Genomic DNA, 55946 nt, shown 5'->3' with positions numbered 1-55946 from the left:
GGCAGCGTCGCCGCTTATCGCGGCGACGACGAGCCCCGACTGTGGCTGGTCAATCCCGACGGCCAGCGCTCCAGCCTGCCGGTGGACAGCCCGCGCCTGTTCTCCGCCGATTATTTCGAAAGCCGGCAGCTCGCTGCCATTCCCTATTTCGCGCTGGGCGCCAGGGTGACGGTCAAGAGCCGGCAGCCGCTGACGCTGAGCACCGACCGCAAGACGCTGATCGAACCGCTGTCTGAAAGTATAGAATCCATAATTTGCAGTATAAATGAAAAAGAGACGCCGATATCGGTCGTCGTACGCGAGTACAGGATGCTTTATCCCGACCGCCAGTTCGATCTGATCGGCGAGTCGGAGGATCAGACCATCAACGTAAACAAAACCCATTTCGGCAGGGCGCAATGGGATCAGACTGTCAGCTCCGATCCCTGCGTCATCGTCCGGATCGAGCCGATTCCGGTGACCGGCAACTGAACCCGCGCCGGCCGCCATCGGTCGCCCGGCCTCGCCCCGACCGCCCCGCTGAAGGAACACGACGATGAGCGATGAAACGGTGACGCCGAAATGGGTACTGACCCGCGTGACCCAGGTCGACGGCCGGAATATGAGCCTTGGCTATCGGGGCGAGAGCACGCCGAGGCTGGAGATCACCACCGACGGCAAAACGCTGCTGAACACCTCGCTGAAAGTGGCCGGCCGCCTCATGGCCGACGAACTGGCCGGTGCGTCCGGCGGGCCGGTGGCGGTCACCGCCGGCCTGTCGGTCCATGGCGGCGTGGCGGCCGATGGCGGGCTCACCGTGACCGGCTCGGCCGCCGCCACCGGTACCATCGAGGCCGCCGGCGGCCTCGTCGGCATGGGTGCGGTGCCGGTCGGCGCCATCCTCATGTGGTCGGGCGACCCGGCCAGGCTGCCCGCCGGGTGGTTTCTGTGCAACGGCGCCGGCTGGCTGGCGAATGGCGACCCGATCCCGGACCTGCGCGGCAGCTTCATCGTCGGCCATGACCCCGCCAGCAGCGACTACAAGGCGATCCACAACCGGGGCGGCGACCGCGAGCGGGCGCTGGCGGTCGCCAACCTGCCCAAGGACGACGTTCTGACGCTTCGGCAGGTCACCGTAAGCGAGGGCGTGTTCGGAACCGATCATGCCGTGCTTTCGCGGTCGTCCGGCGGCGAGGTGAAGCTTGGGTCCAACGGCACCGCCAAGCCGTTCGACATCCGCCCGCCCTGGTACGCGCTGGCCTACATCGTCTATGGCGGGCCGGGCGCCCGGGCGTCCGCCGAGCCCGACATGCGGTCCGCCCTGCGCAATGGCGAGTTCCTGAGCCGGGGCCAGTCCGTCGCCTCGCCGTCCGGGCGCTACGCCTTCATGCTTGAGACCGGCGGCCGGCTCGTGCTTCTCGACCGGCAGGACATGGCCAGTCCCAGGCGGCTCTGGGTGGCCCAGCGAAACGGCGCCGACGCCATCGGAGCCCGGGCGATCCAGCAGGCCGACAGCAATTTCGTGCTCTACACCGACCACAACGCCGTCGCCTTCGCGTCGGATACGTTCAAGGGCGGCGCCACGTTGCTGCGCGTGACGGACGCCGGCACGGTCACCATCGACAGGGCCGATGGCACCTCGATCTGGTCGAAGCCGTGAGCCGCCGCCAAGCACCGCGCGCCTGCACCGCGCTGCACCGCGCTGCACCGCGCGCCTGTGCCGGGCGACGTGCCGATCGGCGCCGCGCCGTACCCACCCCCTAGCCCGACCTGATCATTGCCACGACAAGGAGACGCAGGATGAGCGAGCAGCCGCAGACCCCGCAATGGACCATGAGCCGCGTGCTGCAGGTCGTGGGCAGGAAGAATTTCAGCCTCACCCAAAAGGGCACCGACAAGCCGGCGCTGGAGATCACCGCCGAGGGCAGGGCGACGTTGAACACGTCCCTCACCGTCGGTGGGCCGCTCACGTTGGGGGACACGGTGTCGGCGACCAGCGGGCCGCTGACGGTCGGCGGCGGGCTTTCCGTGTCCGGCCTGATCGAGGCCAAGGGCGGCATCGCCGGCGACGGGGCGATGCCGAAGGGCGCCATCCTCATGTGGGCCGGCGACGTCAATGACCTGCCGCGCGGCTGGGCGCTGTGCGATGGCCGCGACGGCCGCCCGGACCTGCGCGGGCGGTTTCCGGTCGGGGCCGATGGCGGCCCCTTCGCGCTCGCCGCGCCGGGGGGAGAGGCCCGCCACCGCCACAGCGTCTTCCATGACTACCGGCTCGTCTCGTCGCGTTCGGCCCGTGGCGAGGAGTTTCCGGTCGTGACCCCGGAAACCGGCCAGCGGCTTGTCTTCGATACGCAGGAGGCCAGCAGTCTTCCGCCCTACCTGCCGCTGCATTTCATCGTGAAATTATAGCCCCGGGGCCACATCGGGCGGCCCGGCCCCGGCTCGCCCGTGCTGACGGCCTTGCACCCCGGGCCGAACCCGGTAAGAGCATGGGCCATTGGCGGCTCGCCGGCCGGCGGGGCAGGATGGTGCCTGCCTTCCCGCCGGCGATCGAGCGGGAATGGGCGGGACGTTGCGATCTGCGGGCAAGACGGATGCGGCCTTTGCGCTGCTGCTGCGGCTATGCGCCGAGGCGGCGCCGCACGGCCCGCCGTCGCGCGCGGTCACGGCCGCCGTCGATGCCGCCGGCAGTGTGCAGGATTGGGAGCATTTTCTCCGCCTCGTCGGCCGCCACCGTGTGTATGGGCTCGTCCATGCGGTGTTGCAGCGCGCGCCCGGCCGCGTGCCGGCGACGGTGCGCGAGGCCGTCGGCCGCAAGGCGGGGGCGCAGGCGCGCCACAACCTCGCCATGGCCGCCGCCACGATACGTCTTCAGCACCTGCTGGAACAGGCCGGGATCGAGGCGGTGTTCTTCAAGGGAGCGGCGCTCGGCCAGCGCGCTTATGGGTCGCTGGCGGTCAAGCACGGCAAGGACATCGACTTCCTGGTGTCGCCGGACGTCCTCGGCCCGCTGTTCGAACTTCTGCTGCGCGAAGGCTACGAGCCGGTCTACCCGCGCCCGCCGCTGACGCCGGCCAAGATCGACGCGCTGCGCGCCTTCCAGATGGAGGCGGTGCTGGTCGATCCGCGCCGCGGCGTGCAGTTGGAGCCGCATTGGCGGCTGACCGAAAATCGCCGCCTGCTGCCGCTCGGCCCCCTGCTGGCGGCGGCCGGCAAATGGGAGAGCCTCGCCGGCGTGCCGCTGCGGGTGTTCCACCCCGACGACCAGTTCGCCTATCTGTGCGTCCATGGCGCGCGCAGCGGCTGGTTCCGGCTCAAATGGCTGGCCGATCTCCATGCGCTGCTGGCGGGCGCGCCGGAAGCGGAACTGCTGCGCCTGTATCGCCACGCGCGCGCGCGCGGGGCCGGGCCCAGCGCGGTGCTGGCGTTCGGCCTGTGCCGCGACCTGTTCGGGCTGCCGCTTCCCCCGTCCATCGTGACGGCGGCCGATACGCGGCTGCAGCGGGCGATGCGCGGGCTGTGCCGCGCCATACTGGACGATGCGGACCCGCAATTCTCGCCGCGCCGCGTGGTGGTGCTGCCGATGCTCCACGCGCTCGCCTTCGGCTCCGGGCATGTGACGGCCGAGCTGATGCGCTGGACCGTCAATTGCCAGGACGCGCTGGACGTGCCGCTGCCGCGCCGGCTGTATTTCCTCTATCCGGTGCTTCGCCTGCCGCTCTTCCTCGGCCGGCGGCTGCGGCGGAAGGGGAGCGCGGGTTGAGCCGGGCCCCGCTCGATACGGCGCTGCTCGCCGCCTTCCTGCGCGCGCTGGCCGAGTCCGCGCGCGGCCGGGGGGCGCTCAGCGTCGCGGCCATTGTCGGCGGCGCGCTGGCGGAGAGCGTCGGCCTGGTGCTGCTTGTTCCCGTGCTGCAGGTGCTGACCGGGCGCGAGGGCCGGGTCGCGGCGTGGTTCGAGGGCTGGAACCCGGATGGCGTGCTGCTGCTGTTGCTCGGCGGCTTCCTGGTGGCGATGACCCTGCGCGCGCTGATCCTCTATGCGCGCGACCGGCTGCTGTGGCGGGTCGAAGACGAATTCGTCGAGGCCCAGCGCGGCCGCATCATGGCCCGGCTGGCCAGTGCCCGCTGGGCCACGCTGGTCTCGATCCGCCATGCCGAGATCCAGAACGTGCTGTCGACGGAGATGGCCCGGCTGGCGATGACGATGCGGTTCTTCGTCCAGATCGCCGTCGGCGCGCTCCTGGTTCTGGTGCAGGGCGGCCTCGCCCTCTACATGGCGCCGGTTCTGGCCGGCTCGCTGCTGGTGGCGGTGGCGATCGCCGGCGCCGCCTTTTCCGGCCTGCGGCATGCCGGCGTCCTCGGGCACGATTTCACCCGCGCCAGCCTCAACCAGTTGCAGGCGGTCGGCAATCTCCTGTCGGGCCTCAAGGCGGCGCTGGCGCAGAATCTGCAATCGCGTTTCGCGCGCGAGTTCGAGCAGGCGCTGGCGGCGGCGCGGGCCAACCGGCGCGGCTTCGCCCGGCGTCAGGCGCGCACCCGCATGGTGTTCGCCATCGGCTCGGCGGCGTGCGCCTGCCTGGTCGTGGCCATCGGGTCGCTGGTGCTGCAGGTGCCGACCCCGGTGCTGATCCTGCTGGTGCTGATCTTCGCCCGGCTCGCCGGGCCGATCGCGACCCTGCAGCAGGCGCTCCAGCAATTTGCCTATCATCTTCCCGCCTTCGGCGCCGTCATGGCGCTGGATGCGCAATTGGAGGCCACCGGGGCGGGCGCGCCGGCGGTGCCTCAGGACGTGCCGGAGGGGTCGGTCGAACTGCGCGAGGTCCGGCTTCGCTACGTCGGCGGCGGTGGCGTCGAGCACGTCGATCTGGTCATCGCCCCCGGCGAGCGGGTCGCCCTGAGCGGCGCGTCCGGCTCCGGCAAGACCACCTTGCTGGATGCGCTCGCCGGGCTGATGGTGCCCGACAGCGGCGAGTTGCGGGTGGCCGGCGTCGTGCTCGACGCCGCCGCCACCCCGGCCTGGCGCGAGCATGTCGCCTATGTGGTGCAGGAGCCCTATCTGTTCCGCGACACGGTGCGCGCCAATGTCGCCGGCGAGAGCGCGTGCGGCGACGGCGCGGTGTGGGAGGCGCTGGAGCGGGTCGGCGCGGCGGCGCTGGTGCGGCGCATGGAGCGCGGCCTCGACACCGTCATCGGCGCGGGCGGCACGCCTTTGTCCGGCGGCGAGCGCCAGCGGCTGGCGCTGGCCCGCGCCCTGCTGCGGCGCCCCCGGCTGCTGATGCTCGACGAGGCCACCAATGCCATCGACCTGCCCTCGGAACGCCTCCTTCTGCAGCGGCTGGCCGAAATCGACCCGCGCCCGGCGCTGCTGATGGTCACCCACCGGCGCGACAATCTCGACCTGTTCGACCGGGTTCTGGAGATGCGCGAGGGCCGCCTGTACGCCGAGAGCCCGCACGCCGCTTCCTAGAGCCTTCTCGATCAACCCAGGTTCACCCGGCGGGCTCAGCCGGAGGCGGGCACCCCGGCCGGCTCGCGCGCGTCAGCGCCATAGGCCGCCTCGACTTCCCTGAGATAGCGCTGCGACACCGGCACGGCGAGCCCGTTGGTCAGCCGCACCGTGCCGGCGCGGCCGGTGCGGGCGCAGCGTTCCACGGCGCGGTCGGCCACCCACCAGGAGCGGTGCACCTGGCGCCCGGCGGCCGGCGCCGTCTCGGCGATGGCATCGCGCAGGCGCATCAGCACCAGAGCGGCGCCGCGTTCGGTGTGCACCCGCACATAGTGGTCCTGCATTTCCAGGCAGACGAGCGGCCCGCGGATGCCGGCGGGCAGGCGGACCATCAGCGCCGCGCCATGGACGGGCGAGGTGAGGGCCGGAAGGGCCGTTTCGGGCAGGGCCGTTTCGGGAAGGGCAGGTGCGGGGGGCCGGCGGTCGGCCGGATACGCGGCGCCGTCCTGCGGGCGGAGCAGGCCGGGGAGGATCTCCCTGGCCAGGAACAGCGTCAGCGAGCCGAGCACCACGACCTGCAGATACAACTCGGTGACTTCCGGCACCGAGGGCTGCCATCCCTTGAGCAGTTCGATCGCGCCGCCGGCAATGGCCACCATGGGCAGGGCGGCGAGGCCGATCAGGAGGGCGTACCGGGTCCTTGGATTGATGACGCGGCCGCGCCCGAGCCACGCCAGCCAGACCTCGGTCAGCGCCACGACCACGAACCAGCAGGTCGTCACTCCGGTCCAGAATCCCACCCGGGCGAAGAAGGCCGGTTCTTCGAGGCCGAACGGGCTGAGCCAGGCGAAAGCCGGGCCGAGGGCGAGCGAAAGGCTGAACTCGGCCGCCCGTCTCCGCAGCCAGCCGCCTTCCATCGCATTCGCGAAATCACGCATCGTGACATGCCCCCGCCGCCTCCAGGCGCACAGTAGCGAAGAGTTTGGCGCAATTGCGAAGCGGTTCTGGCAGCACCGCGGCCGGGGCGCGAGGAGTGGAGGCACCCACTCTCCACGCCGCGCCGCGCAGTCAGACCCGACCGACATGTCCTTCCGGCAGACGCCTCGACCCGACCTCCCGCCTGCTCCTATGCGGCGCCCGCTCCTGCTCGCGGTGGGGGTGACGGCCGCGCTCTCCGCCGTCTTCTGGCTGCTTCCCGGCATCGACCGCGCCGTGGCGCGGCTGTTCTATGTGCCCGGGCAGGGATTCCCCGCCGCCGGCATCGCGCTGCTGCGGGATTTTCGCGGCTTCGCGTCCAACGTGTCGCTGGCGCTGCCGCTGCTGCTGGTGCTGTCGCTCGGGCTGAAGCTGGCCTGGCCCTCCAAGCCGAGCCTGTGCCCGCCGCGCCCGGCGCTGTTCATGCTCGCCCTGTTTCTCGGCGGGCCGGTGGTGCTGGTGAACGGCCTGCTGAAGCCGTTCTGGGGCCGCCCGCGGCCGGTGAACGTCGCCGAGTTCGGCGGGCCGTGGCCGTTCCAGGAGGCATGGGTGATCGGCGCGCAGGGGCTGGCCAATCACTCCTTCGCCTCCGGCGAGGCCGCCGCCACCGCCTGCCTGCTGCCGCTGGTGCTGTTCCTGCCGCGCCCGTGGCGCTGGCAGGTCGGCGCGCTGCTCGCCGGCTTCGTCGCGCTGGTCGGGCTGAACCGCATGGCCTTCGGGGCGCATTTCCTCTCCGATGTGGTCATCTCCATCGCGCTGATGCTGGTGCTGGCCGCCGGGCTGCACCACCTCTTCTTCGTTCGCGGCCGGGACACCCTGTCCGACGCCGCGCTGGAAGCCCGGCTGACCGCGCTCGGAGGTCGGATGGCGGCCGGCCGCGCCGCCCTCCGTCGCCGGCTCGCCGCTGTGCGGGCCGCCATTTCCGGGCTTTTCGGCACGCCGGCGCGGTGACACCGCAGAGACGTGAAAGCCAGCTAACCTCGCCTGCATGCCCATCGGCACGTGCCGCCTCATTATGTTGCGATGCAGCATCTGGAACGGTACGGTGGGGCCGTCCGGATCAGAAAAGGCACGTCCAATGCCCTCCAGAGTCCTGCCTCCCGCGAAATCCCCCGCCGCATCGCCGGCCCGCCCGCGCACGAGGGGCGCCCGCAAGGCGGATGCCGCCGCTCCCTCCGGCACCGGCGCGGCGGAGGTTCCGGCAAACACTACTGCCGAGGCCGATGCGCCGGACGCGCCGGCGCCGGAAAGGTCCGGGCCGATCCGGGTCGATCTCGCTCTGCAGGGCGGCGGCTCGCATGGCGCCTTCACCTGGGGCGTGCTCGACCGGCTGCTGGAGGAGGACTGGCTGCGCATCGAGGGCATTTCCGGCACCTCCGCCGGGGCGATGAACGCGGCCGTGCTGGCGGATGGCTATGCCGCCGGCGGTCGCGAGGGCGCGCGCGCCGCGCTCGACGCCTATTGGCGCCATGTCGCCGAGGCGGCCCGCTTCAGCCCGTTCCAGCGCGGTCCGCTCGACGTGCTGCTGGGGCGCTGGACGCTCGATCATTCGCCGCTGTTCGTCACCATGGACCTGATGTCGCGGCTCTACTCGCCCTATGACCTCAATCCGGGCGGCACCAACCCGCTGCGCGCCATTCTGGAGAAGGCGATCGACTTCGACCGGCTGAAGACCTCGCCGGTCAAGCTGTTCATCACCGCCACCAATGTGCGCACCGGGCGCGGCCGGGTGTTCCGCAATGCCGAGATCACCCCGGATGTGCTGCTCGCCTCGGCCTGCCTGCCCACCCTGTTCCAGGCGGTGGAGATCGAGGGCGAGAGCTATTGGGACGGCGGCTATTCCGGCAACCCGACCATGACGCCGCTGGTGCGCGAACTCGAATCCGACGACACCATCCTGATCCCGATCAACCCGGTGGAGCGCCCGGGCACGCCGCGCACGGCGTCGGAAATCCTCAACCGGCTGAACGAGGTCTCGTTCAATTCCGTGCTGCTGAAGGAACTGCGGATGATCGCCCTGCTGCGGCAGGTGGCCGATCCCGGCAATTGCGAGGGCGCGCAATGGGCGCGGATGCGCATCCATCTGGTGCGCAACGCGATCATGGACACGCTCGGCTATTCCTCCAAGCTCAATGCCGAGTGGGAATTCCTCAGCATGCTGCGCGCGGAGGGCCGCAAGGCCGCCGACGCCTTCCTGGAAGCCGATGGCGGCAATATCGGCAAGCGTTCCTCGGTCGATCTCGACGTGCTGCTGGAAGGGGTGTGAGCCATGGGCCTCGTCGGCATCCTGCTCGGCCTCGGGCTTCTCGTCTGGTTCGCCTATCGCGGCTGGAGCGTGCTGCTGCTGGCGCCGGTGGCGGCGCTGATCGCCGCCCTGCTGTCGGGCGAGCCGCTGCTCGCCAGCTGGACCCAGACCTTCATGGCCAGCGCGGCGAGCTTCGTCGGGCAGTTCTTTCCGCTGTTCCTGCTCGGCGCGCTGTTCGGCAAGCTGATGGAGGACAGCGGGTCGGTCTCCGCCATCGCCGAGTTCATGACCGAGAAGCTGGGCGCCCAGCGCGCCATCCTCGCCGTGGTGCTGGCGGGGGCCATCGTCACCTATGGCGGGGTGAGCCTGTTCGTCGCCCTGTTCGTGCTGGCGCCGATGGCGCAGGCGCTGTTCCGCGTCGCCGACATTCCGCGCCGGCTGATGGCGCCGGCGATCGCGCTCGGCACCTTCACCTTCACCATGATGGCGCTGCCCGGCACGCCGGCGATCCAGAACGCCATTCCCATGCCGTTCTTCGGCACCACGCCGTTCGCCGCGCCGGGGCTCGGCATCATCGCCTCGGCCATCATGCTCGGCTTCGGCCTGTGGTGGCTGGCCCGCGCCGAGGCCGCCGCGCGGCTTGCGGGAGAGGGGTTCGGCGACGGCACCGCGACGGTCAACGCCGCCCTCGACGACCCGGTGCTGCGCGAGCGGGCGACGGTGGCGCGCGAATTCGACCCGGCCGAGATCACCCATGGCCATCAGAGCGCGGAGCGGCCCTCCATCGCCCTCGCGGCGCTGCCGCTGGGGCTGGTGATCGTGGTCAATCTCCTGATGTCCTTCGTCATCCTGCCGCGCCTCGATTTCGGCTTCCTGGCGGAAGAGCGCTGGGGCGGGGTTCCGCTGTCGGCGGTCAGCGGCGTGTGGTCGGTGGCGGTGGCGCTGATCGTGGCGATACTGGCGACGCTCGCGCTCAACTGGCGCCGCCTGCCGAGGCTGCGCGAGACCATGGATGCCGGCGCCAATGCCTCGGTGCTGCCGATCTTCTCGGTGGCGAGCCTGGTCGGCTTCGGTGCCGTGGTGGCGGCGCTGCCGGCCTTCGCGCTGGTGCGCGACTGGGTGCTCTCCATCGATGGCGGCCCGCTGGTGTCGCTGGCGGTGGCGACCAACATCCTCGCCGCGCTCACCGGTTCGGCCTCGGGCGGCCTCACCATCGCGCTCGACGCGCTCGGGCCCGTGTTCCTGGAGCGGGCCGGCGCGCTCGGCATCGACCCGGCGCTGCTGCACCGGGTGGCGGTGATGAGCGCGGGCACGCTCGACAGCCTGCCCCATAGCGGCGCGGTGGTCACGCTGCTCGCCGTCTGCGGGGTGACGCCGCGGCAGAGCTATCTCGACATCGTCATGGTTGCTATCGTCGGTGCCCTGGTGGCACTGGTGGCGGTCATCGGGCTCGGCTCGGTGGTGGGGAGTTTCTGAAGGCCGCAGCCGGGCGGTGTAGCGTTGCAGCCGGGCGTGCAGCTTGAATTGGCAGCAGCGCCCGCAGCCGCAAGTGCAGGCGTAGCTGCAGCCGTGCCTGCAGCTTGGATTGCAGCGGGCCGCAGGGCAGTGAAGACGGAGTGACGATGTCGGCGATCGAGATTTCGGGCCTTTTGACCTTCACCATTGCCATTGTCGTGTTTTTCATCGGCTCCGGTATCAATCAGGCGATCCCGCCGCTGCGCCAGTTCAATATTCCCGAGGCGGTGACCGGCGGCCTGCTGGCGGCGCTGGCGACGCTCATCGCCTACCGCTTCCTCGACACCGCCATCGTCTTCGATCTCGGCGCGCGGGACATGCTGCTGCTGTATTTCTTCACCGGCATCGGCCTCAACGCCCGCGTCAGCGACCTCGTGGCGGGCGGGCGGCCGCTGGTGATCCTGCTGCTTCTGACCGTCGTCTATCTCATCATCCAGAACCTGATCGCGCTCGGTGCCGTGGGGGTGCTCGGCCTGCCCGAGGGGCTCACCGTGTTCCTCGGCTCGGCCTCGCTGATCGGCGGCCACGGCACCACCATCGCCTGGGCGCCGCTGATCAGCGCCCGCTTCGGTGTGGCCAATGCGCTGGAGGTCGGCATCGCGGTGGCGACACTCGGCCTCGTGCTGGCGAGCCTCGCCGGCGGGCCGATCGCCCGCTACCTCATCACCCGCCACGGCCTGAAGAGCGGGCGCGGGCAGGAGGCGGTCGTCGGCCTGCCCAAGGCGGTGGACGAGCGCACCGACGACGATATCAGCCATGTCAGCCTGCTGCGCACCGTGCTGGTGCTGAACCTCGCCATCCTGATCGCCTTCGGTCTGGAGGAGGCGGTGGAGTGGACCGGCCTGAAGCTGCCGATGTTCGTGGTCTGCCTGCTGGTCGGCATCGCGCTGACCAACACCGTGCCGCGCCTCCTGCCGCGCGTGCGCTGGCCGACCCGCACGCGGGCGCTGGCGCTGGTCTCCGACCTCGCGCTCAACGTCTTCCTCGCCATGTCGCTGATGAGCATGCAGCTCTGGAGCATTGGCGGGCTGGGACTGGCGCTGGTGCTGGTGCTCGCGGTGCAGACGGTGGCGGCGGTGGCCTTCATCGTCTTCGTGGTGTTCCCGGCGATGGGCCGCGACTATCAGGCGGCGGTGATCTCGGCCGGCTTCACCGGCATCAGCCTGGGGGCCACGCCGACCGCCATCGCCAACATGACCGCCGTCACCAAGACGCACGGGCCTTCGCCGCGCGCCTTCATCATCCTGCCGCTGGTGTCGGCCTTCTTCATCGACATCATCAACGCCGCGGTGATCGGCTTCCTGGCGCGCTAATGCCTTGCGCGCCGAGAAGGCGTCAGTCGGCGGCGGGGTCCTCGACGGTCTCGCTGACCGTCTGGCCGAAGCGCTCGACCTGGCTCTGATAGGTGCGGCGCGTCTTCGGGTCGATGATGGCGATGGGCGCGCTCAGCGCCAGCCCGGCGGCGCCGCCCACCGTCTGCCCCACGCCCATCGCGCCGGCGGCGATGCGGTCGCCGAGGCTGATCTCGGAATCGGTCACCGTCTGGCCGTTCACCAGCCGCTGGCCGATCAGTTGCACCACTTCCGGCGAGGAGGCGAAGCGGCCGTGATTGAGCGAGTCGCCGCTGCGCATGGCGGTGAGGTCGATCACCACGATGCCCGACTTCTCAAGGTCGGCGTAGTATTTCTGCACGTCGATGAGGCCCAACCGGTCCACCCCGCCGGCTATGCGGCGCGAGACCTGCAGCGCCCGGTCGTCCTGCGACACGAACAGCGTGAAGCGCGCCTGCGGTCCGTTCAGCGCCCGCCATTGCGAGGCGAACACGTCGACATCGACATCGGGCGAGGCGAGGATGACGTTGCGGATCTTGGCCGGCAGCTTGCCGTGCCGTATCGCCATCTGCCGCAGGCTCTCCATGGCCAGCCACGCGCCCATGGAATGCGCCATGATGGTGACGTCCTCGACCCGCGGGTCGCTGGCGACCTGCCACACCGTCTCCTCGAAGGCGTCGCGCGAGAAGATGGTGCTCTCGCGGTCGAACAGGTAGTCGAACACCCGCGCGCGGGAGGGCCAGGTGAACAGCACCGGCGCGACTTCCGAGCCGGAATCGTGGACGATCTGGGCGAAGCGGTAGACCGCGTCCTCGAACCGGTTGTTGAAGCCGTGCACGAAGATCAGCACCCGCCGGCTCGGCGGCAGATGCGCATCGAGCCAGCCCCTGGCGGCCTTCACATTGGGGAGCGGCTTCACGGCGAGAGTGGCGAAGTCGGTTTCCGGGTTGGGCGGCAGGCTGCGCGGCCACTGCACCTCGCCGATCTGCCGGCGGCTGTCGGGCGGGATCGAGACGGTGAAGGCGTCGAGCGAGACCCCTGCGCCGCGTTCGCCGGTATAGAGCGTGCCGGAATCGTTGGAGGCTTCGCGGGTGGTGGCGACGAGGAGATCGACCTCGGTGGCGTCGGGCGCGGCGGCCTCGACGGGCGTGAGCACGCCCACCGGCCGGTTCGAGCATCCCGCGCACAGGGCGACGGCCAAGGCAACAATAACGAGACGCATTCCGGCTCCGTGGTCTCCCGCCCGCGATGACCGGGCCAGCATTAGCGTGCCCTCGGCGCGAAGGCGAGTCGTCCCGGCGCCGGGGCGGCCGCCGAGGCGGGCGGCGCTCCAGCATGCCGTCCGCACATGGACATTTACGTGACGTCGCGTCGCTGTAATGTCGACAGGTAGAATCGGGCCATCGGCACGGGTTCCGGTGGATGGGCATCCATCCGGCCGGGGAGTTGCCGGCGAGTGAGCGTTGGCGAGGAGCGACCCGCTATGACGACGATGAAGCCGTGGATGGGAGCGGTGGCGCTCGGTGCCAGTCTTCTTCTTGCCGGATGCGGCCAGGAAAGCGAGGCCGAGGCGCCCGCGCCCCGTCCGGTGCGGGTGGTCACGGTGGAGAAGGGCGCGGGCGGGCAGGCCGCCTCCTTCACCGGCGAGGTGCAGGCGCAGGACGAAGCCGCGCTCGCCTTCCGCGTCTCCGGCCGGATGATCGAGCGCAGCGCCAATGTCGGCGATCAGGTCGCGGCCGGCCAGGTGGTCGCCCGGCTCGATCCGCAGAACGCGCTCAACGCGCTGCGCTCGGCGCAGGCGGCGCTGGCGGCGGCGGAAAGCCAGCTCGTCACCGCCGCCAACACGTTCGAGCGGCAGGAGCGTCTGCTCGGCAACGGCTTCACCACCCAGGCCAACCACGATGCCGCCCGCTCCGCGCTGCAGGCGGCGCAATCGGGGGTGGACGATGCCGAAGCCCAGCTCAAGATCGCGCAGGATAATGTCAGCTACACCGATCTCGTCGCCGACGCCGCCGGCACGGTGACCGCGCGCGGCGGCGAGCCGGGCGAGGTGGTGCAGGCCGGGCAGATGATCCTCCAGCTGGCCCGGCAGGGCGGGCGCGACGCGGTGTTCGACGTCCCCGCCAACATGCTGCGCGCCGCACCGGCCGATCCGGTCATCACCGTTTCGCTCAGCGACGATCCCAAGGTCACCGCCACCGGCCGGGTGCGCGAGGTGGCGCCGCAGGCGGACCCGGTGACCCGCACCTTCCGCGTGCGGGTCGGCCTCGACAACCCGCCGGCGGCCATGCGGCTGGGCTCCACCGTCATCGGGCGGGTGGAGTTGGCAGGCGCGGCGGCGATCGAGCTTCCGGCCTCCGCGCTCACGGCGGTGAATGACCGTCCGGCGGTGTGGGTGTTCGACCCGGCGACGCAGACGGTGGCACTGCGCAACATCGAGGTACGCCGCTTCTCGCAGGCGTCGGTGACGGTGGAATCCGGGCTCAGCCCGGGCGAGGTGGTGGTGAGCGCGGGCGTGCAGGCGCTGCATCCCGGCCAGAAGGTGCGCCTGCTCGGGGCGGGCTCGTGATGCGGTTCAACCTGTCGGAATGGGCTGTCCGCGAGCGTTCGCTGGTCATCTTCTTCATGCTGGCGGTCGTGTTCGCCGGGGTGTTCGCCTATACGCGGCTCGGCCGGGCCGAGGACCCCTCCTTCATCATCAAGACCATGGTGGTGCAGGCGGCATGGCCGGGTGCCGGCGTGGAGGACACGCTCCAGCAGGTGACGGAGCGGCTGGAGCGGACGCTGCAGGAAACCCCGCATCTCGATTTCATCCGCAGCTATACCCGCCCCGGCATCACCACCATCTTCGTCAACCTCAAGGGCAGCACCACCGCGCAGGAGGTGCCCGATGTCTGGTACCATGTGCGCAAGAGCATCGGTGACATGGCCCATACCCTGCCGCGCGGGGTGGTCGGGCCCGGCTTCAACGACGAGTTCGGCGACACGTTCGGCCTGATCTACGGCTTCACCGCCGATGGCTTCACCCATCGCGAGTTGCGCGACTATGTGGAAGCGGCGCGCTCCCGACTGCTACAGGTGCCCGACGTCGCCAAGATCGAGCTTCTGGGCGAGCAGGACGAGCAGATCTTCGTCGAGTTCTCGGTTCGGGAACTGGCCAATCTCGGCATCAACCGCTCCGCCCTCGTCTCCGCCCTGCGGGCGCAGAACGTGGTGCAGCCCTCGGGCACCATCCAGACCGGCGACGAGAAACTGGTGATCGACGTCACTGGTGCGTTCGGCTCCGAGCAGGATATCGCCAACATCAATTTCGCCGTGGACGGGCGCATGCTGCGGCTCGCCGACATCGCCACGGTGCGGCGCGGCTATGCCGACCCGCCACGCCCGCTGTTCCGCGCCAATGGCCAGCCGGCCATCGGCCTCGCCATCGCCATGCGCGAGGGCGGCGACATCCTCCAGCTCGGCCGCAATGTCGACGCGGCGATGGCGGCGATCACCGCCGAGCTGCCGATCGGCATCGAGCCGCATCTGGTGGCCGACCAGGCGGTGACGGTGGCCGGCGCGATCTCCGAATTCATGGAATCGCTGTGGCAGGCCATCCTCATCATCCTCGTGGTCAGCTTCATCGCCCTCGGCGTGCGGGCCGGCCTGATGGTGGCGCTGACCATTCCGCTGACGCTGGCGGGCGTGTTCGCCATCATGTGGCTGCTCAACATCGACATGCAGCGCATCTCGCTCGGCGCGCTCATCATCGCGCTGGCGCTGATGGTCGACGACGCCATGACCACCACCGACGCCACGCTCGGGCGCCTCGCCGCCGGCGAGCCCAAGGAGGTGGCGGCGGTCTTCGCCTTCAAGACCTATGCCTTCGCCATGCTGGCCGGCACGCTGGTCACCATCGCCGGCTTCGTGCCGGTGGGGTTCGCCGCCTCGTCGGCGGGCGAATACACCTTCACCCTGTTCGCGGTGGTCAGCATCGCGCTGCTGGTGTCCTGGCTGGTGGCGGTGCTGTTCGCCCCGCTGATCGGCCTCGTCATCCTGAAGCCGCCGAAGAACGCCGGCGGCGGACCGGGCCGGATCATGCGGACCTATCGCGGCTTCCTCTCCGCCGCGCTCACCGCGCGCTGGGTCACCATCGCCGTCACGCTGGCGCTGTTCGCCGCCGCCGTGCTGGCGCTGCCGCTGATCCCGCGCCAGTTCTTCCCCTCATCCGACCGGCCCGAGCTGCTGGTCGACCTGCAATTGCCGCAGAACGCCTCGATCCATGCCACCGACCGTGCCATGGCGCGGCTCGACGACGCCCTGAGGGACGACCCGGACGTGGCGCGCTGGAGCGGCTATGTCGGGCGCGGCGCGATCCGCTTCTACCTGCCGCTCAACGCCCAGCTTCCCAACGACTTCTTCGGCCAGGCCGTGGTGGTGGCCAAGGATGTCGCGGCGCGCCAGCGGCTGGAGGCGAAGCTGGCGACGCTGCTGGCGGATGAGTTCCCCAATGTGGTGAGCCGCGTCTCGCCGCTGGAACTGGGGCCGCCGGTCGGCTGGCCGATCCAGTACCGGGTGGTCGGGCCCGATCTCGGGCAGGTGCGCGACATCGCCTTCAAGCTGGCCGAGGTCATCGCCGCCGACCCGCTGACGCGCACGGTGAACTATGACTGGATCGAGCCGGCGCGCGAGATCCGCATCCGCGTCGACCAGGACCAGGCGCGTCTCCTCGGTCTTTCCACCGAGGCCATCGGCTCGGTGCTGAACACCGTGGTCACCGGCGCGCCGGTGACGCAGGTACGCGACGACATCTACCTCGTCGACGTGGTGCTGCGCGCCACCGACGAGCAGCGCGTCTCGCTCGACACGCTGCGCACGCTGGAGGTGCCGCTGCCCGGCGGGCGCACCGTGCCGCTCAGCCAGTTCGCCAGCTTCGACTATGAGCAGACCTACCCGCTGGTGTGGCGGCGCGACCGGCTGCCCGCGCTCACCGTCCAGTCCGACATCGCCGCCGGCGAGCTGCCGGAGACGGTGGTGGCCCAGCTTGCCCCCGAGATCGAGACGCTGGCGAAGACGCTGCCGGAAGGCTACCGCATCGACACCGGCGGCACGGTGGAGGAGAGCGCGGCCTCGCTGGCCTCGGTGATGGCGGTGGTGCCGGTGATGATCCTCATCATGCTCACCGTCCTCATGCTCCAGCTCAAGCGCTTCTCACTGGCCTCGCTGGTCGTCAGCGTGGCGCCGCTGGGACTGATCGGCGTGGTGCTGGCGCTGCTGGTCTCGAACCGCCCGCTCGGCTTCGTCGCCATCCTCGGCGTGCTGGCGCTCATCGGCATGATCATAAAAAACGCTGTGATTCTAATAGGTCAGATCGAATCCGAGCGCGCCGCCGGCAAGAGCGCGCGCGAGGCGGTGATCGACGCCTCCTGCGCCCGCTTCACCCCGATCATGCTGACGGCGGTGTCGACCGTGCTCGGCATGATCCCCATCGCCCCCACCGTCTTCTGGGGCCCCATGGCCTTCGCCATCATGGGCGGGCTTCTGGTCGCCACCCTGCTGACGCTGATCTTCCTGCCGGCGCTCTATCTCGCGGCGCTGGGACGGGAGCGGGCGCCGGCGAGGTGACGCCCGTTCACGGCGTCGGCGCGGGTGGCGCGATCCGGTCGTTCATGTAGGAAAAGAACGGGTTGGACGACATCCGCACCAGCGCGTCGAGGCTGACGATCAGTGCCCCGCGCTCGCCGCGCACGGCCATGGCGCCGAGCTGGAGCCCGAAATTCTCGTCCGGATCGGGATGCGAGCCGTACAGCGCATCCTCCGGCGGGAAGGGCAGGGCGACGTGGGAGAGCGAATAGACGTCGATCGGATAGGAGAGCCCCAGCGGGCGGACCGTCTCTTCCGTTCCGCCGGCGGGGATGGAGCGCTCGACCACCAGGTCGCTGCCGGCATCCTCATTGGTGATGATGACGGTGCGGAAAGTGCGCGGCAGCGGCGGCAGCAGGCGCAGCAGCGCCGTATAGGAGGTCGCGCGCAAAAGCGGGCCGAGCTTGGTGTTGCGGTTGATGTCGAACAGCACCAGCTCGCTGCCATTTGCCGGTAGCTGGCGATACAGGGCGTCGACGATGGCGCGGGTCGAGACGGTGAAATCCATCACCGACTGGAAGGTCAGCACCGGCGCCAGGTCCTTCAGGCGTCCCGCCCGCGCCTGCGCGGTGATCGAGGCCTGCAGGGCCCGCGTCAGCCGATGCGACTGCACCGCGCCATTCACCGGAAAGCTGTTGTATTTGAAAGGGTTGAATTCCGGCACCAGGCCGAGCCACGCCGCCTTGTCGAAGGCCGGCAGATAGGCCGGCAGCGCCGCCAGCCCGGCGAAGCGGGCGAAGCGCGTGATGCCGATCATCGGCGAGATGAGCACCAGCCGGGTGGGGCGCACCAGCTTTTCGTCGCTGAGCGCGTCGAGCGCGTATTTCAGCGCCAGCGCCCCGCCATTGGAGAAGCCGACGATTTCCAGCTTCTTGCCCGGCACGCGGGCGGCCGCCTCGCGCACCGCAAGCCGCGTCGCCGCCAGCCAGTCTTCCCATTCGACCTCGGTAAGCCCGGCCGGAACCGTTCCGTGACCGGGCAGGCGCGGGGCAACGACGAGGAAGCCGTTGGCGAGATAGCGCCGGGCGACATGGCGCAGGCTGTAGGGCGAATCGGTCAGTCCGTGCAGCAGCACGACGACGCCGACCGGTTCGCCCGCCGGCGCCAGCTCGTAGGAGCGGTTCCAGTCATGGGTGAGGTGCGGCGGGTAGACCACGCTGCCGGCGAAATAGCGGTTGGAGGGAACCCTGTCCTCCTCCGGCAGCTTCTGCACCACCTCGCGGGTGACGTCAGCGAACAGCTTGTCCTCGCGGGCGAGGTAGCCGCGCCAGTCCGCCTTGTCGAGTTCGGAGACGCTCATCTCCTCCGGCACGAAAGTGTGCCAGGGCTCCAGCGGCGGCCCGCTCTGCGCGAACCAGACCCGGGAGCCGAGGAAGGCGACGAACAGAACCAGCGCCAGTAGCGCCGCCCATTTGAGGAGCCTGCGCAGGGCTTTGAAGAGGGCGCTCATGATCAGACGACGGGCTCCTCGCGGCCGGAGAGCAGGCGGGCGAGCCAGCGCGTGCCGTCACCCTCCTCGCAGAAGGTCAGGGCGGCGATGACCAGCGGCACGCCGATGAAGGCCCCGGACAGCCCCCACATGAACGCCCAGAAAAACACGGCGAACAGCACCAGGAAAGGCGAGATGGCGAGCGCCTTCCCCGCCATGCGCGGCTCGATATAGCTGCCACTGAAGAACTGGATCACGTTCATGGCGAGGAACACCGCCACCGCCGTTTCCCACGAGCCGAACTGCGCCAGCGCGAAGAAGGTGGGCAGCAGCGTCGCCACCAGCGGGCCGATGAAGGGGATGTAGTTGAGCGCGAAGGCGATGACGCCGAAGGCGAGGGCGAGATCGAGCCCGATGGCGGCGGAGAGCGCCCAGACGAAGACACCGGTCAGCACGCTCATCACCGTGCGCACCATCATGTAGGTGCGGAACTTCGCCGCCGTCGCCGCGCAGGCTCGCACCAGCCGCCGCCCGGTCTCTCCGGCCTCGGCGAGCAGCTTGGTGCGGACGATGTCGACCTCCAGCAGGCCGAGCATGACGAAGATCAGCGTCACCACGCCGAAGCCGAACATGCCGTTGAGCCGCCCCGCGAGGCTCTGAAAGGCGCCGATGAGCCAGCTCGCGTTGAAGGTGTCGGCCAGCATGCCGGCCGAATAGAGGCCTATCTCTTCCAGCTGCGCGGCGGTCTCGGTGTAGATCGCCTGGAAGCGGCCGGCATTGGCGATCAGCCAGCGCCCTGCCTGGCTGAAGCCCCAGATGGTGACATAGCCGAGCAGCGCCAGAGCGAGAATGGTCAGCGCGAGGGTCACCATCATCGCCACCAGTGCCGGCAGTCGCTGCTGCAGTCGAACCTGCAGCGGCCAGACCAGCGCGATGATGAAAAGCGCAAAAGCGACCGGCGCCACTACCGACCTGGCGAGATAGATCGCGCCGGCGGCGAGAATGAACGCGCAGATACCGAGCGGGAGACGGAGCGCGCTGGAGGTCATAGGAGCTTTCGTGGAACCGGGCGGGGCGAAGCAAGCGGGATAGCATGCCGCACCAGATCGGCAAATCGCGATGACGCAGCGTCGCCTCAGTGGCTCGGAGCAGAGTGCCACCCGCCAGCCCTTCAGGCATACGCAAAAGTGTCACATCACGGCGACGTTCGCCGGCTGGAGGAGCATCGCGGCCGGACGCGGGTTATTTTGCGTGAGACGATGGTCTATCTTGCCGCCAACGGCGGGGGCGGCGATGGGGCAGCCGGTCGCAACGAAAAAGCCGGCCAGAATGAGGGGGATGCGATGGGTGGGCTGCTCGCTTTCAGCCGCGTCGTCGACGGATTGAACGAGCGGTTCGGACACATCGCGGATTACTGCGTGCTGTTCGCCTGCCTCGTCAGCGCCGGCAATGCGACCGTGCGCTACCTGTTCAGCTATTCGACCAACGGGTTGCTGGAGGTCCAGTGGTACCTGTTCGGTGCCGTGGTGCTGCTCGGGGCGCCCTACACGCTGAAGCGCAACGAGCATGTGCGGGTCGACCTCGTCTACATGTCGGTTTCACCGCGCGTCCGGCTGTGGATCGACACGCTCGGCTTCGCGCTGATCCTCATCCCCGCCGGCCTCTACCTCGCCTGGCTGAGCTTTCCATTCTTCTGGCAGTCCTTCGTCTCCGACGAGGTGTCGCAGAATGCCGGCGGGCTGATCCTCTGGCCGGCCAAGCTTTTGTTGCCGCTGGGCTTCGCGCTGCTCACCATTCAGGGGCTCTCGGAACTGATCAAGCGCGTCGCCGCGCTCTCCGGCGCGATCGAGATCGCCACCGATTACGAGAAGCCGCACCAATAGGAGCGCCGCGAAAGCCGGCCCCTGACCGCCAGTCCCTTCCTTCCCGACGCACGAGCCTTGCATGTTCTCCTATGGCGTGATGCCTCCGCTCATGTTCGCCGGCATGATCTGTTTCATGCTGGCCGGCTTTCCCGTCGCTTTCTCGCTGATCGCGGTCGGCCTGTTCTTCGGCTCGCTCGGCATACTGACCGATCATTTCACCTTCAGCTTCCTGCAGGCGCTGCCGTTCCGCTTCTACGGCATCATCTCCAATGACCTGCTTCTGGCGATTCCTTTCTTCACCTTCATGGGGGCGGTGCTGGAGCGCTGCGGCCTCGCCGAGGATCTGCTGGAGGGCACCGGCAAGCTGTTCGGCAAGGTGCCTGGCGGCCTCGCCTACGCGGTGATCGTGGTCGGCGCGATTCTCGGCGCCATCACCGGCACGGTGGCGGCGTCGGTCATCGCCATGGGGGTGATCTCGCTGCCGGTGATGTTGCGCTACGGCTATAATGAGCGGCTCGCCACCGGCGTCATCGCCGCCTCTGGCACCATCACCCAACTCATCCCGCCCTCGCTGGTGCTGATCGTGCTGGCCGAGCAACTCGGCCGACCGGTGGGCGAGATGTATCTCGGCGCCATCGGCCCCTCGCTGCTGCAGGTGCTGATCTTCCTCGGCTATGTGTTCGTGCTGTCGCTGATCAAGCCGCAGCACATGCCGCCTCTGCCGCCCGAAGCGCGCGGAGAGGGCGGCTGGCCGCTGATCCGGCAGGTTCTGTGGGGTATGGTGCCCTCCATCGTGCTGATCCTGCTGGTGCTCGGTACGCTGGCCATGGGCCTCGCCACGCCGACCGAGGCGGGGGCGATGGGGGCGGTCGGCGCCATCTTGCTGGCGGCGCTGCATGGACGGCTGACCTGGCCGCTGATCCGTCAGGCGATGGCCTCTACCGCCCGCCTCACCGCCATGGTGGTGTTCATCCTCATCGGTGCCACCGTGTTCAGCCTGGTGTTCCAGGGCATGGACGGGGCGCTGTGGATCGAACACCTGCTTTCCCAACTACCCGGCGGGCGGGCCGGTTTTCTCATTTTCGTCAATGTGTTCATCTTCTTCATCGCCTTTTTTCTCGATTTCTTCGAGATCGCCTTCATCATCGTGCCGCTGCTGGTGCCGGTGGCGATGAAGCTCGACATCAACCTGATCTGGTTCGGCGTGCTGCTGTGCGTGAACATGCAGACCGCCTTCATGCACCCTCCCTTCGGCTTCGCGCTGTTCTATCTGCGCGGCATCGCGCCGAAGTCGATCCGCACCTCGCAGATCTACTGGGGCGCGATTCCGTGGCTGCTGATGCAGCTCATCTTGGTGGTGGTGGTGATCCTGTGGCCGGACGCGGTGACCTACTGGATCAGCGCTGGCCCGAGCGTCGATCCTTCGACCATCGAGCTGGACATTCCCCAGTTCGACGTGCCGCCGCTCGACATGGCTCCGCCGCAGTTCTGAGTGCCGGCAGGGGCGATGCCGCTATGGAGTCGTGCCGCAGTCAGTCAAATCGATGACAGCCATCATTTTAATTCAAGTGCGGGCCAAGGCCTTGCCGTGGCGCCCATTTTTGCGCGCTTCGCCGGCGATTTCCAGACCGTGTGTCTTTCACCCTATAGGGTAGCCGGGGATTGTGCGCGATAAGGCGTGCCCCCCGATGGCGCCTCCGCGCCTGTCCGACCTCGCCGCCATACTGGAACTCCCATGCCCTCCCTTCGATCCGCCCCGGCAAACCCGCATCCGGGCAACCCGCATCCGGGAATGGGATTTCGGGAGTTCGTGCTGTTCATCGCCGGTCTCATGGCAACCAACGCCATCGCCATCGATTCCATGCTGCCGGCGCTGCCGGAGATCGGTGCATCGCTGGGCATCGACACCGCGAATCACACCCAGCTCGTCATCACCGCCTATCTGCTCGGCTTCGGCGGCGCCCAACTCGTCTATGGCACCCTGGCCGATCGTTTCGGGCGCCGCAGCGTCCTGCTGTTCGGCCTCGCGGTCTATACGGCGGCCTCGATCGGTGCCGTCTTCGCGGGCACGCTGGAGGTGATGCTGGCGGCGCGTGTGGTGCAGGGCATAGGCTCGGCGGCGACCCGTATCCTTGCCATCACCATCGTGCGCGACTGCTATTCCGGCTCGCACATGGCGCGGGTGATGTCACTCGCCTTCCTGGTCTTCCTCTCGGTGCCGATCGTCGCCCCTTCGATCGGGCAGGCGATCATGCTGGTGGCACCGTGGCGCGGCATCTTCCTGATGCTGTGCCTGTTCGGCGCGGTGCTGTTCGTGTGGACGCTGGCGCGCCTGCCGGAGACGCTGCATGCGGAAGACCGCTCGCCGATCTCCTTCGCCGGCATCGCGCATGCCTTCGGCCTGATCATGCGCAGCCGCGTCACGGTCGGCTACATGCTGGCCATCACCATGGTGATGGGCGGGCTGTTCGGCTTCATCAACTCGGCCCAGCAGGTGTTCGCCGACGCTTTCGACGCGGACGAACTGTTCACGCTGATCTTCGCGCTGATCGCCGTCTTCATGGCGGCCTCCTCCCTGCTCAATGCGCGCATTGTTGAGAAGCTTGGTATGCGACGGGTCTCGCACGCGGCGCTGCTTGGCTATCTGGCGGTGACGCTGGTGCATGCCGGCATCGTGCTGGCAGGGATCGAGAACATCTGGACCTTCTCGATCCTGCAGGGCGCGATGATGTTCTGCTTCGGCCTGATGGTGTCGAACTTCAATTCCATGGCAATGGAGCCGGTCGGCCATGTGGCGGGCACGGCATCGTCGGTGCTCGGCTTCGTCAGCACGGTGGGGGGCGCGCTGGCCGGCTTCGCGCTGGGGCAGAATTTCGACGGCACCACGCTGCCGTTGACCATCGGCTTCGCGGCCCTGGCCATCGCGGCCTTGGGCTGCGTGCTCCTCGCCGAGCGTGGGCGCCTGCTCCAGCGCGACCGGCGCGTTACCGATGCCGAGACCTGAAAGGTAGCCCGCCGTCGCCTTCTGTTGCCTTGTTCGGATTTTATCCCCGTGTCTTTTTCTGCTGTCGTGCCTTTGCGGCGAATACGCAGGATGACGTGGTCGCCCACCAGATCACTCGGATTGTCGACTGATGCGCGGATTAAGGGCGGGACAAGTGGAAGGCCTCAGGGCGCCGCCTGCCCCTGGCCGATTTCCTCCCGCGAAGAGGCAGTCGACGCGACGCGCCGGCCGCCATTTGACCGCGCCAGCAGATGCGGGGCACGGGACTGCGCATAATCGAGGATGATCGCGCCCAATTCCGGCTCGTCCACCAGCAGGGCAGCGTCCTCAGCGGAAAGCCAGATCTGAGCCCGCTCGTGGCGCTCGGGCCAGTCGGCGAGCTGGCGGCGGACGGCCAGCGGATAGACGCCGACCTTCACCAGCGCGAAATGCGTCTCCAGCCGCTTCCAGTACAGATACTGGCCGAGCCGCTTGCGGCCCATGTCGCCAACGACGCCGGCTTCCTGCCGTGCCTCGATTTCGGCCGATTTCCAGTCCTTGCGGTTCCGTATCGGCCAGCCCTTCGGGATGATGACACGCTGGGTCTCGCGCGAGGTCATGACCAGCACCTCGACCGCACCGTCGGCATTGAGGCGAAACGGCAGTGCCGCCACCTGGCCAAGGGGGCGCCCGTCGGTGACGCGTCGTTTGTTCCGGTTCGGTTTGGTCATGACGCTGAATGTAGTGCGTCGCACACAAATAGCGACACCGCTCGCGATCCTTCTCATGCTTCGGACACATCATGACGACGGAAGTCACGCTTCTCGCCAGATAGCTGCCGCGCGCGTCCGGGCAAGTACGGTTCCCCGCGATGCGACGCAACGAGGGAACCGGAAGCGGCCACGATGCCGGCCCACGAACGCAGCCGGCCCGGCGGTCGGTCACGCTACAGAGCGGCTTCCCCGGCGCGGGCCGACCTGCCGAATCTGGCGGTCCGCCGGTCCTGCGGTACGCGGTCGGTCAATGCTGCGCCAGAATCGCCGCGATGGCCTGCGCGACCGACTTGGTCACGCGCTTCCGGTAGCGACGGTGAACGAGCTGGCCGTTGTGGAACACGTCCTGCTCGACATAGAGGTTGCTGCCGTCCCAGCGCAGGATGTTGTCGGACTCGACCGTCTCGATAACGCCGATTTCCGGGATCAGCTGTCCTTCCGGCGCGGTGGTGGTCATCTTTGTCCTCCTGCAGTGTCGGGACGCTCTGCGGCGCCCTGTTTGCGGATGATAGACGAGCGTGCGGCGAAAGCCATTGGGTGCTTTGCGAAGTTCAGGAGGCCTTCCGCGGCGGCGGATCGTCGGTCGCGGAAGTGTCTGTTCCGGCAGTGCCGGCACTTTCAACCTTGCCGCGGCGCTGCAGCAGCAGCACGAGGATCCAGCACAACAACGCCCAGGCGCCGCCGGCGCACCAGCCGGCAAGCACGTCGGTTGGCCAGTGCACGCCGAGATAGATCCGGCTGAACCCGACCAGCAAGGTGAGGCCGACGGCTACGGCGAGCGCATAGGCCTTGATCCGCCGCCTGCTCTCGGTGCGTACCAGCAGCACGCCGAGGGTAAGGAAGGTGACCGCAGCGCCCATGGCGTGGCCGCTCGGAAAGCTCAACGTGCTGACATCGACGAGATGGGCGACGAGGTCGGGCCGCGGGCGCTCGAAGCCGAGCTTCAGTGCATAGCTCAGAAGCCCGCCGCCGGCCGTCGCTACCAGCACGAACAGCGCCGCGGCGCGCTTGCCGTCCATCGCCAGAAACCCGGCGACGATGAACGTGATCAGGGTCAGCACCGTGGTGCTGCCCAGCGCGGTCACGTCGCGCATGATGATTTCCAGCCAGGGTGGGCCGAGCGGGTTGGCAGGATCGCCCGGCGTGCGGAAGGCGAGCAGCACCGCCTCGTCGAACGCGTGGGTTTCGCCCTCCACCACCTCGTCGGCAATGAGTGCGAAGGCCAGCAGCCCCAGAGCTGCGCCGAGCAGCGCCAGAAGCACCGCCAGTTCGGGAACAACGAGGCGCGGCAGATCGCGCAAGCGGGGCGGAAGTCTCTCAAGCAGCGTGCGTGATCCGAGAAGGGGCATCGTCTGAGGGCACCGTTGGAATAGCGACGCAGGGCAACCGCGTCGGGCGTGGAACTGATTGATGCCCTGCGGTGTTCCCTTGCTACGCTTGCAAGGAGGATTTCATGCTCAAGGGTGGCGCGCTGTGGCTGCTGGGAATTCCGCTGCCGATTATTATCGTCCTTTGGTTCATGGGCTATCTTTAACCCTCGCGAAGGCGCTATCGGCGTGACAAGGCGCCGGGCGACGTTAAGTTTACGCGGCCCGGTGCCCTGCGGCCCTCCTGGAGTGGAAACGTTCCGCGATCATGAACCTCGTCGGTAGCCACGATATCGCGCTTGTGGCGCTGTCCATCCTGATCGCGGTGGCCGCGTCCTTCACCGCCCTCGATCTGGCGGGCAGGATCGCCGGCGCGCGCGGCTCGATACGCCTGGCGTGGCTGGCGGCGGCGGCGGTGGTGCTTGGCGGCGGCATTTGGTCCATGCATTTCATCGCCATGCTGGCGCTGAACATCGGCATGGACGTGTCCTATGCGCCGGGGCTGACACTTCTCTCGCTGCTGCTGGCAATCGGATCGACCGGGGTGGCGCTGTTCGCCGCCGGACGGGCAGCGGTGGGCCTCGATGGCATCCTGCTGAGCGGCATTTTCATGGGCCTCGGCATTGTCGGCATGCACTACACCGGCATGGCGGCGATGCGTATGCCCGGCGAGATGACGCACGACATGATCTATGTCGGCGCTGCCATCGTGCTGGCCGTCGCGGCCTCGACAGTCGCACTGTGGCTGGCGTTTCGCCGCCACTCCTTGCCCCAGCGGCTCGGCGCCGCGCTGGCGCTCGGCTTCGGCATTGCCGGCATGCACTATGTGGCGATGATGGGCGTTACCTTCACCGGGCACGGTGACGTCCACGATGCCGCGCTGGCCGCCAGCGCGGACGGCATCGGCAATGGCGCGCTGGTCGCGGTGGTGACCGCGGCGACCTTTGCCATCTTCGTCGCGCTGCTGCTGGCCGCCGCCTATGACCGGCGATTTGCGGTGCTGTCCGAGCGCGAGGCCCGCCTTTGGCGCGAAAGCGAGGAGCGCTACCGCAACCTCTACCGTCGCACGCCGCTGCCGTTGCATTCGCTTGGCCCAGATGGGCGTATCGCTCAGGTCAGTGACCGCTGGCTGAGCCTTCTCGGCTATGCGCGCGAGGAGGTGATCGGGCGTCCGCTTACCGACTTCATGACCGAGGAATCCGCCCGCCGACGCATCCATGAGCACTGGCCGCGCCTGCTCGAAACCGGTGAACTGCGCGAGGCAGAGTACACGTTGTTGGCCAAGGACGGGCATGCGCTCGACTGCGTGCTCTCGGCCGTCGCCGAGAAGGATTCCGGCGGCCATCTCACCATGACGCTGTGCGGCCTGGTCGATGTGACCGAGCGCCGCGCCGCCGAGGAGGCACTGCGCCAGGCACAGAAGCTGGAGGCGGTCGGCCAGCTTACCGGCGGCATCGCCCATGATTTCAACAATCTGCTCGCCGTGGTGATGGGCAATCTGGAGCTCGCCTCCAAGCGGGCTCCGGACGATCCGCGGCTGACTCTGCTGCTCGGCAATGCGCAGCAGGCCGCCCAGCGCGGCGCGGCGCTCACCCAGCGCATGCTGGCCTTCGCACGCCGGCAGGATCTCAGGCCCGCCCCGGTGGACGTGCCCGAACTGGTGCTCGGCATGGCCGACATGATGCGCCGCTCGATCGGCCCCGGCGTGCGTATCGAGACCCGCTTCCCGCTCGGGCTGCCCTACGCCCGGGTGGACGCCAACCAGCTCGAACTCGCCTTGCTCAATCTTGCCGTGAACGCGCGCGACGCCATGCCCGACGGTGGTGTCATCACCATTGCCGCGTGGGAAGAAATCGTCGCGCTGCCGGAAGGTGAGGGGCTGGCCGAACCAGGCAGGCTCAAGCCCGGCCACTATTTCTGCCTGTCCGTCAGCGACAGCGGCAGCGGCATGGATGCGGACACGCTGGCGCGCGCCGCCGAGCCGTTCTTCACCACCAAGGGCGTGGGCAAGGGAACCGGGCTCGGCCTTGCCATGGTGCACGGCCTGGCTGCGCAGTCGGACGGCAAGCTCGTGCTGAAGAGCGAGCCCGGTAAGGGCACGACGGCGATCATCTATCTTCCAGTCGCGAAAGCGGGCCGCAGTGTGGCGGTGGCTGTTCTGGCGGAGGATGAGGACGATGTGCCCGGTGGGGAGCATGGTGCGCAGCGCGTGCTGGTGGTGGATGACGATCCCCTGGTGCTGTCCGCCACCGGTGCCATGCTGGAGGATCTTGGCTGCGCGGTGACGGAGGCTTCGTCGGCGCGTGAGGCGCTGAATCTGCTGGAGGCCGGTGCGACCTTCGACGTCGTGCTCACCGACCAGGCGATGCCGGGCATGACCGGCGTGCAGATGGCCGCGGTGATCGATGAGCGCTGGCCCGACCTGCCGCTGATCCTCGGCACCGGCTATGCCGAGTTGCCGGCCGACGCCAGGGCCGGCATGCCGCGCCTGGGCAAGCCGTTCAGCCGGGAGACGCTGCGGCGTGCCATCGTCGCCGCCACCCGCGTGGCGCCCGACAATGTGGTGCCGATGCCGCGGCGCGGCTGAGATGCGAAGGCACCGGCGGGCGCTTCCGGAATATTGTGGACCGCCGGTGACATTCGCCGGCTGAATGACTATATCGAGAGCGTCCGGGGGAGCCTCGTCAGGAGGCTGAGAGGCCATCGGCGCGCGTTGCGCGGCATGGCGACCCTTCGAACCTGATCCAGTTGAGACTGGCGGAGGGAGGAAGTGCATGATTTCCAATCAGATAGAGCCGACCGATACCGCGCAGCGCGCAGCCAATGCCATGCGGGTGAAGATTGTCGGCGCCGGCGTGGCCGGGCTTACCTGTGCCCACGCCTTCGCCCGGCGTGGGGCGAACGTGACCATTGTCGAACGCCGCGCCGGCTCCGGCCAGGGCTGCTCCTGGTATGCCGGCGGCATGCTCGCGCCGTGGTGCGAGCGCGAGAGCGCCGAGCCGATCATCGCCGAACTGGGCCTTGAATCACTGGCCTATTGGCGCGAGGCGGTGCCCGACGTGCCGCTTGAAGGCAGCCTGGTGCTGGCGCCGCCGCGCGATCTGCCGGATCTGCGCCGTTTTGCGCGGCGGACGGCCAATTTTGAATGGGTTGACGGCGCCCGCATCGGCGAACTCGAACCCGATCTGGACGGGCGCTTCGACCAGGGACTGTTCTTTCCCTCCGAAGCGCATCTGGAGCCGCGCAAGGCGCTCGCGGCGCTGACCCGCCGGCTGGTCGACGAGTATCATGTTGCCTTCGATTTCGAGGCCGATGGGTTCGATGAGGAGGACGGTCAGGCCGGTCAGGCCGATGGGGCCGACCTCGTGGTCGACTGCCGGGGGCTGGCCGCGCGCGACGTGCTGGCCGACCTGCGCGGGGTGAAGGGCGAGATGCTGGTGCTCTATTCCAGCGAGATCGCGCTCAGGCGACCGGTGCGCATGCTGCACCCGCGCATCCCGGTCTATATCGTGCCGCGCGGCGACGGGCATTTCATGATCGGCGCCACCTCGATCGAGAATGACGAGCGCGGCCGTGTCACCGGGCGTTCCATGCTGGAACTGCTCGGCGCGGTCTATGCGCTGCACCCCGCCTTTGGCGAGGCGGAGATCGTCGAGATCGGGGCGGATGTGCGCCCGGCCTTTCCCGACAACCTGCCGCGCCTGCGCAGGCGCGGCAACACGCTCTATGTGAACGGCCTCTACCGGCACGGCTTCCTGGCGGCGCCGGCGCTGGCGCGCCGCGCGGCGGAGGTCGCGTTCGACGGGGCCCATTTCCCGGAGGTGATGGATGAAGATCATCGTGAATGGTGAGCCGGCCAGCACCGCCGCTGGCACGCTGGCGGACCTTCTGGCCGAACTCGAACTCGCCGATGCCATCGTGGCGACGGCGGTGAATGGCGACATGGTGCGGGCGGCGAAACGCGAGGCAACCCCGATCGCCGATGGCGACCGGGTCGAGATCCTCGCCCCCATGCAGGGCGGATGACAGGGAGGCGGTCATGGATGCGATGACCAACAAGACGACCATGGACATGGCCGATCCGGTGGCGTTCTACGGCACCGAGGTCGCCTCGCGCCTGCTGCTCGGCACGGCGCAATACCCCTCGCCGGCGATTCTGGCGGAAGCGATCCGCGCCTCGGGCACGGAGATCGTCACCGTCTCGCTGCGGCGGGAATCGGGGGTGGCGAAGTCCGGCCAGAGCTTCTGGCAGCTGATTCGAGACCTTGGCGTGAGGGTGCTGCCCAACACCGCCGGCTGCAAGACGGTGAAGGAAGCCGTCACCACCGCCGAGATGGCGCGCGAACTGTTCGGCACGCCCTGGGTGAAGCTGGAGGTGATCGGCGAGGACGACACGCTGCAGCCGGACGTCTTCGGGCTGGTGGAGGCGGCGCGCCTGCTCACCCGCGACGGCTTTCAGGTATTTCCCTACACCACGGAGGACCTGGTGGTGGCGGAGAAGCTGATTTCCGCCGGCTGCGAGGTGCTGATGCCGTGGGGGGCGCCGATCGGCTCCGGGCGCGGGCTGAACAATCCCTATGGCCTGCGCTCGCTGCGGGCGCATTTTCCCGGTATCCCGCTTGTGGTGGATGCCGGCGTGGGCCTGCCCTCGCACGCGGCGGCGGCGATGGAAATGGGCTATGACGCGGTGCTGCTGAACACCGCGGTGGCCAAGGCGGGCGACCCTGTCCGCATGGCCCACGCCTTTGCCCGCGCCATCGCGGCCGGGCGCGAGGCGGTGATCGCCGATCCGATGGAGGTGCGCGACATGGCGGCGCCTTCGACCCCGGTCATGGGCCGGGCCCTCCTGGGTTCCTAGAGCGTTTTCGGGCGAAGCGGGTTCCGGTTCGCGTGACGAAAATGCGTAAAATCAGAAACCTGTAGCCCTTCCGGGGAACCGGCTTTCACCGGAGGGGTTCGAGGTCGTTAGGGGTGCGTGATGAAGCTCGATCCGTTCTATCTCGTCGTCGACCGCGCCTCCTGGCTGCCGCGCCTGCTGCCGCAGGGGGTGAAGCTGGTGCAATTGCGCGCCAAGGAGATGGACGAGGCCGAACTGCGCCGCGAGATCGCCACCGCGCGCGAGACCTGCGCCCGCTTCGGCGCGCAGCTCATCGTCAACGACTATTGGCGGCTCGCCATCGAACTCGGCTGCGACTTCATCCATCTGGGGCAGGAGGATCTTGCCGAGGCCGACGTGCCGGCCATCCGCCGCGCCGGGCTGAAGCTCGGCATCAGCACCCATGACGAGGCGGAACTGGAAGCCGCGCTGCTGGCGCGGCCGGATTATGTCGCGCTCGGCCCGGTCTACCCCACGGTGCTCAAGAAGATGCGCTGGGCGCCGCAGGGGCTGGAGCGCATCACCCAGTGGAAGAAGCGCGTCGGCGACCTGCCGCTGGTCGCCATTGGCGGGCTGACGATCGCCCGCGCGACGGGCGTGCGGCGGGCGGGCGCGGACAGCCTTGCCGTCGTCACCGACGTGCTGCTGAACGACAACCCCGAGGCCCGCGCCCGCGACTGGGTGCTGGCGACGCGCGAGATGGCGTAGGCCGCCGGCGCGGACGGGGCGGACGGGAGGCGGGCCCGCCGCCCCGCCGCGTGTTGCCCGCGCGCCTATGACAAAGAGGCAACGGCGCGCCGGCGCAGGAGCGCGCAGAGCTTTGTCATTTCGGGGGGAGGTTCGCGCTCGATGCGCGCATATTCGCTCCCGTCCGCCGTGCGACGGAACAGGCCGAACTCCACCATTTCACGGCGCAGCAGCGCATGGTCGCCGAACAGGTGCTCGGCGTTGAGAAGCGCGTTCATCCGCCGCTCGTGAAACACCTCGCCGCTGGGCATGCGGGACCACAGCACCCACAGGCAGAGAATCTGCTGGTTGCGCTTCTTGGGCCAGCGCACCAGCCGGCCCTCGGCGTCGAACAGGCGCAGCGCCTTCTCGCAGCGGGAGTGATCGGCCACTGGCGGGGGGGCGGCCGGGGCGGCTTCGAGCCGGCCGCGCGCCTGCGCATCGGCCCGCAAATGCTGGAAGTTGCGATAGCCGGCGCCGCGTGCCAGCAGGTTCAGGAGTTCGACATGGCCGGGCGCGCGGTCGAGCGCGGCGATCCCGTCGCGCAGGGTGCGGGCGAGCGCGGAAATATCCGGCGCCTCAAAGGCCAGATGGAGTCTGGACATGACCTATCCTCGTTGGTGCCCTTTCGCGAGGAAATGTCGGGGTTGCCGTCTTGCGACCGGGCACAAGGACAAGTGCGGGGTTCGAACATCAGCAGGTTTAGCTCCCCTTGCGGGGCGGCAACGCCTCGGTGAACTGCAGACCGTGGCGCAGAGATAAGTGAAGGCGGGCGCGATGTCCAGTGCCCTTCGTTCCCGTTGAAGGGCCCTCATCCCCGGGCTTGACCCGGGGATCCAGGCTTTTCCGTGAGAGCACCGGGACCGCTGGGTGCCCGGGTCAAGCCCGGGCATGAGGGGGGGGGAGTTATCCCGGACGACGCTCTGGTGCCTACTCCGCCGCAGCGCTGACCCCGCCGGCGAACGAGCGCTCCATCTCGCGGCGCAGGCGCACCGCCGGGCTGTCCTTCACCTCGACATCGGCCCAGCCGACGATCTCGCCCTCGGCTATGTCGCGGGACAGCGTGACGTGATGGGCGAGGCCGATGGGCAGGCCGCCTCGTGCCAGCGAGGTGGCGGCGGGAAAGAGCTTGCCCCAGACGGTGAAGCCGCCTTCGCCGTCCAGCGTCTCGCCGCGTTTCAGCGGGCGCTTGGCCACCGCCACCACATCGGCGCTGAACGCCTCGGTAGCGCCGGTCGGCTCGCCGCGCAGCGCGGCACTGGCGACGCTGACGCCAAGCTCCAGCCCGATCAGGTGATAGGGGCGGTAGAGCGCGGTGGTGCGGCCGGAGGCATCGGTGACCACGCCATATTCCTTGAAGCAGCGCCGGGCATAGTCGCCGCGCGGGCTCGGGTCGGCCTCGAACACGACATAGACGCCCCAGCGCAGGTCGCGGAACACCGGGCGGCCGTCGCGCTCCAGCGAGGAGACGGTTTCCACCGTGCCGGATTGTTCCAGCAGGCCGCCGTGCTCGCGCGGGCGCAGGATGGTGGCGAGGTCGTCGACGCCGCAGGGCGGGAACAGCAGGCCGTCGGACGGCGCCGTGAGCCCGGCCGCATTGGCGATGGCGGCCATCTCGATGGAGGATTTGGTGCCGTCGGCGAAGGAGTTGAACATCTGCGCGTTCATGCCGCCCTGCGCCGCCTGCTCGGGGGTGAGGCCGTAGAGGCTCCAGATCGTGTCCGGGGTGGAGCGGTGGAAGCTCGGCAGGTACTTGGTGCCCTTGCCGGCGCAGACCACGTTGAAGCCGCAGGTGCGGGCCCAGTCGACCATCTCGCAGACGAGGGCCGGCTGGTCGCCATAGGCCATGGAATAGACCAATCCGGCCTTGCGGGCGCGTTCGGCCAGCAGCGGGCCGACCAGCACGTCGGCCTCCACCGTGACCATGACGATGTGGCGGCCGTGCTCGATGGCGAGCAGGGCATGGGCGGCGCCGGCGGCCGGGCTGCCGGTGACCTCGACCACCACGTCGAGCCCGTCGGCGGCGATCAGCGCCGATGCGTCGTCGGTCAGCATGGTGCGGCCGGTGCGCAGCGCCTCGTCGAAGGAGGGGGCGGCCACCGCTTCCGCGTCCCAGCCGGTTGCTTCCAGCGCCGCGCGGGCGCGCGGCACGGAGAGATCGGCGATGCCCAGCAGGTGCAGGCCCGGCGTGGTGCGCAGCTGCGAGAGGAACATGGAGCCGAACTTGCCGGCGCCGATGAGGCCGACACGGACCGGGCGTCCGGCATCGGCGCGGGCCTTGAGCAGGCGGGCGAGATTCATCGAGCGTTTCCTTCCCAGGGTGCGGCCGGGCTTTTGCCCGGTCCGGATCGTCGACGCGCATGTTGCCGGCGCGGTCCGCACCCGCGCGGCGGGGTGTCAGCCGGCAATGGCGCGGCCCTTGGGCCGGGGCTCCTCGGCGGCGCGATCGTCGACAGGCGCCGGCTCCGGTTCCTGCTCCGGCCGGTCTTGCGGCCCATCCTCCGGCGCCGCCCTCAGCGCCAGGATGCGGTCGGCAAGGGTCGGGGCCGCGCCCGGCGTGGCCGAATGGGCGGCCAGAAGGGCCTCGATGGGCGAATCCGGGCCTTCGAGCCGCGAGGTGAGATGGGCCACCTCGGCCGCGATGTCGCTGATCCGCTCGCGCAGCCGCACGGTATCGGGCGCCTCGGCGCGGCCCGGGGCCGGCGGCTCGATAGCGCGCGCGGCCTCGGGCGCGGGCGCCACCACGCGCAACGCCTCCGCCTGCCGGCGGGCCTTCTCGGCGGCGTGGGCGCGCGCTTCGAGTTGGGCCAACTCGGTGGTCAGCGCCGCGCGCTCGGCCTTGAGGGCGCTGGCCTCCTCGTCGAGCCGGGCCTCGGCCCGGGCCAGTTCGTCCTTCAGCTCGCGGTTGCGGCGCAGCTCGATAGACAGGCTCTCGGCCGTGGTCCGCAGCGTCTCGCGCTCGCTCTGCAGATGGGCGTTGGCGGCGGCGAGATGGCGGTCGAGCTCGCCGATGCGGTCCTTGAGCGTGTCGCGCAACGTGGTCAGCGCCACATGGTCGATCTTCAGCTCCTCCTCCCGCGTGCGCGTGTCCTCGAAGGCGTCGCGGGTCTTCGCCAGTTCGGCGCGGGTGGTGCGAAGCGTGGCGGCGGTCTGCTCCAGGTCGCGCGTGCGGGTGTCCAGCTCGCCGAGCAGATGGTCGCGGTGGGTGGCCACCGTCCCGTGCTCGGTGCGCAGGGCGTCGAGCTCGGTCGAGAGGCGCTCGATCGTCTCCTGGCGGGCGCGCAGCGTCTCGGTCTGCCGGACGAGGTCGCCATATTGCGCGGCGGCGCGGGCCTGCAGCTTCTCCACCTCCATTTCGAGGCGGCGGATGCCGACGGCGAAGATCGCGCGCTGCTCGTCCTTGTCGGCCTGAATCTCGGCGATCGAGACCGGGATCGCCCCCTCGATACGCTTGCGGGTGAGCCGCACCGCCCGCCGCCACACGGCGGGCAGCAACAGCAGGGCCAGCAGCGTCGCCGTCAGGAAGCCGATGGCGGAATACATGATCGCTTCGATCATGCGGCGATCTCACCTCAGAACGCGGAAGGCCCGTCAGGGAACGGCGCAGGCCTAGCCTAGGAGCATCAGGTTACAGATGCCAAAACGGCCGGGCTAGCCCGGCCGCACGGCGTCGGGTGGGTGCGGGTCAGAAAGGATTCCACGTCGCGGCGGGCGTGAACTTGAGATAGCCGATATTGGCGCCGAGGCGCACGCCGACGCCGGAGCGGATCGGCACCACGACGATGTTGTCGGAGGCCAGCGCCGTCATGCCGAAGCCGGCGACGAAATAAGCCGAGCCGGAAATGCCGCCGAAGCGCCGGAATATGTCGTTGATGCCCTTCAGATTGTAGACGAGAATCATGGTGCGGGCACCGTCGCCGCCGAAATCCCAGCCGAGCGAGGGGCCCTGCCAGTAGACCTTCAGGTCGCCGGCATTGCGGGTGTAGAGCGTGCCGTCGCCGTAGCGCAGGCCGCCGACAAAGGCGCCGGAGCCCTCCTGGCCGAGGATGTAGCCATTGGGCTGGCCCCACTGGTTGACCGCTTTTTCGATCGACAAAGCAAGGCCGCGCGAGACCTCGCCGAAGAAGCCGTGGCCCTGCTGCACCAGTTCGTCACTGGAATAGGTGCTGGTCTGGGCGTGCGCTGGCGCGGTGACGAAGGGAAGGGCGCAGACAAGGGCGAGGCAGGCATAAAGGGCGCGCAAGGTCGGCATCGGCGGTCTCGCGTTTGATCTCAACAGGCGGGGCAGAGCCCGTGACGGGCCTTGATTCGGACCCGGGCATCCAGCGCCCCGAAGCCTATCAATAGCATGGAGTGCGACCAGAGAAAGGCGCGCAGCCGCCAAAACCTCGCCTGAGGGGCACATGCGTCGCCGCTGTGCTCTTCACGCCTCGGCGCCGCGGGCGATGAAGCCGTGCACGCGGTAGCCGGCCTCGGTCCGCGCATAGGGCAGGGCGCTGCCATCGGGCCGGCACACGCTGCCGCCCGCGGCGCGGACCACGGCATGGCCGGCGGCGACATCCCACTCGCACACCGTGCCGAAGCGCGGGTAGAGGTCGGCCCGCCCTTCCGCGACCAGGCCGAATTTCAGCGCCGAGCCGCAGCTGATCGTCTCGGCGATGTCGCGTTCGGCCAGAAAGGCGGAGGTCTGCGGGTCGAGATGCGAACGGCTGGCGACCGCGACCAGACCTTTCTCCGGCATCGGCCGGCAGCGTATCGGGGTCCAGAAATCGGGATGGGCGTCGAGACCGGCGAGGAAGGCGCCACCGCCCGCCGCCGTGAAGACGCCGGCATAGAGCTTGTTCACCGCCGGTGCGAGCACGATGCCGAAGGTCGGCACGCCGGCCTCGACCAGCCCGATATTCACCGTGAACTCGCCGCTGGCGCCGATGAATTCGCGGGTGCCGTCGAGCGGGTCGACCAGCAGGAAAGTGTCCGCCGGCGTCTCGCCCTGGCCCTGCGCCACCGCTTCCTCGGCGATGACCGGCACGCCGGGCAGCAGGCGCGCCAGCTCGGCGCGCAGCAGTTCCTCGGAGGCGAGATCGGCGGCGGTGACCGGGCTCTCGTCGGCCTTGCGCGCGATCGCCATGCCTTCGGCGCGGATGCGCAGGACCACCTCGCCGGCCTTCAGGGCGGCGCCGGCGAGGGACGCCAGAAGGCTGAGATGCGACGGCAGATGCGTGACGTGAGAGGACATTACGAGAGCGGTTCCGGCTGGGGAGGGGAGGGAGAAACGGTTGGCCTTGCTGGGAGCGCGGTGTATCACACCTGCGATGCCGGCTGCACTCGAGGCGGCCGATTCGCCGCACAATCTCCGCAAGGGACGCGATGACGACCGCCATCGACCTCGACAAGCTCGACCTCGCCGCCCTCCTGTGCTCGCGCGTGTGCCACGATGTCATCAGCCCGGTCGGCGCCATCGTGAACGGGCTCGAAGTGCTGGAGGACGAGGACGATCCGGCGATGAAGAGCTTCGCGCTCGACCTCATCGCCAAGAGCGCCCGGCAGGCTTCCGCCCGGCTGCAATTCGCCCGCCTCGCCTTCGGCGCCGCCGGTTCGGCCGGGGCGCAGATCGACACCGGCGACGCCGAGAAGGTGGCGCGCGGCTTCATCGAGGACGACCGCACCAGCCTCGCCTGGCAGTTGCCGCGCGTGCTGGCGCCGAAGAACAAGGTGAAGCTGCTGCTGAACCTGCTCGTCGTCGCCACCTCGACCATTCCGCGCGGCGGGCGCCTCGCCGTGGAGGAGAACGGCGCGGGCGAGGAGGGCGGTTTTCGCCTGTCCACCCAGGGCAGCCATTCGCGCATTCCCCCGCACCTCGTCGCGCTGCTGGCGGGGCAGGCGCAGGAAGGCGGCGCGCTCGATGCTCACGCCATCCAGCCCCATTACACCGGGCTGCTGGCGCGGGCGACGGGCTATGCCATCAGCCTCGCCCATGAGGGCGACCAGGTGACGATCCTGGTGGCGCGCGGCTGACGGTGCGCCACTGACCGCGTGGCGCTGCCCGCGCGGCGCGCCGGTTTCGCCCGCCGCGCTTCCGCCGGGGCAGGTTCAGAAGACATTAACGGTATCGGTGGACACTGCTCCGGCGGGCCGCAAGGCCGGCGTGTCGTGGTCCAGTATTTGCCGGTCGCCCATGTCCCCCGTCGATTCCCTGTCCGCCGCCCCGCGCGGCCCTGTCTCCCGCGAAGCCGCCCGCATCGCGGCGACGCTGCGCGCGCCCTCGCCCTGGCCCGAACCGGCCCGCGCGGACGCGCCGGAGGTTGAACGGCCACGCGCCGCCGCGCGGCTGGAGGTGCTGGCGTTCTCGCTCGGCGGCCTGCGCTTCGCGCTGCCGGCCGCCCACATCATCGAGACCATGGCGGTCGCCGGCGAGCGGTGGGGGCGGCTGCTCGCCATGGCGGAGGCCGGCACGCTGGGGTCGAGCGGGCTGCCGCTGATTCGGCTTTCCGCCCGGCTGGGACTTTCAGCCGATACCGGCCTCGCCCCCCGCCCGGAGGGCGCCGCCCGGACCCGCCCCGCGCAGGGGACGCTGGCGCTGATCGGGGCCGCCGGCAAGGTGCGCGCCGCGGTGCTGGTGGATGGCGCGCCGTTGCGCCAGCAGGCCGTGGTCGAGAACATGCCGTCGAGCTGGCGCGACCGCTTCGGCCCGTGCGCGGACGTGATCGACGGTCTGGCGCTGCTGGCCGACGGCACGCGGGCGGCGATGATCGACGTGCCGCTCGGCGTGGCGACGCCGCGCGCGGCCATGGCGCCGGAACCGGACACGGCGCATCTTCTGGTGCGGGCCGGGCGGGCGCAGATGGAAGCCGTCCGGGTCGCCACGCTGCAGAGCGTGACGCCGCTCGACCGGGTGCCCGGCATCGCCGTGCTGCCGATGCCGGGGCGCAGCCGGCGCATGCTGCTGGCCTTTGGCGGTGAGGGCGAGGTCATCGCCGTCGACGAGATCGTCGGGCTGGCGCCGCAGGGCCGTGTCGGGCGGGTGGGCGGCACGCGCTTCCTCACCACCCCGGCCGGGCGCTACCGGCTGCTGGAGCCGGCGGCCACCCAGCCGTCGCGCCCGACCCGGCAGCGCGTGCTGCTGACGGCGCCGGAGGGCGCGGCACGCGCCGCGCTGCGCGATCTGGTCCGCGCCATGGGCCATGACGTGTCGCTGGCCGACGACCCGCGCGCGGCACGGCTGGCGGGAAGCCGCTTCGACGCCATCCTGTTCGACCTCGACGCCTATGGCGACATGCGTGCCGAGGGCATCGCCGCCGGCGACGCGGCCCGGCGCATCGGCCTCGCCAGCGGATCGCTGCCGGCCACGCCGCCCGGTTTCCGCTCGGTGGTGAGCGCGGACGACCACGTGGCGCTGGTTCTGGCGCTGCTGGCGCGGGACGATCGCGGCCATTGAGCCCGGGCGGCGCCCATGCGGCCACGGTCATCACGGCTGCGCCATCCGGGCGATGCCGCTCTGTACCGCCCCGCTGCCGCTTGCTAGCGTGACGAACAGGCGGCCGCTTCCCCGGCGGGGAAGGAAGGGCGCGCCCTCCGGGATCCGTCGATGCGCGTGCTGCGTGTTCTCCGTCTGATGCTGGCGCTGTTCGCGCTGGGCGCGGCCATGGCGGGTCCGGCCGCGGCCACGCAGGCGATGGCGGTGCGCGCCATGCCCTGCCACGAGGCCAGCCTTGCCGGGCTGTCGGGCGCGGTCTTCGCCGTGCCGATCGCGGCCCATTCCCGCGCAAATGCGGCCATCGCCGATGCCGGGACGCGGCCGGATGCGGCGTCGCCGCATCTGTGCTGCGTGCTGAGCCAGCTCGTGGTGATGCCGCTGGCCGCACCGGTGGTGCGGTCGCCCGAGCCGCTGGTCGCGGCGCTCGCCATCCCCTCGGGCAGGATGCCCGCTGGCGTCGCGCCCTCCACCCCGGTGCCGCCGCCGCGTCGATCCTGATCGTCACCTGAGCGCGGCCGAGCCCGGCCGCATCCACGCGATCAAAGGAATCCGATCATGAAAAGCCTGACCCGCGCGGCGCTTCTCGCTGCCAGCCTCGCCATGTCTGCCGGCCTGGCGTTCGCCCAGGATAGCGCCATGCCGATGGACCATAGCGGCCACATGGGCCCCGCCAGCCCCTCGACCCAGGCCTTCGAGGCCGCCAATGCCCGCATGCATGAGGGCATGGCGCTCCCCTTCACCGGCGATGCCGACATCGACTTCGCCCGCGGCATGATCCCCCATCACCAGGGGGCGATCGACATGGCGCGGGTCGAGCTGGAGCACGGCAAGGCCCCGGAGCTGCGGGCGCTCGCCGAAGAGATCATCAAGGCGCAGGAGGGCGAGATCGCGTTCCTCAAGGCCTGGCTGGCGAAGAACGCGAAATAGGCGAGGGGCGGGACGCCTCCACGAGACGTCATCCCGGACGGCCGACGCGGCCGATCCGGGATCGCTTGCCGGGGGCGATCCCGGCTCTCGCTGCGCTCGGCCGGGATGACGGCGGGGAGGGGAGCGCGGGGGCGATCTCCGAAACAAAAACCCCGCCATGCGGCGGGGCTTCAGTTGGGGAGGGTCCGGTCGTCGCGCGAATCAGGCCATCGCGACAAAATCAGGCCGACATTCGATCCGTCTCGTTGCCGCTGTCGCGCAGCACGTAGCCGCGCCCCCACACCGTCTCGATGAAATTGTGGCCCTGCGAGGCGTTCGCCAGCTTCTTGCGCAGCTTGCAGATGAAGACGTCGATGATCTTCAGCTCCGGCTCGTCCATGCCGCCATAGAGATGGTTGAGGAACATCTCCTTGGTCAGCGTGGTGCCCTTGCGCAGCGAGAGCAGCTCCAGCATCTGGTACTCCTTGCCGGTCAGGTGCACGCGGTTGCTGGCGACCTCGACCGTCTTGGTGTCGAGGTTCACCACCAGCTCGCCGGTGGTGATGACCGACTGGGCATGGCCCTTCGAGCGCCGCACGATGGCGTGGATGCGGGCGACCAGCTCGTCCTTGTGGAACGGCTTGGTGAGGTAGTCGTCGGCGCCGAAGCCGAGCCCCTTCACCTTGTCCTCGATACCGGCAAGGCCGGACAGGATCAGGATCGGCGTCTTCACCTTGGCGACGCGCAGACCCTTGAGGACATCATAGCCCGACATGTCGGGCAGATTGAGATCGAGCAGGATGATGTCGTAGTCGTAGAGTTTGCCGAGATCGACACCCTCTTCGCCGAGATCGGTCGTGTATACGTTGAAGTTCTCGGACTTGAGCATCAGTTCGATGCTCTGCGCGGTCGCGCGGTCGTCCTCGATGAGCAAGACGCGCATGCCAATCCCCTTCCCTCGCCATGGCCCCGGGGGGTTCAGCGCTCAACCGGACTCTTCCAAGCCGAACGTGACCCCACCCCGCGCCCGGCCCGGCACACACCGATTCGTTACTTCGTGAACAAGGGGTAACAAACTCCGATTCCCGAGCACAAGCGGCGACACGAAATTTCTTCGAGTCTTCCCGCAAGAGTTTGTTCGAAAATCAGAATTTACAATCCTGATCCCTGAAGTCGAATCTTAACAAGTATGCCTAAGTGAGTCATTCGACTCCGCTTTCGCGAGGGCCGACAACCGCACCGGACGACGCCCGATCATTAATGAGCCCGGTAAACAAATCGTTTCGATCCGGCGCGCCCGACGCGCTTTCCCGGCGCCGGGCTACCTATTCCGACGAAAGAGTAAGGAAGCGGCAATATCTGTTGGCGAAGATGCCTCTCGCCGCCGCGTGAGGGCGGCTCGTACCGACCGCCATTTCGCCGCCCGCTGGGGGGCGGGCGGGACGACGGAGCGGAGTAAGCCGGTCATGAAGTCGCTCGACACCCTCATCCGCCTCAAGCGGTTCCAGGCGGAGGAAAAGCGCCGCCATCTGGTCCAGATCGAGACCATGATCGCGGAGTTCGACCGCATGTCGCGCGATCTCGAACGCGAGATCGAGGCCGAGGAGCAGCGCTCCGGCATCACCGACACCCAGCATTTCGCCTATTCGACCTATGCCCGTGCCGCCGCCACCCGTCGCGACAACATGCGCCGCTCGGCCGACGAACTGAAAGGCCAGCTCAGCGAGGCGCGCCTCGCCCATGACGACGCGCTGGACGAACTGAAGAAGGTCGAGGCGCTTGGCGAGCGCGAGCGCGTGGAAACGCCGGTCGACATGTCCCCGCGCAATGTCGCCGGGCGCGCCCGCGTGGTGCTCGGGGCCTGATCCGGCTCACTCTCCCCCGACGATCGGCACATGCGGCGCCGCCTCGCGCGCCAGCAGCCCGGCAAGTCGCGGATCGTCGACCACCTCCACCGCGCTCGCATAGGGGCGGAAGCCCGCCTTGAGGTAGAAGCCGACCGCTCCCTGGCGGTCATGGGTGCAGGTGTGCACGTGCACCCGCCGCGGCCGCCGCGCCCAGGCCAGCGCCAGCGCCCGGTTCATCATGAACCGCCCGGCACCGCTGCCCACCATGTCCGGCACCAGCCCGACAAAGGCGAGTTCGATCTCGCCCGGCACGCGGGCGTCGAGTTCGATGAAGCCGACCTCCGCGCCGTCCTTCTTCAGCACCAGCACCAGCACGTCCGGATCTTCGAGAATGGCGTTGAGCGCGGCATCCGAGAGCGCCAGCCGCGAGAACCACAGCCACTCCTCGCCGACGCGGCGGAACAGGGCGCGATACCAGTTCACGTCCGGCGCCCTCGCAGGTTCCAGCGTCAGCCCGTCCGTGCCGCGCTCGGCCATCGGCGCGGGCGGGGCCGTCATTTCCAGCAGGGTCACCACCGCGGCGATCTTGCCGCGGGGCAGCGGCGTGTAGCCGTCGAGATTGAGCACGAGCGGGGCGGCGGGGTCGGTCATCGCAGGCATCCATCAGGGGGGCAGGCCCGCCGCTTGTAGCGCCATTCCACCGCGGGCGGCTATGCCGGCGGGCGGCGCCGGCCAGGTCCGTCGCCATCGGCCTTTTGACACCGAGGCGGGGTTCACAGGCGCGCATTTTCAGATATCTTGCGGACAATTCCATTTAATACATTCAATGAGAGTGAATTCATGACGGTTGCCGTCACCATCGACCAGGTCGGCAAGAGCTTCGGCAATGGCGCGCCGGCGCTTTCCGACGTGTCGCTCGATGTGAAGCCCAGCGAGCTGGTGGCGCTGCTGGGGCCTTCCGGTTCCGGCAAGACCACGCTGCTGCGCATCGTCGCCGGGCTGGAGCAGCCGAGCCATGGCCGGGTGCTGTTCGACGGGCATGACGCGCTCTCGGTGCCGGTGCGCCGGCGCGGCATCGGCTTCGTGTTCCAGAACTACGCCCTGTTCCGCCACATGACGGTGGCCGAGAACGTCGCCTTCGGCCTGCGCTCGCGCCCGCGCGCCGAACGCCCCTCCGAGACCGAGATCCGTACACGCGTGGCCGATCTGCTGGCCCTGGTGCAGCTGGAGAGCTATGGCGGGCGTTTCCCGGCGCAGCTTTCCGGCGGCCAGCGCCAGCGTGTGGCGCTGGCCCGCGCGCTCGCCATCGAGCCCAAGGTGCTGCTGCTGGACGAGCCCTTCGGCGCGCTCGACGCGCTGGTGCGCAAGGAACTGCGCCGCTGGCTGCGCGAGCTGCACGACCGCACCGGCCACACCACGCTGTTCGTCACCCACGACCAGGAGGAGGCGCTGGAACTCGCCGACCGCGTGGTGGTGATGGGCGGGGGCAGGATCGAACAGATCGGCACGCCGGACGATGTCTATGACCGGCCGGAAACCGCCGCCGTGTTCGGCTTCATGGGCGAATCGAGCCGGATCGAGGTCGAGGTGAAGGACGGTGTGGCGTTGGCCGGCGCGACCGCGATCGCCGCGGCGACGCAGGCGGTGCCGGACGGGCCGGGCCTGCTCTATGTGCGCCCGCACGACGTGACGCTGGGACTGCCGGGCACGGCCGGGCTGAAGGGGCAGGTGCGCGCCTTCCGCCGCCACGGCGCCATACGCCGGGTCGAGATCGCGGTCGGCAGCGCGGTGCTGGAGGCCGACATCGCCCCCACCGTGCGGGTGCCGATCGGCGAGAAGGTGGCGGTGCGGCTCGACCGCGCCCGCCTGTTCGCTTCCGACGGCCCCGGCGTCGACACCAAGGCCCCGACGGCCCAGCAGACCGGTGACTACGCGATCTGAGGCGGTGCCGCTCAGCGCCGCTCCAGCTTCCAGACACCCTCGGCCACCGGCTCCTTGCCGCGAATGCCGCCCTTGAGCGGGTGCCGCTCCAGCAGAGTGGGGTGGTAGGGCGCGCCGTAGAGCCGGCGTACCTCGTGTTCACCGACGGAAAAGGGCGGGCCGACGGTGAGGGAGGGGTCGTAGTCGAAGGTGATCAGCAGCTGCCGGGCGCCATGGGTGAGATGCACGAGATGGGCGGCGTAGCGCGCGCGGGTCGGCTCGGGCAGGGCGACCAGCGCGGCGCGGTCATAGACCGCGTCGACAGGGCCGAGCGTCTCATGGGTCAGGTCGAAGATGTCGCCGACGAAGACGGTGATCCCTTCCGCCGCGAAACGCTCCAGCGGGCCGATCTCGGTGATCTCCGGCGCGACGCCCAGCTCGGCGAAGAGCTGCTCGATGGCGAGGCGGCTCAGTTCCGCGCCCACCACCTCGAAGCCGTGCGCCAGCAGCCAGTGCAGGTCATGGCTCTTGCCGCAGAGCGGCACGAAGACGCGCGCGCCGGGCGCGAGGCCGAGCGAGGCGAAATGGCGGACCAGCAGCGGATTGGCCGCGCCCTCGTGGAAGGCGATCTCGTTCGCCTCCCATTTGCGGTGCCAGAAATCGGGGTCCATGGATGTGCCTTCCTGTTATGCGCGGCGGCATAGTAGGGGCCACCGACGAGGTAGCCACCTATTTCACTCGCGTGTCCGGCGGATGAAGGCGCCGAAGGCGCGCGGGCCATCGGCAACGGGGATGGTGTCGACCACCTTCAGCGTCGCGGTGTCGATGATCTCCAGCGTGTTGGCCTCCCAGCAGGCGACGTAGACGAAGGCGCCGTCGCGGCTGGCGGCGATGCCCTCGGGATAGTCGCCAACCGGGATGGCGACGAGCTTCTGCAGCGTCCCGGTGTCGAACACGCTGACCGTGGAATCATACTGGTCAGTGACGAAGGCGCGGCCTTTCGCCAGCGCCACGGCATAGGGCCGCTCGCCGACCTTCACCGTGGCGACCACCTTGCGCGCGGCGAGGTCGATGATGCTCACATCGTTGGAGGCGACATTGGCGGTGTAGGCGCGGCTGCCTTCCGCATCGATGGTGACGCCGAAGGGCCGGGCGCCGACGGGGATGGAGGCGAGGCGGGTGAGGGTGGCGGTGTCGATGAGGCTCACCGCGTCGGAATCGCGGTCGGCGGAGAGCAGCAGCGCGCCGTCCGGCGTCACCGCGAGGCCGGAGGGAGAATCGCCCACTTTCACCTCGCCGGCGATGGCGCCGCTGGCCGCATCCACCGCGACGACGCGGTGCTGGTACCAGTCGGCGACATAGGCGGGGCTGCCGGATGGGTGCACGGCGACGCCGAGCGGGCCGCCGCCGACCTCGACCCGGTACGTCACGGTGCGGGTGGCGGCGTCGAGGATGCTGAGCGCCTTGCCGTCCGGCGAGGTGACGAAGGCCCGCGTGCCGTCCGGGCTTACCGCGATGCCGGCCGGCTTGCCGGGAATGGGCAGGGTGGCGACAACCTTGCGGCTGGCGAGATCGACGATCGAGAGCGTCTCGGCCGGCTGCGAGGTGACGAAGGCCTCGTCCGCCCGGGCGGGTGGGGCGAGGAGGACGAGGAGGAGGGCGAGTGCCCCGATCATCGTCATCCCGGACGACCGAAGGTCGAGCCGGGATCGCATGAAGGCGGCGAGCGATCCCGGCTCGCGCGGGCGCGCGGCGGGGAGGGCGCGGGGACGGAAAAGCGGCTCATCGGGCCGCCGAGGCCCCTCACCCCAACCCTCTCCCCGACGGGGAGAGGGGGCCAGGCGCCGCGTGATCGGAGGCGCCGTCACCGCTCAGCTGCCGCCCTCGATCTGCTTCTTCATCGATTCCAGCCCCGCCTTGTAGAGCCCGGTCACGGCGTTGATGGCGGCCTCGTCGTTCAGCTCCGGCGGCGGGTCGTTGTTGGGGTAGCCGCGATAGAAGGCGCCGCGCCATTCGACTTCGGACTTCGCCCCGCCATCGGCCGGGGTGACGATGAGCCAGGACGAGTAGTTGGTCACCGGCAGCACCTTCACGTCGACCTTGTCGATCCGGTACATGAGGGTCATCTTTTCCGGCTGGAGCTTGGCGACTTCTTCCTCGACGGTGGCGCCGTTCTTCAGGGTCAGGGTGCGCTTGGCGCCCGGGGCGTTGCCGCCGGTGCCCTCGGTCTTGGCGACCACCGGGATCCAGCCGCCATCCTGGAAATTGGAGACCACGGCCCACACCTTCTCCGGCGGGGCGTTGATCTCGATCTTCTCGGAGACCTTCTGCCGGGTCGGGCCGTGCGCGGCGGCCGGGGGCAGGGTGGCGAGCAGGGAGGTGGCGGCCAGTGCCGCCGTCAACAGGTGAAGCTTCATCGTTTCCATCCCGGAACTAGGGTCATGCCGGACTTTTGCGTCCGTTGCGAACCAGTTTAGGGAGCGAAACGGCGTTCGTGAACTCTTTTGCGTGTGGAAAATTTCCCGGTTCGAATTCTTCGGGTTTCTTAAGAGAATTCTTTGAGAATCTTAAGAAACGCCGCGCCGAACGCCTCCAGCTTGGCGGCGCCGACGCCCTTGACGCCGGCCAGCTCGCTGCGGCTGCGCGGATGCTCCACCGCCATTTCCTCCAGCGTCTTGTCGGCGAACACGACATAGGCCGGCACGTTGCGCTCGGCGGCAAGTTCGCGGCGCAGCGCCTTCAGCTTGCCCAGCAGCGCCGCCTCCGCGGGGGCCAGTTCCGCCCCGCCGTCCGAGCGGGCGAAACGCTCGCGCGAACGCTTGACCGGGGCGCGCAGGGTGAAGGCACGGGTGCCGCCGAGCACGGCGAGCCCGGTCTCGGTGAGGGTGAGGGCGCCGAAGCGGGTGGGATCGGCGTGCAGCGCCCCGGTGGCGACCAGCTGGCGCAGCAGAGCGCGCCATTCGGTCGCCGGCTTGTCGCCCCCCGCGCCGAAATCGGCCAGCTTGTCATGGCCGCGCCCGCAGATCTGGTCGGTGCGCTGGCCGGTGACGACGCTGGCGAGATAGGCCGCGCCATAGCGCTCGCCGGTGGCGCGCACGAGCCGCAGGACCAGCTGCGCCTCGCGGCTGGCGTCGATCACCTTCGGCGGGTCGCGGCAGACGTCGCAGGCGCCGCAGGCCCTCGCGCGCTCGCCGAAATAGCCGAGTAGCACCGCGCGCCGGCAGGTCACCGCCTCGCAGAAGCCGACCATGGCGTCGAGCCGGCGGGCCTCCACCATCTTGCGCTCGGGCGGGGAGGGCTCCTCGTCGAGGAAGCGGCGGCGGGTGGCGATGTCGCCGGCGGAATAGAGCAGCAGCGCCTCCGCCGGCTGGCCGTCGCGGCCGGCGCGGCCGATCTCCTGATAATAGGATTCCAGCGTGCCCGGCGCGTCGGCGTGCAGCACATAGCGCACATCCGACTTGTCGATGCCCATGCCGAAGGCGACGGTGGCGACCATCACCACGCCGTCCTCGGCGAGAAACGTCTCCTGGTTGGCGGCGCGCGCCTCCGGGCTCATGCCGGCATGGTAGGGCAAGGCGCGGATGCCGGCGGCGGAAAGCCGCTCGGCGGTCTCGTCCACCTTCTTGCGCGAGATGCGGTAGATGATGCCGGCCATGCCGGGGCGGGCGCGCACATAGCTCTCGATCTGCCGGGCCGGGTCCTTCTTGTCCTCGACGCCGATGAAGATGTTCGGCCGGTCGAAGCCGGAGACGAAGACCCGCGCCTGCCCACCGAACAGCCGCTCGACGATGTCGTCGCGGGTCGCCCGGTCGGCGGTGGCGGTCATCGCCACCAGCGGCAGGCCGGGGAAAAGCTCGCGCAGCCGGCCAAGGCCGAGATATTCGTTGCGGAAGGAATGGCCCCATTGCGAGATGCAGTGCGCCTCGTCCACCGCCACCAGCCCGAGGCTGAAACGCGAGAGCGCCGCCAGCATGCGCTCGGTCAGCAGCCGCTCGGGGGCGAGATAGAGCAGGCGCACCTCGCCCGCCGCCACCCGCCGCCAGATCGCGACGTTTTCCTCGCGCGGCTTGCCGGAATGGATCGCCTCGGCGGCGACGCCCTGGAGCTTCAGCGCGTTCACCTGGTCGTCCATCAGCGCGATGAGCGGCGAGACGACGATGGACAGCCCGCCCTTGACCAGCGCGGGGAGCTGGTAGCACAGCGACTTGCCCGCGCCCGTGGGCATCACCGCCAGCGTCGGCACGCCGGCCAGGATCGAATCCACCACTTCCTGCTGGCCGGGACGGAAGCGGTCGAAGCCGAACACCTCGGCGAGCCGCGCCTGCTTCGCCTGCTCGATGTCAGGCGGCAGGATGCCGTGCGATGAGGTGACGGGTATGTTCATTCCGCGCGTATTCGTCCGGTTCTGCGGGCCGGGTGGCGCCGCGGGTCTTGATAGCGGTCACGCGGGCGGAAATGGTGGTGCCGCGCGACCGGCGGATTCGTTTCGTTCCGGAAGCGATGACAAGAGAATCACTTCCGATGAGCCTCGAACTTACTCTTGGTTTAACGCTGGCGGCGCTGCTGTTCGAGGCCGTGTTCGGCTATCCCGGATTTTTGCTCGCCCGGATCGGCCATCCCGTCATGTGGATCGGCCGGCTGATCGGGTGGCTCGACCGCCATCTCAACCGCGACGCCGCCGCCCCGCGCGAGCGGCGGATGGCCGGCGTAGGGGCGCTGGTGCTGATCGTGCTGGCGAGCGGCCTCGCCGGGCTGGTAGTGCAGAGGCTGCTGCTGGGGCTGCCGCTCGGCCTCCTGCTGGCCGCCCTGGCCGGCTCGACCCTGCTGGCGCAGCGCAGCCTGCACGTTTTCGTGGGCGCGGTGGCGGACGGGCTGGACGAGAGCCTGGAGGCCGGGCGGGGGGCGGTCGCGCACATTGTCGGGCGCGACCCGGAGAAGCTGGACGAGGCCGGGGTGGCGCGGGCGGCGATCGAGAGCCTCGCCGAGAACTATTCCGACGGCGTGGTGGCGCCGGCGCTGTGGATGGCGGTGGGCGGGCTGCCGGGGGCGGCGATCTACAAGGCGGTCAATACCGCCGACAGCATGATCGGCCACCGCGACGCGCGGCACACCCATTTCGGCTGGGCGGCGGCACGGTTCGACGACCTGATCAACCTGCCGGCCTCGCGGCTGGCGGGCGGGCTGATCGTGGTGGCGGCGGTGTTCGTGCGCGGGGCCTCGCCGTGGCGTGCGGTCACCGCGATACGGGCCGACGCCGCCCGCCACCGCTCGCCCAATGCCGGCTGGCCGGAGGCGGCAATGGCCGGGGCGCTCGGCATCGCCATCGCCGGGCCGCGCCATTATGGCGGCAAACTCTCCGTCGACGGGCTGATGGGCGCGGGGGGACGCTACGAGTGCACCGCCGCCGATATCCGCCGGGCGCTGGCGCTCTACCGCGCGGCGGATGCGGTGATGGTGGCGCTGGTGGCGGCGCTCGCGCTGCTGGCGTGGGGGTGGTGACTATCCAGCCGCCAATTCCAGCAGCCGGTCGAGGTCGACATGCCGCTCCAGATGCGCGGCGAGGGCGTCGAGCGTGGCTTCCACCCCGGCCTCATAGTCGAGCCCGCTCGGGGCGGCGCCGAGGGCGGCCAGCCAATGGGCGCGCTGGCGATCATCGGCGAACAGGCCATGCGCATAGGTGCCGATGATGCGCCCATCGGCGGAGATGGCGCCTTCCGGCCCCGCGCCGTCAATGTCCGCGAAGGGCCGGGCGCGGCCGGGGCCTTCGGTCACGCCCATATGCATCTCATAGCCCGAGAACGGCACCCCGCCGGCCATGCCGATGACGGCGACCAGGCGCTTGTCGCCCGTGAGCACCGTCTCGACATCGAGCAGGCCGAGGCCGGGCACGCTGCCGGGCGGGCCTTCCACCCCTTCCGGGTCGGCGAGGCTGCGGCCCAGCATCTGGTAGCCGCCGCACAGGCCGAGCACCCGCCCGCCGCGCCGCACGTGCGCGAGAAGGTCGATGTCCCAGCCTTCGCGGCGGAAATCGGCGAGGTCGGCAAGGGTGGATTTCGAGCCCGGCAGCAGCACGAGCGCGGCATCGGCCGGCAGCGGGGTGCCGGGGCGCACGCGGATCACTTCCACCGAAGGCTCCGCCTCCAGCGGGTCGAGATCGTCGAAATTGGCGATGCGCGGCAGCAGCGGCACGGCGATGCGGATTTTTGCGCCGGGCTTGGGCAGGGCGGGCGCGTCGAGCGCCAGCGCGTCCTCCGCCGGCAGACGGCGGGCGTCGGGGAAAAACGGGATGAGGCCGAGCGCCGGCCAGCCGGTGCGGGCCGCGATTTCCTCCATGCCGGCGGCGAACAGGGCAGGGTCGCCGCGAAAGCGGTTGACCAGGAAGCCGACGATCATTGCCGCGTCCTCTTGCGGCAGCACGGTGCGGGTGCCGACCAGGCTGGCGATGACGCCGCCGCGGTCGATGTCGCCGATGAGGATGACGGGGACGTTCGCCGCGCGGGAAAAACCCATATTGGCGATGTCGTTGGCGCGCAGGTTGATCTCGGAGGCCGCGCCGGCGCCTTCCACCAGCACGAGGTCGGCCTCATTGCGCAGCCTCTGGTAGCTGTCCAGCACGGCGGCCATCAGGGAGGGCTTGAGCTTCTGGTAGTCGGCCGCCTTCGCCGTGCCCCGGGCGCGGCCCTGCACGATGACCTGCGCGCCGATCTCGCTCTGCGGTTTCAGCAGCACCGGGTTCATGTGCACGGAAGGCGCCACCCGCGCGGCGCGGGCCTGCAGCGCCTGCGCCCGGCCGATCTCGCCGCCATCGGGCGTGACGGCGGCGTTGTTCGACATGTTCTGCGGCTTGAACGGGCGTACCCTTAGCCCGCGCAGGGTGAAGGCGCGGGCGAGGCCGGCGACGATCAGCGACTTGCCGACATCCGAGCCGGTGCCCTGGAACATGAGGGCGAGGGGCGCGCGATGGGGATTGGCGGGGGAAGTCATGCTCCCTCTCCCCGGCGGAGAGAGGGATGGGGTGAGGAGCCGGGAGGGCGATATGCCGGGAGACCCCTCACCGACCCGCTGCGCGGGCCACCTCTCCCCAATGGGGAGAGGGCAGGAAGGTCCGCACAAGACGGTTCAACGAGGTCCGGCCTCAGCCGTGGCGGCCTTCGAGATAGTCGACGCGGCGCTCCAGATTGGCCTCGCGCACCATGCCGGGGATGAGGAACAGGTCGATGATCTGCCCGATGCCGAGCAGGCCGACGGTCAGCAGCCAGAGCGCGCCGGTCCAGTAGCGCCCGGCATAGAAGCGATGGATGCCGCAGATTCCGATCAGGCCGAAACACCAGAACAGGTAGGCGACAGGGGTGGAACGCATCGAAGCGTTTCTCCGTGAAAGGGCCGCGCCGCAACACCCGGCGCCGCTCATCACATAGGAATGTCGCGGCGTCTTTGCGAGATCGCACGCCACGATTCCGCGCCGGCCCCCCCGTCCCGGGCATCAGAACTCGATGCCCTTCTGCGCCTTCACCCCGGCTTTGAAGTGGTGCTTGATCAGACCCATCTCGGTGACGAGGTCGGCGGCCTCGATCAGTTCGGCCTTGGCGTTGCGGCCGGTGACGACGACGTGCAGCCCGTCGCGGCGGGCACTGAGCGCCGCCACCACCTCAGGCAGCGGGAGGTAGTCGTAGCGCAGCGCGATGTTCAGTTCGTCGAGGATGACGAGACCGAAGGCGGGGTCGTCCAACATCTCGCGCGCCTTGTCCCAGGCGCGGCGGGCGCTCGCGATGTCGCGGGCGAGGTCCTGTGTTTCCCAGGTGAAGCCCTCGCCCATGGAGTGCCACTCGACCCGCGCGCCGAAGCTCTCCAGCGCGGTGCGCTCGCCCGACTCCCAGGCGCCCTTGATGAACTGCACCACGCCGACCTTGGCCCCGTCCGGCTGCCCGAGCGTGCGCAGGGCGAGGCCGAAGGCGGCGGTCGACTTGCCCTTGCCGGGGCCGGTATGGACGATCAGCAGGCCCTTCTCGACGGTCTTTTCCGCGACTTCGGCGTCCTGCACCGCCTTGCGCTTCTCCATCTTGGCGCGGTGGCGGGCGGCTTCTTCGGGCGAGATGTCGGTCATGGGGGGCTTCCTTTCACGAGCATGGGCAGGCCGGCGACCATGAACAGCACCGTGCCGGCGCGGGCGGCGACCATCTGGTTGAGCCTTCCCTGCGCGTCGCGGAATCGGCGGGCCAGCGCGTTGTCCGGCACGATGCCGAGACCGACCTCGTTGGAGACGGCGACCACCGGCCCGTCATGGGCGGCGAGCGCCTCGACCAGCGCGGCGGATTCGGCTGCCACATCGGCCCCGGCCAGCAGGCGGTTGCTGAGCCACAGCGTCAGGCAGTCGACCAGCACCGGCTGTCCCGGCGGCAGGCCGCCGAGCGCCCCGGCGAGATCGTGCGGGGCGTCCCGCGTCTGCCATCCCGCGCCGCGCCGGGCGCGGTGCAGCGCGATGCGCTCCGCCATCTCGTCGTCCCACGCATCGGCGGTGGCGATGTAGATCCAGGGCGGGGCGAGCCGCGCGACGATCGCCTCGGCGTGCGCGCTCTTGCCGGAGCGGGCGCCGCCGAGGACGAAGGTGAGGGAAGGGCTCACGCGGAAGGCGCGGCGAAGCGCGGCCTCAGCCAGCCGGCGAGGCCGCCCAGCAGCACCCAGAACACGAAGCTCGCCCCGACGCTCGCCACCACGAAGCTGTGGTGCAGCGCCTCCGGGATCGGGCTCTCATGGCTCTCGGGCTGCGGCGCGCCGATGACATGGGGCGCGACGATCAGCGCCACGCCGAGCGCGGCGAGCAGCGGCGAACGGCCGAAGGCGATGAGGGCGAGGCCCCCCGCCGTCGCCGCCACGGTGGCGATCCACCATGCCTGGCGCGCGGCGAGGTCGGCGGCCGGCATGGCCGGCAGTTCCGGCGGCAGGCCGAGGCCGGGCGCGAGGGTGAAGGCGGCGAAGCCGGCGAGGCCCCACAGCAACCCCTGGTGCCAGCCCTTGAGCCCACCCATCACCTCGCTCGCCGCCACCAGCAGCAGCGCGAAGCCGAAGCCGGTGAGGACGGTGAAGACGATGGTCAGGCCGTTGCGCTCCAGCCCGTCGGCCGGGCCCCACTCTTCTTCGTCGTGGGAATGCGCGGCGGTGCCGGGCGCGTGCTCATGCGCGTCCGTAGTGGCGAGCGCGGGCGCTTCCCCGGCACCCTCGAAGGTCTCGGCCGCAAGGATCAGCGGCACCGTGGTGAAGAGATGGATGGCCGAGCCGACCAGCCCCGCGCCGATGCCGGCAAGCGCGGCGACGAACAGAATCGTCCTGAAAAGCGACATGATGCGTCCCCCGATCCCGGTCAGTGGCAGGGGAAGGCGTTGGCGTGGCGCACATCGTGCGTCGCATTGTGCACGGCGCTGATGTGGGAGAAGCCCACGCCGCCGAGCACGAACACGCCGAGCAGGGCGGCAAGGGTGATCTGCACGGTGCGAGAGGCGAGCGAATCGTGAGAGGCGGCGGTGGCGCCGGCGCGGTTTTGCATGGCAGTCTCCATGGCCCTCCACCCGAGGGCCGTTGCGGTTGCGTCGCCGGCCGGTCTCCTGGCTCGCGGGTCACGGCCCTTCTCCGCCTTCCCGGCGTCGCCGCCAGTGGCCGATGGAGGAGGGCTCGCCGCTTACAGTTGCGGGGGCAGCCGCGGATTCGGCGTCCACCTTCGAGAAGGTGTCCGCCCACCGCGTTCCCGTCTTGCGTCCCGTGTGCCTCACGGGAACCGACGACCGCACCGACTATAGCGGGCAATCGCCGCGCGGCAATCACGCGGCAATCACATGGGCGCTCCGCATTTGACATTCGCCCTGCGCGCTCCTTTAGTGCGCCGTGACCGACGGTTTCCTCCCGGCAAGGGAGGGACGAAAAGGGAATGCGGTGCGGGGTGTAAGCGAGCCCCAATTCCGCGGCTGCCCCCGCAACTGTAAGCGGCGAGCCTCAGCCGGAAGCCACTGGAGGAACCTCCGGGAAGGCGGCGACGAGGCGGCGACCCGCGAGCCAGGAGACCTGCCGGCGGTCCGGTCGTGCGTGCCGGCGGGGTGCCCGGCAGACAGGCAGAGCCGCGTTTGCGCGCGGCCCCGCGCGGAAACGCTTTCCGCGACCGACGCATCCCGCGATTCCTGAGCTTCGTGGAGATGCCGCATGTCCGCCGCCGATTCCCGTCCCGCCGCCCTCGACCGGGTACCCTGCACCATCGTCACCGGCTTTCTCGGCTCGGGAAAGACGACGCTGATCCGCCATGTGCTGGAGAATGCGCGGGGCAAGCGCCTCGCGGTGATCGTCAACGAGTTCGGCGATGTCGGCATCGACGGCGAAATCCTCAAGGGCTGCGGCGTCGACACCTGCCCGGAGGAGAACATCGTCGAACTCGCCAATGGCTGCATCTGCTGCACCGTGGCGGATGATTTCGTCCCCGCGCTCGACGCCATCCTCGCCCTTGAGCCGAAGGTCGACCACATCCTGATCGAGACCTCCGGCCTCGCTTTGCCGAAGCCGCTGGTGCAGGCCTTTCACTGGCCGGCGATCAAGAGCCGGGTGACGGTGGACGGCGTGGTGGCGGTGGTGGATGGCGAGGCGCTGGCCTCGGGGCGCGTCGCCCATGATCACGACGCGCTGGCGGCGCAGCGCGCGGCCGATGACAGCCTCGACCATGACGACCCGATCGAGGAGGTGTTCGACGACCAGATCGCCTGCGCCGATCTCGTCCTCCTCACCAAGGCCGACCTGATCGACGCCGCCGGCCAGGCCAAGGCCCGCGCCGCGCTCGACGCCGAGCTGCCCAAGGGCGTGCGGGTGGTGGGCGTGACTGAGGGGCGGATCGACCCGGCGATCCTGATGGGCCTCGGCATCGGCACCGAGAACGACATCGAGAACCGCAGGACGCATCACGACGACGAACTCGACCACGACCATGACGATTTCGACAGCTTCGTCGTCGAGGTGCCTGAAGTCACCGACCCGGCCGAATTCGCCGCGCGGGTGGCGCGGGCGGCGGAGGAGGCCGATGTGCTGCGGGTGAAGGGGTTCGTGCCCGTGGCCGGCAAGCCGATGCGGCTGCTGGTGCAGGCGGTGGGGCCGCGCGTGGCGCATCATTTCGACCGTCCGTGGGAGACGGGTCCGCGCACCGGCCGCCTCGTCGCCATCGGCCTCAAGGGGCTCGATCGGGCCAAGGTGGAGGCGATCCTCGCCGGGGAGAGCGTGGCGGCGTGAGCGAACCTGCCACACAGCACAACGAACATCCTTCGAGGCTCGCTTCGCTCGCACCTCAGGATGACGGCCCACAGGCTGCGAGGCGCTGACACCCCATGCACATTCTTGCCACCACCTCCTCCAGCCTCGACGACCTCGTCGAGCCGGTCGACCTCGGCCAGACGCCGGGCGACATGGTGGTGGTCTCCTTCGCCGACAGCGATCTCGGCGCGCTGGCGGCGGCGATGGAGGGGGCACGGGGAGCGGGATTGCCGAGCCTGCGGCTCGCCAATCTGCGCGACCTCAGGCACCCGATGTCGGTCGACCTGTGGATCGACACCGTGGCGGTCCATGCCCGCATCGTGGTGGTGCGTCTGCTCGGCGGGCTCGACTGGTGGCGCTATGGCGTCGACCGGCTGGGCGCCGAGGCGCGGGCGCGCGGCTTCAGGCTGGCGGTGCTGCCGGGCGAGGACCGCGACGACCCCCGCCTTGGCGAGGCTTCCACCCTGAAGGAGGCCGAGCTTGCGGCGCTGCTCGGCTATTTCCGCGCCGGCGGGCCGGCGAATATGGGCGCGCTGCTGCGGCTGCTCGCCGGCCATGCCGGGCGGGCGCTGGACGCGCCCCCGCCCGCGCCGCTGCCGCTGGCGGGGTTTTATGAGCGGGCGGGGCCCACGCCCGAGGGGGCGCCCGCCATCCCCGTGATCTTCTACCGCTCCATGGCGCTGGCCGGCGACACCGCGCCCGTGGACGCGCTGTGCGCCGCGCTCATCGCGCGGGGACTGGCTCCCCGCCCGCTCTTCGTCGCCAGCCTGAAGGAGCCGGCCTCCATCGCCTTCCTGAAGCAGGCGCTGGCCGGCATGGACCCGGCCGTCATCGTCACCCTCACCGCCTTCGCCGCCGCCGATCCGGGCGAGGAAACCGTGCTCGACGCGCCTGATGTGCCGGTGCTGCAGGCGATCGTCGCCACGACGAAACGGGAGGCGTGGGCGGAGGGCGCGCGCGGGCTGACCAGCGCCGATCTCGCCATGCATGTGGTGCTGCCCGAACTCGACGGGCGGGTGCTGGCCGGGGCGCTCTCGTTCAAGGCGCCGCAGCAGACCGCCGCCGTGCCCGGCTTCGCGGCGCTGGTCAACCGACCCGAGCCGGACCGGGTGGCACGGGTAGCCGATCGCGTCGCCGCGCTGGTGCGGCTTCGGCAGACCCCGCGTGCGGCGCGGCGCGTCACCGTGCTGATGCCCGATTATGCCGGCGCCCCCGGCCGCACCGGCTGGGCGGTGGGGCTCGACGTGCCGGCGAGCGTGCGGGCGCTGCTGGAGGAGCTGAGGGCCGCCGGCTACCGGGTGGAGGGCGTGCCGGCGGATGACAAGGGGCTGCTGGAGTGTGTGCGACCGAAGCGCCGTCATCCTGAGGTGCCCGGCGTCAGCCGGGCC

At 69.7% G+C, this 55946-nt stretch carries 51 protein-coding genes, 1 pseudogene and 3 riboswitches (2 of these 55 only partly in view); of the genes and pseudogenes, 28 read left to right on the top strand and 24 right to left on the bottom strand.

Going from position 1 to position 55946, the window contains the following annotated elements; all coding sequences use genetic code 11:
* The 5 genes from KHC23_RS08325 to KHC23_RS08305 form a co-directional block, all read left to right on the top strand.
* On the top strand, window positions 1-471 hold the end of the coding sequence (locus KHC23_RS08325) for a hypothetical protein (protein WP_246544436.1). Its footprint begins 2157 nt before the window's first position; only the last 471 of its 2628 coding nucleotides appear in the window; the start codon falls outside the window, past its left edge; its stop codon occupies window positions 469-471.
* Window positions 472-535: 64 nt separating this feature from the next.
* Complete coding sequence (locus KHC23_RS08320) at window positions 536-1639, top strand: hypothetical protein (protein ID WP_213371359.1); 1104 nt, start codon at window positions 536-538, stop codon at window positions 1637-1639.
* Window positions 1640-1779: 140 nt separating this feature from the next.
* Window positions 1780-2388 (top strand): hypothetical protein, encoded by a 609-nt coding sequence (locus KHC23_RS08315; protein ID WP_213371356.1) that lies wholly within the window; start codon window positions 1780-1782, stop codon window positions 2386-2388.
* Between the two features lie 151 nt (window positions 2389-2539).
* A complete protein-coding gene (locus tag KHC23_RS08310; protein ID WP_213371354.1) occupies window positions 2540-3742 on the top strand; it encodes a nucleotidyltransferase domain-containing protein in 1203 nt (400 codons plus the stop codon).
* Window positions 3739-5445 carry an ATP-binding cassette domain-containing protein gene (locus tag KHC23_RS08305; protein ID WP_213371352.1) on the top strand — a complete coding sequence of 569 codons (1707 nt, stop codon included), beginning with the start codon at window positions 3739-3741 and terminating at the stop codon, window positions 5443-5445. Before KHC23_RS08310 ends, KHC23_RS08305 begins: the two co-directional genes overlap by 4 nt.
* Before the next feature lie 35 nt (window positions 5446-5480).
* On the opposite strand, the gene KHC23_RS08300 is transcribed toward KHC23_RS08305, so the two are convergent.
* Window positions 5481-6362 (bottom strand): LytTR family DNA-binding domain-containing protein, encoded by an 882-nt coding sequence (locus KHC23_RS08300; RefSeq protein WP_213371350.1) that lies wholly within the window; start codon window positions 6360-6362, stop codon window positions 5481-5483.
* 190 nt (window positions 6363-6552) lie between these two features.
* On the opposite strand from KHC23_RS08300, the gene KHC23_RS08295 reads away from it, so the two are divergent.
* The 4 genes from KHC23_RS08295 (at window position 6553) to gltS (ending at window position 11472) form a co-directional block, all read left to right on the top strand.
* Complete coding sequence (locus KHC23_RS08295) at window positions 6553-7350, top strand: phosphatase PAP2 family protein (protein ID WP_246544433.1); 798 nt, start codon at window positions 6553-6555, stop codon at window positions 7348-7350.
* A 127-nt stretch (window positions 7351-7477) separates the two neighbouring features.
* The gene (locus KHC23_RS08290; RefSeq protein WP_246544430.1) at window positions 7478-8665 is read left to right on the top strand and encodes a patatin-like phospholipase family protein; all 1188 of its coding nucleotides are present in this window, start codon (window positions 7478-7480) and stop codon (window positions 8663-8665) included.
* 3 nt (window positions 8666-8668) lie between these two features.
* Window positions 8669-10120, top strand: a complete 1452-nt coding sequence (locus KHC23_RS08285; protein ID WP_213371346.1) for a GntP family permease — start codon at window positions 8669-8671, stop codon at window positions 10118-10120.
* A 146-nt stretch (window positions 10121-10266) separates the two neighbouring features.
* The gene (gene gltS, locus KHC23_RS08280) at window positions 10267-11472 is read left to right on the top strand and encodes a sodium/glutamate symporter (protein ID WP_213371344.1); all 1206 of its coding nucleotides are present in this window, start codon (window positions 10267-10269) and stop codon (window positions 11470-11472) included.
* Window positions 11473-11494: 22 nt separating this feature from the next.
* Here gltS and KHC23_RS08275 read toward each other — a convergent pair whose 3' ends face one another.
* Entirely contained in the window at window positions 11495-12712 is a 1218-nt protein-coding gene (locus tag KHC23_RS08275) for an alpha/beta hydrolase (RefSeq protein WP_213371342.1), read from the bottom strand.
* 261 nt (window positions 12713-12973) lie between these two features.
* Here KHC23_RS08275 and KHC23_RS08270 point away from each other — a divergent pair, with 261 nt between their 5' ends.
* Together KHC23_RS08270 and KHC23_RS08265 are read left to right on the top strand one after the other, a co-directional pair.
* Entirely contained in the window at window positions 12974-14059 is a 1086-nt protein-coding gene (locus KHC23_RS08270; protein ID WP_213371340.1) for an efflux RND transporter periplasmic adaptor subunit, read from the top strand.
* The gene (locus KHC23_RS08265; RefSeq protein ID WP_213371475.1) at window positions 14059-17097 is read left to right on the top strand and encodes an efflux RND transporter permease subunit; all 3039 of its coding nucleotides are present in this window, start codon (window positions 14059-14061) and stop codon (window positions 17095-17097) included. Before KHC23_RS08270 ends, KHC23_RS08265 begins: the two co-directional genes overlap by 1 nt.
* Before the next feature lie 7 nt (window positions 17098-17104).
* Here the strand turns inward: KHC23_RS08265 and KHC23_RS08260 are convergent, their stop codons facing one another.
* On the bottom strand, window positions 17105-18565 hold the full coding sequence (locus KHC23_RS08260) for an alpha/beta hydrolase (protein ID WP_246544428.1): 1461 nt from the start codon (window positions 18563-18565) through the stop codon (window positions 17105-17107).
* 2 nt (window positions 18566-18567) lie between these two features.
* On the bottom strand, window positions 18568-19593 hold the full coding sequence (locus KHC23_RS08255; RefSeq protein WP_213371338.1) for an AI-2E family transporter: 1026 nt from the start codon (window positions 19591-19593) through the stop codon (window positions 18568-18570).
* 294 nt (window positions 19594-19887) lie between these two features.
* On the opposite strand from KHC23_RS08255, the gene KHC23_RS08250 reads away from it, so the two are divergent.
* From KHC23_RS08250 to KHC23_RS08240, 3 genes are all read left to right on the top strand, one after another.
* Window positions 19888-20427, top strand: a complete 540-nt coding sequence (locus tag KHC23_RS08250) for a TRAP transporter small permease subunit (RefSeq protein ID WP_213371336.1) — start codon at window positions 19888-19890, stop codon at window positions 20425-20427.
* Between the two features lie 61 nt (window positions 20428-20488).
* Window positions 20489-21901: a TRAP transporter large permease gene (locus tag KHC23_RS08245; RefSeq protein WP_213371334.1), complete on the top strand. Its 1413-nt coding sequence runs from the start codon at window positions 20489-20491 to the stop codon at window positions 21899-21901.
* 300 nt (window positions 21902-22201) lie between these two features.
* Window positions 22202-23413 carry a multidrug effflux MFS transporter gene (locus KHC23_RS08240; protein WP_213371326.1) on the top strand — a complete coding sequence of 404 codons (1212 nt, stop codon included), beginning with the start codon at window positions 22202-22204 and terminating at the stop codon, window positions 23411-23413.
* A 164-nt stretch (window positions 23414-23577) separates the two neighbouring features.
* Here the strand turns inward: KHC23_RS08240 and KHC23_RS08235 are convergent, their stop codons facing one another.
* From KHC23_RS08235 to KHC23_RS08225, 3 genes are all read right to left on the bottom strand, one after another.
* The gene (locus KHC23_RS08235; RefSeq protein WP_213371325.1) at window positions 23578-24123 is read right to left on the bottom strand and encodes an NUDIX hydrolase; all 546 of its coding nucleotides are present in this window, start codon (window positions 24121-24123) and stop codon (window positions 23578-23580) included.
* A gap of 289 nt (window positions 24124-24412) precedes the next feature.
* Complete coding sequence (locus KHC23_RS08230) at window positions 24413-24622, bottom strand: hypothetical protein (protein WP_213371317.1); 210 nt, start codon at window positions 24620-24622, stop codon at window positions 24413-24415.
* 94 nt (window positions 24623-24716) lie between these two features.
* A complete protein-coding gene (locus KHC23_RS08225; protein ID WP_373878517.1) occupies window positions 24717-25427 on the bottom strand; it encodes a phosphatase PAP2 family protein in 711 nt (236 codons plus the stop codon).
* Window positions 25428-25800: 373 nt separating this feature from the next.
* On the opposite strand from KHC23_RS08225, the gene KHC23_RS08220 reads away from it, so the two are divergent.
* The 5 genes from KHC23_RS08220 to KHC23_RS08200 all read left to right on the top strand — a co-directional run bounded on the left by KHC23_RS08220 (window position 25801) and on the right by KHC23_RS08200 (window position 31116).
* Entirely contained in the window at window positions 25801-28119 is a 2319-nt protein-coding gene (locus KHC23_RS08220) for an MHYT domain-containing protein (RefSeq protein ID WP_213371314.1), read from the top strand.
* Window positions 28120-28194: 75 nt separating this feature from the next.
* Window positions 28195-28315: riboswitch (TPP riboswitch) on the top strand.
* A 45-nt stretch (window positions 28316-28360) separates the two neighbouring features.
* On the top strand, window positions 28361-29383 hold the full coding sequence (locus KHC23_RS08215) for an FAD-dependent oxidoreductase (RefSeq protein WP_213371471.1): 1023 nt from the start codon (window positions 28361-28363) through the stop codon (window positions 29381-29383).
* Window positions 29361-29558 (top strand): sulfur carrier protein ThiS, encoded by a 198-nt coding sequence (thiS, locus tag KHC23_RS08210; protein WP_213371313.1) that lies wholly within the window; start codon window positions 29361-29363, stop codon window positions 29556-29558. Before KHC23_RS08215 ends, thiS begins: the two co-directional genes overlap by 23 nt.
* Window positions 29559-29604: 46 nt before the next feature.
* Entirely contained in the window at window positions 29605-30390 is a 786-nt protein-coding gene (locus KHC23_RS08205) for a thiazole synthase (RefSeq protein ID WP_213371469.1), read from the top strand.
* Between the two features lie 120 nt (window positions 30391-30510).
* Complete coding sequence (locus KHC23_RS08200) at window positions 30511-31116, top strand: thiamine phosphate synthase (protein ID WP_213371312.1); 606 nt, start codon at window positions 30511-30513, stop codon at window positions 31114-31116.
* Between the two features lie 65 nt (window positions 31117-31181).
* Here the strand turns inward: KHC23_RS08200 and KHC23_RS08195 are convergent, their stop codons facing one another.
* The 5 genes from KHC23_RS08195 to cysQ all read right to left on the bottom strand — a co-directional run bounded on the left by KHC23_RS08195 (window position 31182) and on the right by cysQ (window position 36370).
* Window positions 31182-31739, bottom strand: coding sequence for a DUF2087 domain-containing protein (locus KHC23_RS08195; protein WP_213371311.1), 558 nt, complete (start codon window positions 31737-31739; stop codon window positions 31182-31184).
* Window positions 31740-32064: 325 nt separating this feature from the next.
* Window positions 32065-33435, bottom strand: a complete 1371-nt coding sequence (locus KHC23_RS08190; protein ID WP_213371310.1) for an NAD(P)H-dependent oxidoreductase — start codon at window positions 33433-33435, stop codon at window positions 32065-32067.
* A 96-nt stretch (window positions 33436-33531) separates the two neighbouring features.
* Entirely contained in the window at window positions 33532-34692 is a 1161-nt protein-coding gene (locus tag KHC23_RS08185; protein WP_213371309.1) for a coiled-coil domain-containing protein, read from the bottom strand.
* A gap of 127 nt (window positions 34693-34819) precedes the next feature.
* Entirely contained in the window at window positions 34820-35386 is a 567-nt protein-coding gene (locus KHC23_RS08180) for a DUF1134 domain-containing protein (protein WP_213371308.1), read from the bottom strand.
* 171 nt (window positions 35387-35557) lie between these two features.
* Window positions 35558-36370, bottom strand: coding sequence for a 3'(2'),5'-bisphosphate nucleotidase CysQ (gene cysQ, locus KHC23_RS08175; protein WP_213371307.1), 813 nt, complete (start codon window positions 36368-36370; stop codon window positions 35558-35560).
* Between the two features lie 131 nt (window positions 36371-36501).
* On the opposite strand from cysQ, the gene chpT reads away from it, so the two are divergent.
* The 4 genes from chpT (at window position 36502) to copM (ending at window position 39535) form a co-directional block, all read left to right on the top strand.
* On the top strand, window positions 36502-37149 hold the full coding sequence (gene chpT / locus KHC23_RS08170; protein ID WP_213371305.1) for a histidine phosphotransferase ChpT: 648 nt from the start codon (window positions 36502-36504) through the stop codon (window positions 37147-37149).
* Window positions 37150-37309: 160 nt separating this feature from the next.
* Window positions 37310-38569: a chemotaxis protein CheW gene (locus tag KHC23_RS08165; RefSeq protein WP_213371303.1), complete on the top strand. Its 1260-nt coding sequence runs from the start codon at window positions 37310-37312 to the stop codon at window positions 38567-38569.
* Window positions 38570-38719: 150 nt separating this feature from the next.
* Entirely contained in the window at window positions 38720-39106 is a 387-nt protein-coding gene (locus KHC23_RS08160; protein WP_213371301.1) for a hypothetical protein, read from the top strand.
* A 57-nt stretch (window positions 39107-39163) separates the two neighbouring features.
* A complete protein-coding gene (gene copM / locus KHC23_RS08155; protein ID WP_213371299.1) occupies window positions 39164-39535 on the top strand; it encodes a CopM family metallochaperone in 372 nt (123 codons plus the stop codon).
* A gap of 220 nt (window positions 39536-39755) precedes the next feature.
* Here copM and ctrA read toward each other — a convergent pair whose 3' ends face one another.
* Entirely contained in the window at window positions 39756-40457 is a 702-nt protein-coding gene (gene ctrA / locus KHC23_RS08150) for a response regulator transcription factor CtrA (protein WP_213371297.1), read from the bottom strand.
* Between the two features lie 523 nt (window positions 40458-40980).
* Here ctrA and KHC23_RS08145 point away from each other — a divergent pair.
* A complete protein-coding gene (locus KHC23_RS08145; RefSeq protein WP_213371295.1) occupies window positions 40981-41379 on the top strand; it encodes a flagellar export protein FliJ in 399 nt (132 codons plus the stop codon).
* Between the two features lie 6 nt (window positions 41380-41385).
* Here the strand turns inward: KHC23_RS08145 and KHC23_RS08140 are convergent, their stop codons facing one another.
* A complete protein-coding gene (locus tag KHC23_RS08140) occupies window positions 41386-42012 on the bottom strand; it encodes a GNAT family N-acetyltransferase (protein ID WP_213371293.1) in 627 nt (208 codons plus the stop codon).
* A 189-nt stretch (window positions 42013-42201) separates the two neighbouring features.
* On the opposite strand from KHC23_RS08140, the gene KHC23_RS08135 reads away from it, so the two are divergent.
* Entirely contained in the window at window positions 42202-43302 is a 1101-nt protein-coding gene (locus KHC23_RS08135; protein ID WP_213371291.1) for a sulfate/molybdate ABC transporter ATP-binding protein, read from the top strand.
* An 11-nt stretch (window positions 43303-43313) separates the two neighbouring features.
* Here KHC23_RS08135 and tmpT read toward each other — a convergent pair whose 3' ends face one another.
* From tmpT to recQ, 4 genes are all read right to left on the bottom strand, one after another.
* Window positions 43314-43952, bottom strand: coding sequence for a thiopurine S-methyltransferase (tmpT, locus tag KHC23_RS08130; RefSeq protein WP_213371289.1), 639 nt, complete (start codon window positions 43950-43952; stop codon window positions 43314-43316).
* A 63-nt stretch (window positions 43953-44015) separates the two neighbouring features.
* Window positions 44016-44963, bottom strand: coding sequence for a YVTN family beta-propeller repeat protein (locus KHC23_RS08125; RefSeq protein WP_213371287.1), 948 nt, complete (start codon window positions 44961-44963; stop codon window positions 44016-44018).
* A 189-nt stretch (window positions 44964-45152) separates the two neighbouring features.
* Window positions 45153-45698: an SRPBCC family protein gene (locus tag KHC23_RS08120; protein WP_213371285.1), complete on the bottom strand. Its 546-nt coding sequence runs from the start codon at window positions 45696-45698 to the stop codon at window positions 45153-45155.
* Window positions 45699-45826: 128 nt separating this feature from the next.
* Window positions 45827-47665 carry a DNA helicase RecQ gene (gene recQ, locus KHC23_RS08115; protein WP_213371283.1) on the bottom strand — a complete coding sequence of 613 codons (1839 nt, stop codon included), beginning with the start codon at window positions 47663-47665 and terminating at the stop codon, window positions 45827-45829.
* A gap of 137 nt (window positions 47666-47802) precedes the next feature.
* Here recQ and cbiB point away from each other — a divergent pair, with 137 nt between their 5' ends.
* Complete coding sequence (gene cbiB, locus KHC23_RS08110; protein WP_213371281.1) at window positions 47803-48780, top strand: adenosylcobinamide-phosphate synthase CbiB; 978 nt, start codon at window positions 47803-47805, stop codon at window positions 48778-48780.
* Here cbiB and KHC23_RS08105 read toward each other — a convergent pair whose 3' ends face one another.
* From KHC23_RS08105 to KHC23_RS08080, 6 genes are all read right to left on the bottom strand, one after another.
* On the bottom strand, window positions 48781-50223 hold the full coding sequence (locus KHC23_RS08105) for a cobyric acid synthase (RefSeq protein ID WP_213371467.1): 1443 nt from the start codon (window positions 50221-50223) through the stop codon (window positions 48781-48783).
* A 193-nt stretch (window positions 50224-50416) separates the two neighbouring features.
* Window positions 50417-50641 carry an NINE protein gene (locus KHC23_RS08100; RefSeq protein ID WP_213371279.1) on the bottom strand — a complete coding sequence of 75 codons (225 nt, stop codon included), beginning with the start codon at window positions 50639-50641 and terminating at the stop codon, window positions 50417-50419.
* 123 nt (window positions 50642-50764) lie between these two features.
* Window positions 50765-51385, bottom strand: coding sequence for a cob(I)yrinic acid a,c-diamide adenosyltransferase (cobO, locus tag KHC23_RS08095; RefSeq protein ID WP_213371277.1), 621 nt, complete (start codon window positions 51383-51385; stop codon window positions 50765-50767).
* Window positions 51382-51903 (bottom strand): bifunctional adenosylcobinamide kinase/adenosylcobinamide-phosphate guanylyltransferase, encoded by a 522-nt coding sequence (cobU, locus tag KHC23_RS08090; protein ID WP_213371275.1) that lies wholly within the window; start codon window positions 51901-51903, stop codon window positions 51382-51384. The genes cobO and cobU overlap by 4 nt, the downstream gene beginning before the upstream one ends.
* Window positions 51900-52619, bottom strand: coding sequence for a CbtA family protein (locus KHC23_RS08085; protein ID WP_213371273.1), 720 nt, complete (start codon window positions 52617-52619; stop codon window positions 51900-51902). Before KHC23_RS08085 ends, cobU begins: the two co-directional genes overlap by 4 nt.
* Window positions 52620-52639: 20 nt before the next feature.
* Window positions 52640-52822, bottom strand: a complete 183-nt coding sequence (locus KHC23_RS08080; RefSeq protein WP_246544424.1) for a CbtB domain-containing protein — start codon at window positions 52820-52822, stop codon at window positions 52640-52642.
* Window positions 52823-52853: 31 nt separating this feature from the next.
* A riboswitch (cobalamin riboswitch) is annotated at window positions 52854-53070 on the bottom strand.
* 78 nt (window positions 53071-53148) lie between these two features.
* A riboswitch (cobalamin riboswitch) is annotated at window positions 53149-53356 on the top strand.
* A 113-nt stretch (window positions 53357-53469) separates the two neighbouring features.
* Between KHC23_RS08080 and cobW the strand changes: the two genes are divergently transcribed.
* Both cobW and cobN read left to right on the top strand, forming a co-directional pair.
* Entirely contained in the window at window positions 53470-54537 is a 1068-nt protein-coding gene (gene cobW, locus KHC23_RS08075; RefSeq protein WP_213371270.1) for a cobalamin biosynthesis protein CobW, read from the top strand.
* Window positions 54538-54632: 95 nt separating this feature from the next.
* Window positions 54633-55946, top strand: a pseudogene (gene cobN / locus KHC23_RS08070) (cobaltochelatase subunit CobN); it runs 2003 nt beyond the window's last position.

The sequence above is a fragment of the Ancylobacter dichloromethanicus genome (assembly GCF_018390645.1).
Lineage (GTDB): Bacteria > Pseudomonadota > Alphaproteobacteria > Rhizobiales > Xanthobacteraceae > Ancylobacter > Ancylobacter dichloromethanicus.
The sequence above is the reverse complement of the archived record's forward strand: the minus strand, read 5'-3'. Positions and strand labels throughout refer to the sequence as shown.

Excerpts from the sequence above, each read along its gene's own strand:
- KHC23_RS08320 (WP_213371359.1), top strand. The coding sequence starts at position 536 with ATGAGCGATGAAACGGTGACGCCGAAATGGGTACTGACCCGCGTGACC.
- KHC23_RS08315 (WP_213371356.1), top strand. The coding sequence starts at position 1,780 with ATGAGCGAGCAGCCGCAGACCCCGCAATGGACCATGAGCCGCGTGCTG.
- KHC23_RS08310 (WP_213371354.1), top strand. The coding sequence starts at position 2,540 with ATGGGCGGGACGTTGCGATCTGCGGGCAAGACGGATGCGGCCTTTGCG.
- KHC23_RS08300 (WP_213371350.1), bottom strand. The coding sequence starts at position 6,362 with ATGCGTGATTTCGCGAATGCGATGGAAGGCGGCTGGCTGCGGAGACGG.
- KHC23_RS08295 (WP_246544433.1), top strand. The coding sequence starts at position 6,553 with ATGCGGCGCCCGCTCCTGCTCGCGGTGGGGGTGACGGCCGCGCTCTCC.
- KHC23_RS08290 (WP_246544430.1), top strand. The coding sequence starts at position 7,478 with ATGCCCTCCAGAGTCCTGCCTCCCGCGAAATCCCCCGCCGCATCGCCG.
- KHC23_RS08285 (WP_213371346.1), top strand. The coding sequence starts at position 8,669 with ATGGGCCTCGTCGGCATCCTGCTCGGCCTCGGGCTTCTCGTCTGGTTC.
- gltS (WP_213371344.1), top strand. The coding sequence starts at position 10,267 with ATGTCGGCGATCGAGATTTCGGGCCTTTTGACCTTCACCATTGCCATT.
- KHC23_RS08275 (WP_213371342.1), bottom strand. The coding sequence starts at position 12,712 with ATGCGTCTCGTTATTGTTGCCTTGGCCGTCGCCCTGTGCGCGGGATGC.
- KHC23_RS08270 (WP_213371340.1), top strand. The coding sequence starts at position 12,974 with ATGACGACGATGAAGCCGTGGATGGGAGCGGTGGCGCTCGGTGCCAGT.
- KHC23_RS08265 (WP_213371475.1), top strand. The coding sequence starts at position 14,059 with ATGCGGTTCAACCTGTCGGAATGGGCTGTCCGCGAGCGTTCGCTGGTC.
- KHC23_RS08260 (WP_246544428.1), bottom strand. The coding sequence starts at position 18,565 with ATGAGCGCCCTCTTCAAAGCCCTGCGCAGGCTCCTCAAATGGGCGGCG.
- KHC23_RS08255 (WP_213371338.1), bottom strand. The coding sequence starts at position 19,593 with ATGACCTCCAGCGCGCTCCGTCTCCCGCTCGGTATCTGCGCGTTCATT.
- KHC23_RS08250 (WP_213371336.1), top strand. The coding sequence starts at position 19,888 with ATGGGTGGGCTGCTCGCTTTCAGCCGCGTCGTCGACGGATTGAACGAG.
- KHC23_RS08245 (WP_213371334.1), top strand. The coding sequence starts at position 20,489 with ATGTTCTCCTATGGCGTGATGCCTCCGCTCATGTTCGCCGGCATGATC.
- KHC23_RS08240 (WP_213371326.1), top strand. The coding sequence starts at position 22,202 with ATGGGATTTCGGGAGTTCGTGCTGTTCATCGCCGGTCTCATGGCAACC.
- KHC23_RS08235 (WP_213371325.1), bottom strand. The coding sequence starts at position 24,123 with ATGACCAAACCGAACCGGAACAAACGACGCGTCACCGACGGGCGCCCC.
- KHC23_RS08230 (WP_213371317.1), bottom strand. The coding sequence starts at position 24,622 with ATGACCACCACCGCGCCGGAAGGACAGCTGATCCCGGAAATCGGCGTT.
- KHC23_RS08220 (WP_213371314.1), top strand. The coding sequence starts at position 25,801 with ATGAACCTCGTCGGTAGCCACGATATCGCGCTTGTGGCGCTGTCCATC.
- KHC23_RS08215 (WP_213371471.1), top strand. The coding sequence starts at position 28,361 with ATGCGGGTGAAGATTGTCGGCGCCGGCGTGGCCGGGCTTACCTGTGCC.
- thiS (WP_213371313.1), top strand. The coding sequence starts at position 29,361 with ATGAAGATCATCGTGAATGGTGAGCCGGCCAGCACCGCCGCTGGCACG.
- KHC23_RS08205 (WP_213371469.1), top strand. The coding sequence starts at position 29,605 with ATGGCCGATCCGGTGGCGTTCTACGGCACCGAGGTCGCCTCGCGCCTG.
- KHC23_RS08200 (WP_213371312.1), top strand. The coding sequence starts at position 30,511 with ATGAAGCTCGATCCGTTCTATCTCGTCGTCGACCGCGCCTCCTGGCTG.
- KHC23_RS08195 (WP_213371311.1), bottom strand. The coding sequence starts at position 31,739 with ATGTCCAGACTCCATCTGGCCTTTGAGGCGCCGGATATTTCCGCGCTC.
- KHC23_RS08190 (WP_213371310.1), bottom strand. The coding sequence starts at position 33,435 with ATGAATCTCGCCCGCCTGCTCAAGGCCCGCGCCGATGCCGGACGCCCG.
- KHC23_RS08185 (WP_213371309.1), bottom strand. The coding sequence starts at position 34,692 with ATGATCGAAGCGATCATGTATTCCGCCATCGGCTTCCTGACGGCGACG.
- KHC23_RS08180 (WP_213371308.1), bottom strand. The coding sequence starts at position 35,386 with ATGCCGACCTTGCGCGCCCTTTATGCCTGCCTCGCCCTTGTCTGCGCC.
- cysQ (WP_213371307.1), bottom strand. The coding sequence starts at position 36,370 with ATGTCCTCTCACGTCACGCATCTGCCGTCGCATCTCAGCCTTCTGGCG.
- chpT (WP_213371305.1), top strand. The coding sequence starts at position 36,502 with ATGACGACCGCCATCGACCTCGACAAGCTCGACCTCGCCGCCCTCCTG.
- KHC23_RS08165 (WP_213371303.1), top strand. The coding sequence starts at position 37,310 with ATGTCCCCCGTCGATTCCCTGTCCGCCGCCCCGCGCGGCCCTGTCTCC.
- KHC23_RS08160 (WP_213371301.1), top strand. The coding sequence starts at position 38,720 with ATGCGCGTGCTGCGTGTTCTCCGTCTGATGCTGGCGCTGTTCGCGCTG.
- copM (WP_213371299.1), top strand. The coding sequence starts at position 39,164 with ATGAAAAGCCTGACCCGCGCGGCGCTTCTCGCTGCCAGCCTCGCCATG.
- ctrA (WP_213371297.1), bottom strand. The coding sequence starts at position 40,457 with ATGCGCGTCTTGCTCATCGAGGACGACCGCGCGACCGCGCAGAGCATC.
- KHC23_RS08145 (WP_213371295.1), top strand. The coding sequence starts at position 40,981 with ATGAAGTCGCTCGACACCCTCATCCGCCTCAAGCGGTTCCAGGCGGAG.
- KHC23_RS08140 (WP_213371293.1), bottom strand. The coding sequence starts at position 42,012 with ATGACCGACCCCGCCGCCCCGCTCGTGCTCAATCTCGACGGCTACACG.
- KHC23_RS08135 (WP_213371291.1), top strand. The coding sequence starts at position 42,202 with ATGACGGTTGCCGTCACCATCGACCAGGTCGGCAAGAGCTTCGGCAAT.
- tmpT (WP_213371289.1), bottom strand. The coding sequence starts at position 43,952 with ATGGACCCCGATTTCTGGCACCGCAAATGGGAGGCGAACGAGATCGCC.
- KHC23_RS08125 (WP_213371287.1), bottom strand. The coding sequence starts at position 44,963 with ATGACGATGATCGGGGCACTCGCCCTCCTCCTCGTCCTCCTCGCCCCA.
- KHC23_RS08120 (WP_213371285.1), bottom strand. The coding sequence starts at position 45,698 with ATGAAGCTTCACCTGTTGACGGCGGCACTGGCCGCCACCTCCCTGCTC.
- recQ (WP_213371283.1), bottom strand. The coding sequence starts at position 47,665 with ATGAACATACCCGTCACCTCATCGCACGGCATCCTGCCGCCTGACATC.
- cbiB (WP_213371281.1), top strand. The coding sequence starts at position 47,803 with ATGAGCCTCGAACTTACTCTTGGTTTAACGCTGGCGGCGCTGCTGTTC.
- KHC23_RS08105 (WP_213371467.1), bottom strand. The coding sequence starts at position 50,223 with ATGTTCCAGGGCACCGGCTCGGATGTCGGCAAGTCGCTGATCGTCGCC.
- KHC23_RS08100 (WP_213371279.1), bottom strand. The coding sequence starts at position 50,641 with ATGCGTTCCACCCCTGTCGCCTACCTGTTCTGGTGTTTCGGCCTGATC.
- cobO (WP_213371277.1), bottom strand. The coding sequence starts at position 51,385 with ATGACCGACATCTCGCCCGAAGAAGCCGCCCGCCACCGCGCCAAGATG.
- KHC23_RS08085 (WP_213371273.1), bottom strand. The coding sequence starts at position 52,619 with ATGTCGCTTTTCAGGACGATTCTGTTCGTCGCCGCGCTTGCCGGCATC.
- KHC23_RS08080 (WP_246544424.1), bottom strand. The coding sequence starts at position 52,822 with ATGCAAAACCGCGCCGGCGCCACCGCCGCCTCTCACGATTCGCTCGCC.
- cobW (WP_213371270.1), top strand. The coding sequence starts at position 53,470 with ATGTCCGCCGCCGATTCCCGTCCCGCCGCCCTCGACCGGGTACCCTGC.